At 74.1% G+C, this 56,571-nt stretch carries 50 protein-coding genes, 1 tRNA gene and 1 other RNA gene (1 of these 52 cut by a window edge); 18 read left to right on the top strand and 34 right to left on the bottom strand.

Annotated features, from left to right (window positions below):
- Window positions 1–268: 268 nt before the first annotated feature.
- The gene (locus tag O7628_RS19315) at window positions 269–955 is read right to left on the bottom strand and encodes a CGNR zinc finger domain-containing protein (protein WP_278132493.1); all 687 of its coding nucleotides are present in this window, start codon (window positions 953–955) and stop codon (window positions 269–271) included.
- A gap of 137 nt (window positions 956–1,092) precedes the next feature.
- Between O7628_RS19315 and O7628_RS19310 the strand changes: the two genes are divergently transcribed.
- Window positions 1,093–2,103 carry a DMT family transporter gene (locus tag O7628_RS19310; RefSeq protein ID WP_278132490.1) on the top strand — a complete coding sequence of 337 codons (1,011 nt, stop codon included), beginning with the start codon at window positions 1,093–1,095 and terminating at the stop codon, window positions 2,101–2,103.
- 104 nt (window positions 2,104–2,207) lie between these two features.
- Window positions 2,208–5,168: an AfsR/SARP family transcriptional regulator gene (locus tag O7628_RS19305; protein WP_278132488.1), complete on the top strand. Its 2,961-nt coding sequence runs from the start codon at window positions 2,208–2,210 to the stop codon at window positions 5,166–5,168.
- A gap of 95 nt (window positions 5,169–5,263) precedes the next feature.
- Here O7628_RS19305 and O7628_RS19300 read toward each other — a convergent pair whose 3' ends face one another.
- Window positions 5,264–5,449 carry a hypothetical protein gene (locus tag O7628_RS19300; protein WP_278132486.1) on the bottom strand — a complete coding sequence of 62 codons (186 nt, stop codon included), beginning with the start codon at window positions 5,447–5,449 and terminating at the stop codon, window positions 5,264–5,266.
- A 224-nt stretch (window positions 5,450–5,673) separates the two neighbouring features.
- On the opposite strand from O7628_RS19300, the gene O7628_RS19295 reads away from it, so the two are divergent.
- The 5 genes from O7628_RS19295 (at window position 5,674) to O7628_RS19275 (ending at window position 12,154) form a co-directional block, all read left to right on the top strand.
- Window positions 5,674–7,224: a pyridoxal-dependent decarboxylase gene (locus O7628_RS19295; protein WP_278136353.1), complete on the top strand. Its 1,551-nt coding sequence runs from the start codon at window positions 5,674–5,676 to the stop codon at window positions 7,222–7,224.
- A 46-nt stretch (window positions 7,225–7,270) separates the two neighbouring features.
- A complete protein-coding gene (locus O7628_RS19290; RefSeq protein ID WP_278132484.1) occupies window positions 7,271–8,710 on the top strand; it encodes a fatty acid desaturase in 1,440 nt (479 codons plus the stop codon).
- 81 nt (window positions 8,711–8,791) lie between these two features.
- On the top strand, window positions 8,792–9,361 hold the full coding sequence (locus O7628_RS19285; RefSeq protein ID WP_278132482.1) for a cobalamin-dependent protein: 570 nt from the start codon (window positions 8,792–8,794) through the stop codon (window positions 9,359–9,361).
- Entirely contained in the window at window positions 9,354–10,730 is a 1,377-nt protein-coding gene (locus O7628_RS19280; RefSeq protein WP_278132480.1) for a methylaspartate mutase, read from the top strand. Before O7628_RS19285 ends, O7628_RS19280 begins: the two co-directional genes overlap by 8 nt.
- A gap of 56 nt (window positions 10,731–10,786) precedes the next feature.
- Window positions 10,787–12,154 (top strand): aspartate aminotransferase family protein, encoded by a 1,368-nt coding sequence (locus O7628_RS19275; protein WP_074478488.1) that lies wholly within the window; start codon window positions 10,787–10,789, stop codon window positions 12,152–12,154.
- Here the strand turns inward: O7628_RS19275 and O7628_RS19270 are convergent.
- The 4 genes from O7628_RS19270 to O7628_RS19255 form a co-directional block, all read right to left on the bottom strand.
- Entirely contained in the window at window positions 12,139–12,996 is an 858-nt protein-coding gene (locus O7628_RS19270) for a putative protein N(5)-glutamine methyltransferase (protein ID WP_278132477.1), read from the bottom strand. The two genes, O7628_RS19275 and O7628_RS19270, sit on opposite strands and share 16 nt — an antisense overlap.
- 111 nt (window positions 12,997–13,107) lie before the next feature.
- Window positions 13,108–13,180, bottom strand: a tRNA-Ala gene (locus O7628_RS19265).
- Window positions 13,181–13,272: 92 nt separating this feature from the next.
- A complete protein-coding gene (locus O7628_RS19260; protein ID WP_074478540.1) occupies window positions 13,273–13,863 on the bottom strand; it encodes a YqgE/AlgH family protein in 591 nt (196 codons plus the stop codon).
- A gap of 12 nt (window positions 13,864–13,875) precedes the next feature.
- Complete coding sequence (locus tag O7628_RS19255; RefSeq protein ID WP_176735035.1) at window positions 13,876–14,022, bottom strand: hypothetical protein; 147 nt, start codon at window positions 14,020–14,022, stop codon at window positions 13,876–13,878.
- A gap of 80 nt (window positions 14,023–14,102) precedes the next feature.
- Here O7628_RS19255 and O7628_RS19250 point away from each other — a divergent pair, with 80 nt between their 5' ends.
- Together O7628_RS19250 and mdlC are read left to right on the top strand one after the other, a co-directional pair.
- Window positions 14,103–14,906, top strand: a complete 804-nt coding sequence (locus tag O7628_RS19250) for an S-methyl-5'-thioadenosine phosphorylase (RefSeq protein WP_074478486.1) — start codon at window positions 14,103–14,105, stop codon at window positions 14,904–14,906.
- Window positions 14,907–15,035: 129 nt separating this feature from the next.
- Entirely contained in the window at window positions 15,036–16,631 is a 1,596-nt protein-coding gene (gene mdlC, locus O7628_RS19245; protein WP_278132473.1) for a benzoylformate decarboxylase, read from the top strand.
- 56 nt (window positions 16,632–16,687) lie between these two features.
- Here the strand turns inward: mdlC and O7628_RS19240 are convergent, their stop codons facing one another.
- From O7628_RS19240 to pruA, 8 genes are all read right to left on the bottom strand, one after another.
- Window positions 16,688–17,704 (bottom strand): hypothetical protein, encoded by a 1,017-nt coding sequence (locus tag O7628_RS19240; protein ID WP_278132471.1) that lies wholly within the window; start codon window positions 17,702–17,704, stop codon window positions 16,688–16,690.
- A gap of 84 nt (window positions 17,705–17,788) precedes the next feature.
- Window positions 17,789–18,164, bottom strand: a transfer-messenger RNA (tmRNA) gene (gene ssrA, locus O7628_RS19235).
- Window positions 18,165–18,269: 105 nt separating this feature from the next.
- Entirely contained in the window at window positions 18,270–18,749 is a 480-nt protein-coding gene (gene smpB, locus O7628_RS19230; RefSeq protein ID WP_074478481.1) for an SsrA-binding protein SmpB, read from the bottom strand.
- Between the two features lie 148 nt (window positions 18,750–18,897).
- Window positions 18,898–19,773: a permease-like cell division protein FtsX gene (gene ftsX, locus O7628_RS19225; RefSeq protein ID WP_074478479.1), complete on the bottom strand. Its 876-nt coding sequence runs from the start codon at window positions 19,771–19,773 to the stop codon at window positions 18,898–18,900.
- A gap of 67 nt (window positions 19,774–19,840) precedes the next feature.
- Window positions 19,841–20,521, bottom strand: coding sequence for a cell division ATP-binding protein FtsE (gene ftsE / locus O7628_RS19220; protein WP_043962078.1), 681 nt, complete (start codon window positions 20,519–20,521; stop codon window positions 19,841–19,843).
- 118 nt (window positions 20,522–20,639) lie between these two features.
- Window positions 20,640–21,761 carry a peptide chain release factor 2 gene (gene prfB / locus O7628_RS19215; RefSeq protein ID WP_074478476.1) on the bottom strand — a complete coding sequence of 374 codons (1,122 nt, stop codon included), beginning with the start codon at window positions 21,759–21,761 and terminating at the stop codon, window positions 20,640–20,642.
- 146 nt (window positions 21,762–21,907) lie between these two features.
- Window positions 21,908–22,423 carry a PadR family transcriptional regulator gene (locus tag O7628_RS19210; RefSeq protein ID WP_074478539.1) on the bottom strand — a complete coding sequence of 172 codons (516 nt, stop codon included), beginning with the start codon at window positions 22,421–22,423 and terminating at the stop codon, window positions 21,908–21,910.
- A gap of 230 nt (window positions 22,424–22,653) precedes the next feature.
- A complete protein-coding gene (gene pruA / locus O7628_RS19205; RefSeq protein ID WP_278132466.1) occupies window positions 22,654–24,282 on the bottom strand; it encodes an L-glutamate gamma-semialdehyde dehydrogenase in 1,629 nt (542 codons plus the stop codon).
- 401 nt (window positions 24,283–24,683) lie between these two features.
- Here pruA and O7628_RS19200 point away from each other — a divergent pair, with 401 nt between their 5' ends.
- Window positions 24,684–25,736, top strand: coding sequence for a hypothetical protein (locus tag O7628_RS19200; RefSeq protein WP_278132465.1), 1,053 nt, complete (start codon window positions 24,684–24,686; stop codon window positions 25,734–25,736).
- A gap of 42 nt (window positions 25,737–25,778) precedes the next feature.
- Here the strand turns inward: O7628_RS19200 and O7628_RS19195 are convergent, their stop codons facing one another.
- The gene (locus O7628_RS19195; protein WP_074478470.1) at window positions 25,779–26,288 is read right to left on the bottom strand and encodes a hypothetical protein; all 510 of its coding nucleotides are present in this window, start codon (window positions 26,286–26,288) and stop codon (window positions 25,779–25,781) included.
- A 203-nt stretch (window positions 26,289–26,491) separates the two neighbouring features.
- Between O7628_RS19195 and O7628_RS19190 the strand changes: the two genes are divergently transcribed.
- Window positions 26,492–26,719: a helix-turn-helix domain-containing protein gene (locus tag O7628_RS19190; protein ID WP_007074927.1), complete on the top strand. Its 228-nt coding sequence runs from the start codon at window positions 26,492–26,494 to the stop codon at window positions 26,717–26,719.
- A 99-nt stretch (window positions 26,720–26,818) separates the two neighbouring features.
- Window positions 26,819–27,421, top strand: coding sequence for an Rv3235 family protein (locus O7628_RS19185; protein ID WP_278132461.1), 603 nt, complete (start codon window positions 26,819–26,821; stop codon window positions 27,419–27,421).
- A 178-nt stretch (window positions 27,422–27,599) separates the two neighbouring features.
- On the opposite strand, the gene secA is transcribed toward O7628_RS19185, so the two are convergent.
- The gene (secA, locus tag O7628_RS19180; protein ID WP_278132459.1) at window positions 27,600–30,509 is read right to left on the bottom strand and encodes a preprotein translocase subunit SecA; all 2,910 of its coding nucleotides are present in this window, start codon (window positions 30,507–30,509) and stop codon (window positions 27,600–27,602) included.
- 162 nt (window positions 30,510–30,671) lie between these two features.
- On the opposite strand from secA, the gene O7628_RS19175 reads away from it, so the two are divergent.
- Together O7628_RS19175 and O7628_RS19170 are read left to right on the top strand one after the other, a co-directional pair.
- Entirely contained in the window at window positions 30,672–31,874 is a 1,203-nt protein-coding gene (locus O7628_RS19175) for a GNAT family N-acetyltransferase (RefSeq protein ID WP_278132458.1), read from the top strand.
- Window positions 31,871–32,995, top strand: a complete 1,125-nt coding sequence (locus O7628_RS19170) for a GNAT family N-acetyltransferase (protein ID WP_278132456.1) — start codon at window positions 31,871–31,873, stop codon at window positions 32,993–32,995. Before O7628_RS19175 ends, O7628_RS19170 begins: the two co-directional genes overlap by 4 nt.
- Before the next feature lie 34 nt (window positions 32,996–33,029).
- Here the strand turns inward: O7628_RS19170 and raiA are convergent, their stop codons facing one another.
- From raiA to O7628_RS19095, 15 genes are all read right to left on the bottom strand, one after another.
- Entirely contained in the window at window positions 33,030–33,659 is a 630-nt protein-coding gene (gene raiA, locus O7628_RS19165) for a ribosome-associated translation inhibitor RaiA (protein ID WP_074478460.1), read from the bottom strand.
- 252 nt (window positions 33,660–33,911) lie between these two features.
- On the bottom strand, window positions 33,912–34,616 hold the full coding sequence (locus O7628_RS19160; RefSeq protein WP_278132453.1) for a ComF family protein: 705 nt from the start codon (window positions 34,614–34,616) through the stop codon (window positions 33,912–33,914).
- Window positions 34,616–36,430 (bottom strand): LpqB family beta-propeller domain-containing protein, encoded by a 1,815-nt coding sequence (locus tag O7628_RS19155; protein WP_278132451.1) that lies wholly within the window; start codon window positions 36,428–36,430, stop codon window positions 34,616–34,618. Before O7628_RS19155 ends, O7628_RS19160 begins: the two co-directional genes overlap by 1 nt.
- Entirely contained in the window at window positions 36,427–38,115 is a 1,689-nt protein-coding gene (gene mtrB, locus O7628_RS19150) for an MtrAB system histidine kinase MtrB (protein ID WP_221487688.1), read from the bottom strand. Before mtrB ends, O7628_RS19155 begins: the two co-directional genes overlap by 4 nt.
- Before the next feature lie 79 nt (window positions 38,116–38,194).
- Complete coding sequence (mtrA, locus tag O7628_RS19145; protein ID WP_043962066.1) at window positions 38,195–38,884, bottom strand: MtrAB system response regulator MtrA; 690 nt, start codon at window positions 38,882–38,884, stop codon at window positions 38,195–38,197.
- 85 nt (window positions 38,885–38,969) lie between these two features.
- Window positions 38,970–40,247 (bottom strand): iron uptake transporter deferrochelatase/peroxidase subunit, encoded by a 1,278-nt coding sequence (gene efeB / locus O7628_RS19140; RefSeq protein WP_278132448.1) that lies wholly within the window; start codon window positions 40,245–40,247, stop codon window positions 38,970–38,972.
- Between the two features lie 46 nt (window positions 40,248–40,293).
- Window positions 40,294–41,427: an iron uptake system protein EfeO gene (gene efeO / locus O7628_RS19135; RefSeq protein ID WP_278132447.1), complete on the bottom strand. Its 1,134-nt coding sequence runs from the start codon at window positions 41,425–41,427 to the stop codon at window positions 40,294–40,296.
- A 21-nt stretch (window positions 41,428–41,448) separates the two neighbouring features.
- Complete coding sequence (efeU, locus tag O7628_RS19130) at window positions 41,449–42,342, bottom strand: iron uptake transporter permease EfeU (RefSeq protein ID WP_278132445.1); 894 nt, start codon at window positions 42,340–42,342, stop codon at window positions 41,449–41,451.
- A 211-nt stretch (window positions 42,343–42,553) separates the two neighbouring features.
- Window positions 42,554–44,053 carry an adenosylhomocysteinase gene (ahcY, locus tag O7628_RS19125; protein ID WP_074478446.1) on the bottom strand — a complete coding sequence of 500 codons (1,500 nt, stop codon included), beginning with the start codon at window positions 44,051–44,053 and terminating at the stop codon, window positions 42,554–42,556.
- 350 nt (window positions 44,054–44,403) lie between these two features.
- Window positions 44,404–45,582 (bottom strand): mannose-6-phosphate isomerase, class I, encoded by a 1,179-nt coding sequence (manA, locus tag O7628_RS19120; RefSeq protein WP_278132442.1) that lies wholly within the window; start codon window positions 45,580–45,582, stop codon window positions 44,404–44,406.
- Between the two features lie 2 nt (window positions 45,583–45,584).
- Entirely contained in the window at window positions 45,585–46,610 is a 1,026-nt protein-coding gene (locus O7628_RS19115; RefSeq protein ID WP_278132440.1) for a cation diffusion facilitator family transporter, read from the bottom strand.
- Window positions 46,611–46,638: 28 nt separating this feature from the next.
- Window positions 46,639–47,835, bottom strand: coding sequence for an SIS domain-containing protein (locus tag O7628_RS19110; protein WP_278132438.1), 1,197 nt, complete (start codon window positions 47,833–47,835; stop codon window positions 46,639–46,641).
- A complete protein-coding gene (locus tag O7628_RS19105; protein WP_043962058.1) occupies window positions 47,832–48,017 on the bottom strand; it encodes a Trm112 family protein in 186 nt (61 codons plus the stop codon). The genes O7628_RS19110 and O7628_RS19105 overlap by 4 nt, the downstream gene beginning before the upstream one ends.
- A gap of 62 nt (window positions 48,018–48,079) precedes the next feature.
- The gene (locus tag O7628_RS19100; RefSeq protein ID WP_278132434.1) at window positions 48,080–49,465 is read right to left on the bottom strand and encodes a phosphomannomutase/phosphoglucomutase; all 1,386 of its coding nucleotides are present in this window, start codon (window positions 49,463–49,465) and stop codon (window positions 48,080–48,082) included.
- 68 nt (window positions 49,466–49,533) lie between these two features.
- Complete coding sequence (locus O7628_RS19095) at window positions 49,534–50,613, bottom strand: hypothetical protein (protein ID WP_278132433.1); 1,080 nt, start codon at window positions 50,611–50,613, stop codon at window positions 49,534–49,536.
- Window positions 50,614–50,833: 220 nt separating this feature from the next.
- Here O7628_RS19095 and O7628_RS19090 point away from each other — a divergent pair, with 220 nt between their 5' ends.
- Entirely contained in the window at window positions 50,834–51,268 is a 435-nt protein-coding gene (locus O7628_RS19090) for a metalloregulator ArsR/SmtB family transcription factor (RefSeq protein WP_278132431.1), read from the top strand.
- On the top strand, window positions 51,265–51,774 hold the full coding sequence (locus tag O7628_RS19085) for an SRPBCC family protein (RefSeq protein ID WP_278132429.1): 510 nt from the start codon (window positions 51,265–51,267) through the stop codon (window positions 51,772–51,774). The genes O7628_RS19090 and O7628_RS19085 overlap by 4 nt, the downstream gene beginning before the upstream one ends.
- Before the next feature lie 37 nt (window positions 51,775–51,811).
- On the opposite strand, the gene nfi is transcribed toward O7628_RS19085, so the two are convergent.
- The gene (gene nfi / locus O7628_RS19080) at window positions 51,812–52,498 is read right to left on the bottom strand and encodes a deoxyribonuclease V (RefSeq protein ID WP_278132427.1); all 687 of its coding nucleotides are present in this window, start codon (window positions 52,496–52,498) and stop codon (window positions 51,812–51,814) included.
- Between the two features lie 157 nt (window positions 52,499–52,655).
- On the opposite strand from nfi, the gene O7628_RS19075 reads away from it, so the two are divergent.
- Window positions 52,656–53,174, top strand: a complete 519-nt coding sequence (locus tag O7628_RS19075) for a hypothetical protein (protein ID WP_278132424.1) — start codon at window positions 52,656–52,658, stop codon at window positions 53,172–53,174.
- Window positions 53,175–53,225: 51 nt separating this feature from the next.
- Here the strand turns inward: O7628_RS19075 and O7628_RS19070 are convergent, their stop codons facing one another.
- Window positions 53,226–53,957: a Clp protease N-terminal domain-containing protein gene (locus O7628_RS19070; RefSeq protein ID WP_278132422.1), complete on the bottom strand. Its 732-nt coding sequence runs from the start codon at window positions 53,955–53,957 to the stop codon at window positions 53,226–53,228.
- Window positions 53,958–54,125: 168 nt separating this feature from the next.
- On the opposite strand from O7628_RS19070, the gene O7628_RS19065 reads away from it, so the two are divergent.
- Window positions 54,126–54,953, top strand: a complete 828-nt coding sequence (locus O7628_RS19065) for a DUF72 domain-containing protein (RefSeq protein WP_278136352.1) — start codon at window positions 54,126–54,128, stop codon at window positions 54,951–54,953.
- Window positions 54,954–55,024: 71 nt separating this feature from the next.
- Here the strand turns inward: O7628_RS19065 and O7628_RS19060 are convergent, their stop codons facing one another.
- Window positions 55,025–56,571: the 3' portion of a hypothetical protein gene (locus O7628_RS19060; RefSeq protein ID WP_278132421.1), read on the bottom strand. Its footprint extends 271 nt past the window's final position; only the last 1,547 of its 1,818 coding nucleotides appear in the window; the start codon falls outside the window, past its right edge — the gene reads right to left on this strand; it ends in the stop codon at window positions 55,025–55,027.

Below are 56,571 nucleotides of genomic sequence, written 5' to 3'. Positions count from 1 at the left end.
CCCAACAGGCGCCGGCGGTGACGTGCAGGCGAAACAGCAGGCAGGAGGCCCTACGCGGAACCCCCAGCCGACCGCCGCCTACAGGCAGGGCCGCCCCGCCCCCTACCCCCCGCGATCTTGCAGTTGCGGCCCCAACAAAAGGGACAAAGCGCCCTATCGGGGGGCCACAACTGCAAGATCGTGGGCGAGAATGGAGATCTTGGAGCGAAGTGACCCCTCCGGGGGCCGAAAATCTCCAAGATCTACGGAATCTTCGCCTTTGGTTCGGTCAGGTGCGTGCGGCCGACGAGGCGCGCTGCCGGGAGCGGTGTTCGCGTACCTTGCGGCGGTTACCGCACTCGGCCATCTGGCACCACACCCCCGTCCGGTTGCGGGCGTGGTCGTAGAAGACCCACCGGCAGTCCTCGGCCGGGCACATCTTCAGCCGGCCCCAGGTGCCGTCGAGCGCGGCGACGGCCACCACGCCGAGCAGCCCGGCCAGCACGGCGTCGACGCCGTCACGCTCGGGAACGAACTGCGGCGTCGCCGCGTCGGCGAACCGCAGGTGTACGGGCAACCGCGCGGCGACCCGATTGAGCCGGTCCAGTCCCGCCGGGGCGTGGGCACGTGGCCCGAATGCAGCCCCGGCACCAGCACCAGCGATGGTGTCCCGCAGCGCCTCGCGCAGTTCCACCGCCGCCCGCCGGTCCGCCTCGGTCAGCGCGGGCGGCACGCCCGGCCGCCGGGGTGACCCACCAGGCCGGGGCGACTCCCCGGGCCGAGACGACGCTTCCAGCGCGGGCGACCGGTCCGCCCGGAGCGGCCCGGCAGGGAGATCGGCAAGTGACCAAGCGGCGGCGAGCCAGCCGGCCAGGCCCTCGACCGTGTCGAGGTCGTCGACGCCGCGTTCCAGGTCGAGCGTGTTGACGAAGGACCGGACGACCTCCAGCCGGCCGGGTGCCTCCTGGCGCTTCATCGCCCCACCTCCCACATCGCCCTACTTCCCCGCGTCGGTAACCACTCAAACAGTTTAGAGGTTACAGTCGGCATTGCGCTGGGTACCACCGTCCGCAACCGGTCCGACACGCACGACGACCACGCCGAGGTGACTCCATGACGGCATCCGCCGACCTGACCCCCTCGTCCGCCGACGAGCGGCACGCCCACCCCGAGGAGCCGAAAGCCCACCCCGAGGAGCGGGACGCCCGCCCTGACCACGACGAGGAGGCACCCGACCCCGGCGCGCGGCGGCTCGGGCTGCTCGCCGTGTGCGTCGCCACCGCGCTGTGGGGCTTCGGCGGCACCGTCGCCAGCGACCTGTTCGACTCCGGGCTGCGCCCCGCCGAGCTGGTCGCCGCCCGTACCCTGATCAGCCTCGCCGGGCTCGGCCTGCTGCTCGCCCTGGCCCGCCGCCGCCCCGGCACGCCGAGGCGCACGGAGCCGATCGACTGGCCGCTGGTCGTCGCGTTCGGCCTGGCGATCGCCGTGGCCAACGCGTGCCTGTTCCTGGCCATCAGCCACCTGCCGGTCGCGGTCGCCATGGTGTTGCAGAATCTCGCTCCGGCGTTCGTGGTGGGGTGGCTGGTGGTGCTCGGCCGGTGCCGGCCCGGCATCGCGATCGCCCTGGGGCTGCTCGTCGCCCTCGCCGGGGTGGCCCTGGTGGTGGAGCTGCCCACCACGCCGCTGGGCGAGGTGAACCTCCTCGGGGTCGGCTTCGGCATCGCCACCGCCGTCGGCGTGGCCGCCTTCTCGGTGCTGGGCAGCCGGGCCACCCGCAAGTACGGCGCGCTGCGCGCCAACACGTACGCGTTCGCCGTGTCCAGTGTGGCCTGGTTGCTCTACTTCGCCCCGCAGGGCGTGCCGGAGATCGTCGGGCGGCACGACCTGCTGCCCGGGGTGCTCTTCGTCGCGATCCTGGGCACCCTCGCCCCCTTCGTGCTCTTCTCCTGGGGCACGGCCCGGGTCGGCCCGCACGCCGGAGCGGTGAACATCTGCCTGGAGCCGGTGTTCAGCGCGGTCCTCGCCTGGACCTGGCTCGGCCAGTCGCTCAACGCCGTACAGATCGCGGGCGGCCTGCTGGTCATCGGCGCGGTGGTCCACCTGCAACGACTCCGGGTCGGCTGAGGAGGCCGGTTACGCACCACGGGCCGCCGCCGCTTCGCGCCACTGCGGCGGCAAGTACCCACTGTTAGCCTGAGTGGACACTCGGCTACGGTCAGGGGAAGGTCGTGCTGCTACGGGTCCTTGGGCCAATCGAGATCACCCACGAAGACCGCCGGCTCGACATTCCCGGGCTCCGCGCCCGCACGGTCCTCGCCATCCTCGCCGCCAACCGGGGCCGGGCGGTGCAGGTGGAGGATCTGATCGACACGGTGTGGGACGGCCGCCCCCCGTCCACGGCCCGCTCGCAGATCCAGATCTGCGTGTCGCAGTTGCGGCGGCTGCTGGCCGAGGTCGGCCGCAAGGACGCCCTGGAGACCCGCTTCGGCGGCTACCTGCTGCGGCTGGCCCCCACCGAGCTGGACGCGGGGCGGTTCGAGCTGCTCGTCGCCGAGAGCCGGCACCTCAGCGGCGACGGCCAGGTGGCCGAGGCGGTCGCCCGGCTGCGGGCCGCCGACGCGCTCTGGTACGGCGCGACCCTGGCCGGCGTGCCCGGCGAGCCGGTCGAGGCGTGGCGGCGGGGGCTCGACGAGCGGCGCGGCGCGGCCGTCGAGGAGCGGATCCGGCTGGAGCTGGCGCTCGGCCGCCACGACGAGCTGGTCGGCGAGCTGGAGGCGCTGATCGCCCGGCATCCGCTGCGCGAGCGGCTGCACGCCCACCTCATGCTCGCGCTCTACCGGGCCGACCGGCAGGCCGACGCGCTGAAGGCGTACCGGCGGGCGCGGGCGCTGTTCGTGGAGGAGCTCGGCATGGAGCCGAGCGCGGAGCTGGCCCGGCTGGAGCGGGCCATCCTGTCCCGCGCGCCGCAGCTCGATCTTCCGGCGACGCCCGCCGCGTCCCCGGCCGCGCCGTCCGCCGGCGCGGGTCCCGCGTCGCCGGGTCCGCCCGGCCCGCGGGCTCCGCACCAGCTTCCGGCGGACCTGGCGGACTTCACGGGCCGGCAGAAGCTCGTCGGCGAGATCCGCGACGTGCTGACGGCCGAGGCCGACCCGGGGCACCGGGGCTTCGCCCCGCTCGCGGTGATCACGGGCCCGGGCGGGGCGGGCAAGACCAGCCTCGCCGTGCACGTGGCGCATTCGCTGGTGGACCGGTTCCCCGACGGCCAGCTCTACGCCAACCTCGGCGGGCCGTCGCCCAGCCCGGAGCGCCCGGCGGAGGTGTTGGACCGCTTCCTGCGGGCGCTGGGCGTCGCCGGTCCGGCGATCCCCGACAACCTGACCGAGCGGATCGGGTTGTACCGCAGCCGGCTCGCCGAGCGGCGGGTGCTGATCCTGCTGGACAACGCCGCCGACGAGACGCAGGTCGCGCCGCTGCTGCCGAACACGGCCGGTTGCGCGGTCATCGTGACCAGCCGGGTCCGGCTCGGCACCCTCGCCGGCTCGCACGAGGTCGACGTGGACGCCCTGACGCCGGAGCAGAGCGTGGCCCTGCTGCATCAGATCGTGGGCGACCGGATCGCCGCCGAGCCCGTCCAGGCCGACGAGCTGGCGCGGCTGTGCGGGTGGCTGCCGCTGGCGCTGCGCATCGCCGGCGCCCGCCTCGCCTCGCGCCCGCACTGGCGGGTGAGCCGCCTGGTGGACCGGCTGCGGGACCAGTCCCAGCTGCTCGACGAGCTGGTCCACCGCGACCTGTGCATCCGCACCACCATCGGGTTGAGCTACCACAGCCTGCCGGAGCGGTCCCGGCGGCTGCTGCGCCGGCTGGCGCTGCTCAACTGCGAGGACTTCCCGCTGTGGGTGACCGCGCCGCTGCTCGACGAGCCGCCGTCGGTGCTGGAGGACCTGCTGGAGCAGCTCGTCGACGTGCGGCTGCTGGAGGCGCACGGCCACCCGCAGAGCGGCTCCACCCGCTACCGGCTGCACGACCTCGTCCGGGTCTTCGCCCGCGAACGCCTCCTGGCCGAGGAGCCGCCCGAGGAGCGCGAGTCGCTGGTGCGGCACGTGCTCGGCGCCTGGCTCGCCGTGGCCGAGGAGGCACACCGCCGGGAGTACGGCGGCGACTTCACCATCGTGCACGGCGCCGCCGCCCGCTGGCCGGTGCCCCGCGCGGTCACCGACGGGCTGCTCGGCCGGCCGATGGACTGGCTGGAGCTGGAGCGGCGCAACCTGGTCTGCGCCGTGCGGCAGGCCGACGCCCTCGGCCTCGACGAGCTGTGCTGGGATCTCGCGTTCACCCTCGTGACGCTCTTCGAGGCCCGCAGCTACTTCGACGAGTGGGCGGAGACCGCCGACATCGCCCTGTCCGCGACCCGGCGCAGCGGCAACCGGCGCGGCGAGGGGATCACGCTGCACTCCCTCGGCGCGATGCACATGTTCCTGCGCGACCCGGGTCAGGCCGAGCGGATGTTCACCACCGCGCTGCGGATCCTGCGTCCCCTCGGCGAGCGGCACGGGGTGGCGCTGGTGGAACGCAACCTCGCCTACCTCCACCGGCTGCGCGGCGACGACCGGGCGGCCCTGCGGGGCTACGAGGCGGCGCTGGCCGGGCTGGGCTCGGCCGGCGACCTGGTCGGCCGGGCGCACGTGCTGGTGAGCATCGCGGGGATCCGGCTGGAGCAGGGCGATCCGGCCGCCGCGCATGCCCTGCTCGGCGAGGCGCTCACCATCTGCCGGGACGCGGGGGCCCGGCGGGTCGAGGCGCAGGTGCTGCACCGGCTCGGTGAGCTGTATCTGCGCTCCGGCGAGCTGCGCCGCGCCGAGGAGTCGTTCCAGGGCACGCTGGAGATCGTCCGGGCCGCCGCCGACCGCACGGGCGAGGCGTACGCGCTGCACGGCCTCGGTGTCGTGTACGGCCGGGACGGGCGGCTGGCGAAGGCCCGGGCGATGCTGACCCGGGCCCGGCAGCTCGCCGGTCAGGTGGTCGAGCGGGTGGTGGAGGCGCAGTCGTTGTACGAGCTGTCCCAGTTGCCCGACCGGGACCGGGCGGAGGCGGCGGACCAGCTCCGCCGGGCGGCGGACATCTTCGGAGAGTTGCAGGCGCGGGTGTGGCACGCCCGCGCGCTGCGCGCCCTGGCGGACGTGTCCGGGTAGGCGCGGCACGGGGCGGGGCCGCCCTGTCCCACCGGCGGCCCCGCCCCGTGCCCACCGCACGGGCCCGCCCGTCCCACCGGGCGGGCCCGACGGTCTCACCGCTGCCGTTGGGGTGCGGGTGGCAATCCCCAGCCGGTCTCGTCCATCGGTTCGATGGTGTGACCGGCCGGCGCGCCCCAGCCGGTCTCCGGCTCCAGGTTCGGCGTCGAGGCGGTGCGGTGACCGGCGGGCACCGCGACGGCGAGGACGGCGGCGGTCGTCGCCAGCAGCAGGCGGATCATCGGTTACCTCCACGGGAACGGGTGCGGATCGCGTCTGTCACCTGTGTCCCCGGCCGGCTATCGAAGTCCTATCCCCGGGCTAACCGATCTGTGGGCCGCGCCGCCCCGACCGACGGATAGCCGGGCCATAGCCGACCGAAGGATGCCCGGGGATTTCCTCCGACGTCAGCCGCCACCGCCGATGTGGCAACGGAGCCGGAGTCGAGGAGACCGCAGTGACGATCATGCAAGAGAGCAACCGGACGGAGACGGTCGCGGCGGGTTCGGCCGCCCGTCAGGTGGACGCCGTGCTGCCGCCGGCCGGCAGCCTCGCCGGACTGGACTACGTGCAGGCGCTGACCGCGGTGGCGCTGGAGACCCTGCGGGAGGTGACCCTGGACCGGCCCGGCCCGGTGACCGCCGGTGGTCCGGCGGCGGTGCGGGAGGCCGCCCGGCGCTCCCTGGGCGGGCCGCTGCTGCCGGCGGAGCCGGGCTATCCCCTGGAGACGTTCCGCCGGTTCGTGCGGGACTACGCCACCTGGTCGGTCGACGTCAGCCACCCGGCCGCGGTGGCCCGCATGCAGTGCCCGCCCACCCCGGTCGCCGCCGCCGCCGAGCTGGTGGTGGGCATCCTGAACCAGTCCCTGCACGCCTGGGAGAGCGGCCCGTACGCCCTCGAACTGGAGCGCTACGTCATCCGCGAGCTGGGCGAGCTGGTCGGTTACGGCCCGGACGCGGGCGGCACCATCACCGCGGGCGGCAGCATCTCCAACCTGATGGCCGTGCTGGCGGCCCGCGACCGGGTGCTGGCGCAGCGGTGCGGGTGGCGGCCCTTCGCGCAGGGCCTCACCGGGCTCGACAAGCGCCCGGTGGTGCTGGCCACGGACGCCACCCACTTCTCCATCGGCCGGGCCGTGGGCATCGTCGGCCTAGGCGAGGACATGATCGTCCGGGTGCCCTCCGACGAGCTGGGGCGGCTCCTGCCGGAGGAGCTGGAGCGCACGCTGGCGGGCCTGCCGGAGGACGTGGTCCCGGTGGCGGCGATCGCCTGCGTCGGCGCGACCGACCAGGGCTGGGTCGACGACGTGGCGGCGCTGGCGGAGGTGACCCGCCGGCACGGCGTGTGGCTGCACGCCGACGCCGCGTACGGTGGCGGGGCCCTGTTCTCTCCCCGGCTGCGCCCCCGGCTGGACGGCATCGCCGAGGCCGACTCGGTGACGCTCGACCTGCACAAGTTCGGCTGGACGTCGGCGACCTCCGGCATCTTCCTGGTCCGCGACGCGAGCGTCATGACTCCGCTGGCGCAGCAGACCACCACCCTGAACGCCGACGACGACGCCGAGGCTGGCTTCATCGGCCTGTACGGCAGCTCGGTGCAGGCGACCCGCCGCGCGGAGGCCTTCAAGATCGCCGTCACGATGAACGCGCTGGGCCGCGACGGGATGGCCGCGATGGTGGACGGCTGCCATGATCTTGCCCTCTACGCCGCCGACCGGGTCGAGGCGGAGCCGGCCCTGGAACTGGCCGCCCGGCCGTCCATGAGCACGGTGCTGCTGCGCTACCGCCACGACGGCGACGCCGACGCCTTCAACGGCGAGCTGCGGCGGCAGCTCATGACCCGGGGCGTCACGCTGCTGGCCCGCACCCGGGTGCGCCGGCCCGACGGGTCGTCCCCGGTCTTCCTCAAGCTGATGCTGCTCAACCCGGCCACCACCACCGACGAGTTGGACCGCGTCATCGACGACATCCTCGCCACCGCCGCCGACCTGGAGCGGTCGGCGCAGGCGAGCCGCTAGCGCGGCGGGCGTCCCGCCGCCCCGAGCAGAGAGAAACAGGGGAGAAATGACTACCATCGACGCCTCTGCGCGGCCCGCCGACCCGGACGGCACCGTCGCCGCCGCCCCGCGCCGCACCGCCGCCGCGCCCCGCCGCACCACCGGCACGGAGCCGCACCCGCCGACCGTCGCCGCGCCCCGTCGTGCCGCCGCCACCGGGCCGCACCAGCCCACCGTCACCGCGCCCCGCCGCCCGGCGTCCCGGGCCGGCGGGCCGGCGGCGGCCGACCAGCGGCCCGGCCGGCTGACGGTCGCCGAGCGGGACACCCGCGACTCGGCCGACAACAGCGTCCGTGACTCGATGCGGCGGCTGCCCCGCTTCGCCCAGCTTCCGCTGACCTTCCTCACCGGCCGGCCGCACACGGGGCAGCGGCCGCTGCGGCTGACCCCGACCGTCCACCTGGTCACCGCGACCGGCTCCGTCGCCGCCGGCCTGACCGCCACCGGGGTCGCCCTGGCCCTGTCGGGCTGGTGGCTCGCGCTGCTCCTGCCCGGCTGGGCGAGCACCCTGCACGGCGCGCGCAACCTGCGCATGATGGTGTTCCACCAGTGCGCCCACCGCAACATGTGGGCCCGCAAGCGCCCGGACCAGATCCTCGGCAAGATCGTCGCCGGGGTGCTGATGGTGCAGCACTTCGAGCGCTACAGCGCCGAGCACGTGGCCGACCACCACGCGCTGCACCACATGACGCTGCGCGACCCCACCGTGCAGGCGTTCCTGGTCAGCCTGCGGCTGCGCCCCGGGATGACCCGCCGGCAGATGTGGCGGCAGGTGCTGGGCCGGCTCGTCTCGCCGGTGTTCCACGCCCGGTTCCTGTGGGCCCGGATCCGCTCCTACAGCCACGCCGCCAGCCGCACCGAACGGGTGATCACCGCCACCGGGTACGCCGCCGTCGCCGCGCTCGCCACGGTCGCCCACGCCTGGCCCCTGGTGCTGGTCGGCTGGGTGCTGCCGATGACCGTCTTCTTCCAGATCAGCAACACCCTGCGGCTCTGCGTCAAGCACACGTTCCCGGCCCCCTGGCAGACCCAGCGCCGCGGCAAGGCGTACTTCGCCAGCCTCACCAACGCCATCTTCATCGGCGAGCCCGCCCCGGCGAGCTCCCTGCGGGGCGGGGCCGCGGTGCGCGCCTGGGCCCGCTGGTGGACCCGGATGCTGCTGGTCCACTTCCCCTCGCGCTACCTGGTGCTCACCGGCGACACCGTCTGCCACGACTTCCACCACCGCCGCCCGATGAGCCGGGACTGGGCCAACTACATCTTCGCCCGGCAGGCCGACATCGACGGCGGGCACCGGGGCTGGCCCCCGTACCGCGAGATCTGGGGCCTGATCCCCGCGATCAACCTGGTCCTCGACTCCCTGGCCGAGGCCGACCCGGACGAGTTCGACCCGCAGCGGCTCGCGGAGACCAGCGACCGCGAACTGTTCGCCGCCTTCGACGACTGACCGGCCGACGCGGCGGGGCCGGTGGGGCCCCGCCGCCCAACCCCCACGACACGAGGGCCCGACGGCCCGGACGGGAGCATCATGGACACCACGCGACACCTCGTCATCCTCGGCGTGGCGGGCAGCGACGCGCACGCCGTGGCCAACCACCTGATCGCGATGCACCTGCGTGAGCACGGCTACGACGTGGTCAACCTCGGCGTCTGCACGCCGCTGACCGAGTTCGCCGACGCCGTCGACGCGCACCCCGAGGCGGAGGCGGTCATCATCGGCAGCCTCAACGGGCACGCGTACGCGGACCTGCGGGACCTGCCGCAGCTGCGGGCCGCCGGGCGGCTCGCCCGCCCGGTGATCCTCGGCGGGAACCTCTCGGTCGGCAGCCACAAGGCCGACGACGTGCACGACCGGCTGCGGGCCCTCGGCGTCGACCACATCCTGGAGAACCCCTACGAGCTGCCGCTGGTGCTGGACCTGCTGCGCGCGGCCACGCCCGGCGCCACCCGGCGCGCGAAGAAGCGCAACGCCCGGACCAGGACCGGCACGCGGGCGGCCCACCTTCAGGGCACCGGCACGCGGGCGGCCCACCAGGGCACCGGCACGCGGGCCGCCGGCCAGCGCGGGTCCCGGACGGCGGTGGGCAGCCGTGGCTGACTGGGCCGACCTGCACCTGGCGGACAGCACCGTCGACGGGCTGCCGTCGTGGGCGGAGACCGTGGCACACCTGCGCGACAGCGGCGCGCCGACCGCGGTGGCGGCGCTGCGGGCGGCCCGCCGCGCCGGCCGGCCGATCGTGCAGCCCCGCTGCGGCGTCGGGGCGCACGACGCGATGACGGAGCTGCTGCGCTCGCTCGCGCCCGCCGGACCGGGCATGCTGACCGTGACGATCGACTCGTTCACCCGGTTGCGGCAGTTCGACCACGCCGCCCGGGTGCTGCGGGAGAACCCCGCCGACCTCAACGGCTACCCGCTGGTGGCGCACGGCTGGCAGCGCGGCCGGGAACTGGTCGCCACCGTCGACGTGCCGCTGGAGATCCGGCACGGCTCGCCCGACCCCCGCGACCTGTTCGCGGTGTCGCTCGCCGCCGGCTTCACCTCCTTCGAGGGCGGCGGGATCGGCTACAACATCCCGTACTGCAAGAACGTCCCCCTGGCCACGTCGCTGGAGTGCTGGCGGCAGGTCGACGCGGTCTGCGGCCGGCTCGCCGAGGCGGGCGTGCTCGTCGACCGGGAGCTGTTCGGCACCCTCACCGCCGTGCTGGTGCCGCCGTCGATCAGCCTCGCCGCCACCCTGCTGGAGGCCCGCGCCGCCGTGGCGCAGGGCGTGCGCTGCCTGTCCATCGCCTACCCGCAGGGCGGGGAGGTGCACCAGGACGTCGCCGCCCTGCGGTCGATCCGCGAGCTGGCCGCGCGGTACCTGCCGGCGGACGTCGAGGTCTACCCGGTGCTGCACGAGTTCATGGGGGTCTTCCCGCGCGACCGCCGGGCGGCCGACGCGCTCGTCCTCTACGGCGGCCTGGTCGCCCGGCTCGGCGGGGCCGACAAGGTGATCAACAAGACGAACCAGGAGGCGTACGGGATCCCGGACGCCGCCGCCAACGCCACCGGCATCCACACCACCCTGCTCGGCGGCTCCGCCCTGCTCGACTTCGTCCGCCTCGACACCGACCGGGTCGCCGAGGAGATGCACTGGCTGCAACGCGAGGTCGCCGAGCTGGTCGACCCGGTGCTCGACGGCGACGACCTGGCCGGCGCGATCGTGGCGGCGTTCGACGCCGGCCGGCTCGACGTGCCGTTCAGCGCGAGCATCCACGCCCGGTCGGAGGTCGTTCCCGGCCGGGACCCGGACGGGGCGATCCGCTACCGGGATGCCGGCAACCTGCCCTTCTCCGCCGAGGTGCGGCGGCGCAACGCCGACCTGCTGCGCCACGGGGCGGGCGACCCCGGCCGGTTCATCGAGACGGTCAGCGCCGACATCGACTACTTCCTGCACCACGAGCGGGCGTTCCCGGTGCCGGCCTGAGCGCCCGGCCGTCCCCTCCCGAAAGCCCCACCCGAGAGCCCGAAAGGACAGCAGAAATGCACTCTGAGAACCAGCGGCCGGACCCGGGGGCGGCGGCAGCCGTCCGGGCGGCCGACCGGGCCCACGTCTTCCACTCCTGGTCGGCGCAGGCGCACATCGACCCCCTGCCGATCGCCGGCGGGGAGGGCGTGCACTTCTGGGACTACGACGGCAACCGCTACCTGGACTTCTCGTCGCAGTTCGTCAACCTCAACATCGGCCACGCCCACCCCCGGGTGGTCGAGGCGATCCAGCGGCAGGCCGCCCGGCTGTGCACCATCGCCCCGCACTTCGCCAACGACCAGCGCTCCGAGGCGGCCCGGCTGATCGCCGAGCACGCGCCGGGCGACCTGAACCGGGTGTTCTTCACCAACGGCGGCACGGAGTCCAACGAGCACGCGGTGCGGATGGCCCGGCTGGTGACCGGGCGGCCCAAGGTGCTCAGCGCCTACCGGTCGTACCACGGGGCCACGCACACGGCGATGCACCTGACGGGCGACCCGCGCCGGTGGCCCACCGACACCGGCACGGCCGGGGTGGTCCGCTTCTTCGGGCCGTACCCGTACCGGTCGGCGTTCCACGCCGAGACCGCCGAGCAGGAGTGCGCGCGGGCGCTGGAGCACCTGGAGCAGGTCATCCAGTTCGAGGGGCCGACGACCATCGCCGCCGTGCTGATCGAGACCATCGTCGGCACCAACGGCATCCTGGTGCCCCCGGACGGCTACCTGCCCGGCGTCCGGGCCATCTGCGACCGGTACGGCATCCTGCTGGTCACCGACGAGGTGATGACCGGCTTCGGCCGGACCGGCGCGTGGTTCGGGGTGGACAACTGGGGCGTCGTGCCCGACCTGATCACCTTCGCCAAGGGCGTCAACTCCGGCTACGTCCCGCTCGGCGGCGTGATCATCTCCGACCGGGTCGCCGCCGAGTTCGCCGACCGCCCCTACCCCGGCGGCCTGACCTACTCCGGTCACCCGCTGGCCTGCGCCGCCGCCGTGGCCACGATCCGGGCCATGGAGGACGAGGGGGTCGTCGAGCACGCCGCCTGGCTCGGCGAGCACGTCCTGGGCCCCCGGCTGCGCAAGATGGCCGAGTCGCATCCGAGCGTCGGCGAGGTGCGGGGGCTCGGCGCGTTCTGGGCGGTGGAGCTGGTCCGCGACCGGCGGACCCGGGAGATGCTGGTGCCGTTCGCGCCCACCCCGGCCCAGGCGGCGCCGATGAACGAGCTGGCGGCGGCCTGCCGCCGGCGGGGCCTGTGGCCGTTCACCCACTTCAACCGGGTGCACGTGGTGCCGCCCTGCGTCATCTCCGAACAGGACGCCCAGCGGGGGCTGGACATCCTCGACGAGGCGCTGGAGGTCGCCGACCGCTACGTCGAGGGCTGAGTCGGCGACCCCGGTCGCGTTCGCTGCCGGAACGGGTGGTCCTCCGCCGGGGGGCGGAGGCCATCCATCCGGCGGCCGACGGCCACCGTGCAGTACCACTCGTCGGAGGTGGACGTGGTCGCCACCAGCCCGTGCGCCGACATCGCCGCCGCCGTCCACGCGGCCTGCCCCTCGCCGGTCTCGATGAGCAGCCGCCCGCCGGGGGCGAGCCACCGGGCCGCGCCCTCGGCCACCCGCCGGTGCACCTCGACGCCGTCGACGCCGCCGTCGAGCGCCACCAGGGGCTCGTGTTCGCGCGCCTCCGGCGGCATCATGGCGATCTCGTCGGTGGGCACGTACGGCGCGTTGACGACCAGCACGTCGACGGCGCCCCGCAGCGCCGCCGGCAGGGCGGCGTAGAGGTCGCCCTCGTGGACGTGCCCGCCGATCGGTTCGAGGTTGCGGCGGGCGCAGCGCACCGACGCGGGCTCGACGTCGCAGGCGTGCAGCCGAACCCCGGGCACCCGGGCCGCGACGGCCGCGCCGATCGCCCCCGTCCCGCAGCACAGGTCCACCACCACCGCGCCCGGCCGGGCCACGGCGACGGCCTGCTCGACGAGGTAGGTGGTGCGTTGGCGGGGCACGAAGACGCCGGGTTCGACGACGATCCGCAGCCCGCAGAACTCGGCCCAGCCGAGGATGACCTCCAGCGGCTCGCCGAGCACCCGCCGCCGGGCGAGCTCGTGCAGCTCCTCCGGCGTCCGCGCGGCCTCGACGAGCAGCCGCGCCTCGTCCTCGGCGAAGACGCAGCCGGCGGCGCGCAACCGGGCGACCGTCGCCCCGTCGGGATCCGTGGCGGTCATCGCGGCGCTCCTGTCGTCTGCCCTGAGTCGGACAGGTAAGACGAAAACCCCGCCCGGATTCGGGCGGGGTTTTTCACGATTGACCACCGGTTCGCACTACGGTGCGGTCGGTGGAGCCGAGGGGACTCGAACCCCTGACCCCCACACTGCCAGTGTGGTGCGCTACCAGCTGCGCCACGGCCCCTTGCTGTTCGCCCCCGGTCTCCCGGGCACGGACAGAACTATACACACGCCCGCCCGCATGGTCATCTCGCGGGGGCCCTCCCCCGCCGCGCCTCAGTTGAGCGCCACGTCGGGCGGGAAGTGGGCGACGGCGGCCATCATCCCGCCCTGCCTGCGCAGCACCATCGGCCACAGGTCGTCGGGGCGGTCGACGAACGCGTCGCCGGGCAGCGCGTCGAGGACGAACCAGGACCCGTCCTCGATCTCCTGCTCCAGCTGACCCGCGCCCCAGCCCGAGTAGCCGGCGAAGACCCGGATGCCGCCGATGCTCTCCCGCATCCGCTCCGGGTCCACGGAGAGGTCGATCGTGCCGACCGCGCCGGAGACCTGGTGGAAGCCCCGCAGCCGCTTCACGGGGTTGCGCATCCGGGCCAGGCAGATGGCCGAGTCGGGCTGGACGGGGCCGCCCTCGAACAGCACCGCCGGGTCCCGCGCCAGGTCGCTCCAGTCGCCGAGGACGTCGGCGACCGGCACCTCCGTGGCCCGGTTGAGCACCACGCCGAGCGCGCCGCCCGGCTCGTGGGCCACGAGCAGCACCACGGTGCGGTCGAAGTTCGGGTCCTTGAGCGTGGGGGTCGCGACCAGCAGCCGTCCGGTCATCGAGTCCATCGCCCGCCCGCCGATCGCCTGGTCCTCTCCCTGCATGTCGGACATCCGTCAGCCGCGCGCCAGGACGCGGAAGTGACGCCCCCGGACGGCGTCGCCGCCGGGCCGGACAGGACCGACGTCGTGGCCGGCATGGGGGGTGGCCTGCCGGACCCGGTCGGCACGGGACGCCGGGCTCATCCGTGCTGTCAACGCCATGTCTGGCACCATAGCCTGCGCCCGCGGCGCTGGCTAAGGTCTGACCGGTGGGTGATCGAGTGGGATCGAAGGGGGCGACGATGGGTCCGACGGCGGACATCGCGGTCATCGGCGGTTCGGGGCTCTACGCCCTGTTGGAGGGCGCGACCGAGCACCGGGTGCAGACCCCGTACGGCGAGCCCTCGGACGCGGTCACGATTGCCGAGGTGGGTGGCCGGCGGGTGGCGTTCCTGCCCCGGCACGGGCGCGACCACCGGCATCCGCCGCACCTGATCCCGTACCGGGCGAACCTGTGGGCGCTGCGCGCGCTCGGGGTGCGGCAGGTCCTCGCCCCGTGCGCGGTCGGCGGGCTCCGCCCCGAGCTGGGGCCGGGCACGTTCGTGGTGCCGGACCAGTTGATCGACCGCACCAGCGGGCGGGTGCAGACCTACTACGACCGGGGTGCGGTGCACGTGGCCTTCGGCGACCCGTACTGCCCGGTGGGCCGCCGGGCCCTGCTGGACGCGGCGGCCGGGCGCGGCGTGCCGGCCGTCGACGGCGGGACGATGGTGGTCGTGGAGGGGCCGCGCTTCTCCACCCGGGCGGAGTCGCGCTGGTTCACCGCGATCGGCGGGGCGGTGGTCAACATGACCGGGCACCCGGAGGCGGTGCTCGCCCGCGAGCTGGCCCTCTGCTACACCCCGATCGCGCTGGTCACGGACCTCGACGCCGGGGTGGAGGCGGGCGAGTCGGTCACCCAGGAGGAGGTCTTCCGGGTCTTCGCCGAGAACACCGACCGGCTGCGCGGGGTGCTGCTGGACGCCGTCGCCGCCCTGCCGGCCGGGCGGGACTGCCCGTGCGGGCACGCGCTGGACGGGATCAAGCTGCCCTTCGCCCTGCCGTGAGCCCGGCCGGAGCCGGGGTTGGGTGGGGCGACTGGCCGGGGGCGGGAGGGCTCACGGCGGGGCTCACGGCGGGGCTCACGGGAGGGCGAATCGCCCGGTAGCTGGGGGTTTACCCGATAGATTCGGCGGGTGGCAACGGTCCGCGAGACGACGTACGAGCTGCTGCGGGCGCTGGGCATGACCACCGTGTTCGGCAACCCCGGCTCGACGGAGGAGCCCTTCCTCCAGGACTTCCCGGCCGACTTCCGCTACGTCCACGCCCTGCACGAGGCGTCGGCCGTCGCCATGGCCGACGGGTACGCCCAGGCCACCGGCCGCCCCGCCCACGTCAACCTGCACACCGCCCCGGGCACCGGCAACGGCATGGGCAACCTCGTCACCGCCTGGCACAACAAGACCCCGCTGATCGTCTCGGCCGGCCAGCAGACCCGGGAGATGCTGCTGCTGGAGCCCCGGCTGGCCAGCCCCCGGGCGGCCGAGCTGACCCAGCCGTACGTCAAGTGGAGCCACGAGCCGGCCCGCGCGCAGGACATCCCGGCGGCGTTCATGCGGGCGTACGCCACGGCGGTGCAGCCGCCCGCCGGCCCAGTCTTCCTGTCCCTGCCGCTGGACGACTGGGCCCGGCCGGCGGACGGGCCGCCCGAGGTGCGCACCGTGGCCACCCGGTACGCCCCCGACCCGGCCCGGCTGCGGGAGTTCGCCGCCCGGGTGGCCGCCAGCCGCCGCCCCGCGCTGGTGCTCGGCGGGGCGGTCGACCGGGCCGGGGCGTGGCCGGCGGCGGTGGCGCTGGCCGAGCGGCTGGCCGCCCCGGTCTGGGCCGCGCCCGCCCCCGAGCGGACCCCGTTCCCCGAGGACCACCCGCACTACCGGGGCGTGCTGCCGTACGCGATCGGGCCCCTGGCCGAGGCGCTGGCCGGGCACGACACGGTGCTGGTGGTCGGCGCGCCCGTGTTCCGCTACTACCCGCACGTGCCGGGCGACTACCTGCCCGCCGGCACCCGCCTGCTGCACGTCACCGACGACCCCGACGAGACGGCCCGCGCCCCGGTCGGCGACGGCCTGCTCGCCGACGCGGGCCTGGCCCTGGCCGCCCTGGTCGAGCTGCTCCCGGCGGTCGACCGGCCGCCCCCGCCGCCCCGGCCGGCGCCGGGGCCGCCCGACCCGGGCCCGCCGGCGAGCCCCGACGCGCTGTTCGCCGCCCTGGCCCGGCACTGGCCGCCCGACGGGGTCCTCGTCCAGGAGTCACCGTCCAACCTGGCCGCGCTGCGCCGCCGGCTGAAGGTCACCCGCCCCGGGTCGTACTTCACGATGGCCAGCGGCGGCCTCGGCTTCGGGCTGCCGGCGGCGGTCGGGATCGCCCTGGCGGAGCGGGACACGGGCCGGGGCCGTCCGGTGGTCGCGGTGATCGGCGACGGGTCGTTCCACTACTCGGTGCAGGCGCTGTGGACGGCCGCGCGGCTGCGCCTGCCGCTGGCCGTCGTGGTCCCGGTCAACCAGCAGTACGCGATTCTCAAGGCGTTCGCCGAGCTGAAGCACACCCCCGGGGTGCCCGGCCTGGACCTGCCCGGCCTGGACGTCGTCGCGGTCGCCCGGGGGTACGGCTGCGCCGCCACGGTCGTCGCGGAGCCGGACGGGTTGGGCGACGCGTTGGGCGCGGCCCTGGCGGCGGACCGGCCCACCGTGCTGCCGGCGCCGATCAGCACCGAGGTGCCGCGACTGCTCTGAGCACCCTCGGGGCCGCGCTGCGCCCTCAGGGGCCACCCCGCATCCTCGGGCCGCGCTCAGGGGCGCAGGACCAGCGGCGCGCCGGTGACCACGTCGAGCACCGGCCGGTTGCCCAGCGGCGCCTTGAGGGTGGCGGTGACCGGCTCCAGCTTGAGCAGGTCGATGCACACTCCGGTGCCCCGGACGACCCCGCCGCCGACCACCACCACGTCGTCACGCTCCTGCACGAGCGGGGTGATCCCGGTGTCGCAGGCGCCCACGCCGACCTGCCAGGTCAGCTTCGCCCCGTCGACGGCCCGCAGGTCCTGCGCGCCCACCACCCCGTCGGGGGCCCGGCCAGTCGGCGCGGTCGGCTGCGGCGGGGCGGCGGGGTCGACGACGGCGAGCCGGGCCACCTTCGCGGTCAGCTCGTCGACGGTGAACAGCCACGCCGGCACCTGCGCCTCACCCCGGCTGGTGCGGACGGGCGCGGTGCCGAGCGTCACGGCGGTGACGGTGAGCGGCACGCAGGCCGACGCCGGCGCGCTGCCGACCGGGTCGTTCGGGCCGACGCTGTGGCCGTACGGTCCCTCCCCGACGGTCGGGCCGTCGGGCCCCGGCTCCACGATCGGGCCGGAGCCGGGCTTCGCCGGCCGTCCGGGGCTCCTCGGCCGCCCCGCGCAGGGCGGCGGGTCCCCCTGGTCGAGCTGCCGGTACGCCTCGGCGGCGCTGAGCAGCTTCACGGTGAGCGTCCCGTCGGGGAAGCGGACCGCACCGTCGGCCGGCCGGGCGGTGGGCACCTCGATCTGCTCGCGGTACCAGCCGTTGCGGAACGCCTGCTCGGTGTCGGGGCTGAACCCGGGGTCGCCGAGGAGCACGGTGGGCTCCTGCAACGGCAGGTAGCCGCCGGTCCAGGCGGTGCCCGGCCGCCACCCGTCGGCGACCTCGTCGGCCCGCTGCCCGAACGCCGCGAAGCGCTCGTCGTTGGCGCTGCCGGCAGGGCTGCCGCCGGCGGACGGCCCGGAACCGGCCGGTGCGCAACCGGCCGCGACGACCAACAGGGGCAGCCCCAGCAGGGCGAGAACTCGACGCATACCGCTACGACGCGCCCGCGCGGCCTGCGGTTCCACCGGATGCGACGAAGCGCCCCGGCCGGGTGGCCGGGGCGCTTCGTCAGGTGGTGGAGGTGCCGGGAATCGAACCCGGGTCCTTCGCCGGTTTGTCAGGGCTTCTCCGAGCGCAGCTCGCTGTGCCTCTACTCGGCCCCACCGCTCACGCGAGCAAGTTGGTGTGACGGGCCCAGTCGCTGATTGATCTCGCCGCACGGACCCCGCGACCGGGTCCGGTTGGCCAGCCTTCTAGCTGATGCCGGCTACTGGGACGAAGGCGTTCCCAGGCCGACAGACTTAGCTACTCGCCTCAGGCGGCGAGAGCGAAGTCAGCGCGATTGTTCTTGGCGCTTATTGGTTTCCGACGACCGATTCTCGAGACGACGTCGGCTTCCTCGGCTCGCTTCCCCTGCCGCAACGTACGAAGTCGAAACCAGTCACCCCCTCGACGGGCCGCCGGTGTGGCGGCTCCACCAAGACTAACGCCTGCCGCAACGGGATTCATCCCCGAGCCCCGCCCCGGCGCGCCGAGGCGGACAAACGGGACGAATTAGTCGTCCATGCCCTTGCCGCGTCGGCCCGCGGCCCGGGCGATCTCCCGCTCCGCGTCCCGCTTGGCCAGGTCCTGACGCTTGTCGTACGTCTTCTTGCCCTTCGCCAGGGCGATCTCCACCTTGGCCCAGCCGTCGGAGAAGTAGACCTGCAACGGGACCATGGTGAGGCCGCCCTCGCGGGTCTTGCCGATCAGGCGGTCGATCTCCAGCCGCTTGAGCAGCAGCTTCCGGGTGCGCCGGGGCTCGTGGTTGGTCCAGGTGCCCTGCGTGTACTCCGGGATGTGCATGCCGTGCAGGAACAGCTCGCCGTCGCGCTCCTGGGCGAACGCGTCGACCAGCGACGCCCGCCCCGCCCGCAGCGACTTCACCTCGGTGCCGGTCAGCGACATGCCCGCCTCGTACGTGTCGAGGATGGCGTAGTCGTGCCGTGCCTTCTTGTTGGAGGCGACGACCTTGCGCCCCTTCTCCCGTGGCATCGGTGCCCCTCCCCTCGTGCGATTCCGGCCCCGGCCCGGACGGCGGGCCGGAAGCGGAGATCATGCTACCCGAACGACAAGGGCCCCCCGGCGCGGATTATTCCGCGCCGGGGGGCCCTCGGCTGTCGCCGGCAGACCCGGTGGGCGACTAGACGCGCAGGTAGAACCGGAGGGTGACCCAGCCGGTGACGGCGCTGACCACTGCGCCGACGCCCGCCATGATCGGGAACGTCAGGAAGATGTCGCTCCAGGTCACCGGGGAGAAGAGGCCCTGCAACGCGCTCAGGGAGCCGTCGAACAGGAAGAACTTCAAGGCGATCAGCGCGCCCAGGCCGAGGAACGAGCCGATCAGACCGGCGACCACGGCCTCCAGGACGAACGGCGCCTGGATGAACCAGTTGGACGCGCCGACCAGCTTCATGACCGCCACCTCGCGCCGCTTGCTGTACGCGGCCACCTGGATGGTGTTGGCGACCAGCAGCAGGGCGGCGATGGCCATCGCGATCGCCCCGGCCAGGGCGATGTTCTGGCCGGCGGTGAAGAGGTCGAAGATCTTGTCCAGCAGCCGGCTCTGGTCGACGATCTCGTCGACGCCCTCCGTGTCCTTGTACTGGTCGTAGATGCTCTTGTACTGCTCGGGGTTGACCAGCGTCAGCCGGAACGACTCCGGCAGCTGGTCGGGCTTCACGGCCGTCACCAGGTCCGGCGCGTCCTGGTACATCTCCTGGAAACGCTTGTACGCCTCGTCCTTGTTGACGTAGAGGACCTCCTTCACCAGGGAGTCACTCTTGAGCTTCGTCTCCAGGTCGGTGCGCTGCTGGTCGGTGACGTCGCTCTTCAGGAAGATCGAGACCTGGATGTTCTTGTAGTACAGGTCCTTCATGTCGTCGACCTTGCTGTACACCAGGCCACTGACACCGAGCATGGTCAACGACACGGCCAACGTGATGATCATCGCGATGGTCATGGTGACGTTGCGCCACAGTCCGACCAGTACCTCGGACAGGACGTATTTCACGCGCATCGGGAATTCCTCCGGGTCTCCGGCGTGAGGTGTTCGTCGTCAGGCTGCACAGGGGTGGAGCGCCGGCTCACCCGTAGACGCCGCGGGCCTGGTCACGCACGATGCGGCCGCTCTCGATCTCGACGACCCGGCGGCGCATCTGGTTCACGATGTTCGAGTCGTGCGTGACCATCACGACCGTCGTACCGGTGCGGTTGATCCGGTCCAGCAGGCGCATGATCTCGATGGACGTGTCCGGGTCGAGGTTTCCGGTCGGCTCGTCCGCGAGCAGGATCAGCGGGCGGTTCACGAACGCCCGCGCCACGGCCACCCGCTGCTGCTCACCACCGGAGAGCTCGTGCGGGTAGCGGTGCTCCTTGCCACCGAGCCCGACCAGCTCCAGCACCTCGGGCACGACCCGGCGGGCGACCGCCTTGGTCTTGCCGATCACCTCGAGGGCGAACGCCACGTTCTCGTACGCGGTGCGGTTCGGCAGCAGCCGGAAGTCCTGGAAGACGCAGCCGATGGAGCGCCGGAAGTGGGGGCGCTTCCACGACCGCATCGAGGTCACGTCCTTGCTGTTCACGATGACGCGCCCCTTGTTCGGGGTCACCTCGTGCAGCAGCAGCTTGATGATGGTGGACTTGCCGGAGCCGGATGGGCCGATGAAGAAGACGAACTCGCCCTTCTCGATCGAGACGGACACGTTGTCGAGCGAAGGCCGGGACGCCTTCGGGTACGTCTTCGTCACTTGCTCAAGCTGAATCACGGGTGGTGAGTCTACGCGGTGTAATCGATGAGCCAAGCCCCACGCCCCCGTCATGCGGGGCGCGTCGTCGAAACGCCCGGTTAGCAGGAGATCGACGACGCGCTCCGCCCACGGGTGATCACGCAGAGTCGCTGGCGAGCTGCCGCTGCTTGCGCCAGCGGATGCCGGCCTCGATGAAGCTGTCCAGCTCACCGTCGAAGACCGCGCTCGGATTGCCCGTCTCCTGCTCGGTTCTGAGATCCTTCACCATCTGATAGGGGTGCAGCACGTACGAGCGCATCTGGTCGCCCCACGAGCCGGCGGCGTCGGTCTTCAGGCCGTCCAGCTTGGCCTGCTCCTCCTGCCGCTTGCGCTCCAGCAGCCGGGCCTGGAGCACCCGCAGCGCGGACGCCTTGTTCTGTAGCTGGGACTTCTCGTTCTGGCAGGTCACCACGATGCCGGTCGGGATGTGGGTGAGCCGCACGGCCGAGTCGGTGGTGTTGACGCTCTGCCCGCCCGGGCCGGAGGAGCGGTAGACGTCGACCCGCACCTCGTTCTCGGGGATGTCGATGTGGTCGGTCTGCTCGGTGACCGGCAGGACCTCCACGCCGGCGAAACTGGTCTGCCGGCGGCCCTGGTTGTCGAACGGGCTGATCCGCACGAGGCGGTGGGTGCCCGACTCGACGCTGAGGGTGCCGTAGGCGTAGGGGACCTTGACCGCGAACGTCGCGGACTTCAGGCCCGCCTCCTCGGCGTAGGAGGTCTCGTAGACCTCGGTCGGGTAGCCGTGCCGCTCGGCCCAGCGCAGGTACATCCGCAGCAGCATCTCCGCGAAGTCGGCCGCGTCCACCCCGCCCGCGCCGGCCCGGATCGCCACCAGCGCCTCCCGCGAGTCGTACTCGCCGGAGAGCAGGGTGCGGACCTCCATGTCCTGGATGCTCTTGGTGAGCGCGCCGATCTCGGTCTCCACCTCGGCGAGCACGCCGGGGTCGTCCTCGGCCTCGGCCAGCTCCAGCAGCACCCGGGCGTCGTCGAGCCGGGAGCGCAGGCTGCCCAGCTTGTCGATCTCGCCGTTGACGTAGGACAGCTGGGAGGTCACCTGCTGTGCCTTGGCCTGGTCGTCCCACAGGTCCGGCGCGGAGGCCTGCTCCTCGAGCCGGGCCTTGTCCTCGTGCAGCCGGTCGATGTTGAGCACGGCCTCGATGTTGCGCAGGATGGCGTCGAGTTCCTTGAGCTGTTCGGCGTAATCGGCAGCGGTCACGACTGACAAGCGTACTGCGGTGGCCCCGGGTGGGCTTGCCAGCCCCGCGGTCACGAGCCAAAACTGTCCCCGGTGCGGGCGGGAGGCAGCCTGGAGACCGACCGCGCGGCCCGGTGGCGGGGTGACGGGCCGCGCGGTCGACGGCGTCAGCCGACCGGGGCGGACTTCAGCCAGGACAGGGCGGCCTTGTGGTAGGCGACGGCGAACTCCAGCGCGCTGGCGTCGAAGTTGTCGCCCTCCTTCTTGGCGTTCTTCACCTGTTCCCGCACCCGCGCGAGGGCCTCGGTGTGGTATTCATTGGCAGAGGCCTGCAGGTTGCGTAGCTGGTTGGCCGAGTGCAGGCTGCCGAAGGCGATCCGCAGGGCGATCGGGTTGCGGATGGTGTCGCGTCCCGGGTCCTCGGCCAGCCACCGGGAGAACATCCGCTTTCCGGCCGCCGTGATCGCGTAGGGCTGGCTGGAGCGGGGGCCGGGCTTGCCCAGCCGCACCAGACCGCGCTCGGCCAGCACCGGGAGCTCCCGGTAGACCTGGCTGCGGGTCATCGACCAGTACGGGGCGAGCTTGCGCTCGGCGGCGGCCATCAGTTGACCGCCTGTCATGGGACCCTCGTGGAGCAGCCCGAGAAGGGCCGCCGCCGTGGGGTTCACTCCGGAATCCGCCATGCCCATTACGCTGCCACTTTGCCGCCGCGCCGTCCAGGATTTGCCACTTTCGCCACCCGGACGGCTTCCAATGTGCACTGTCGGCCGGCGACAGTCCGTTAAGGGACGGTGACCTGGCGCGCCCCCACCCCGCCGCGGGCGCCCCCGCCGGCGAGCCTCGGGCGCGCCTCGGGCGTTAGGAAGGGCCCCCTGTGCAACAGAAAGCGATAACAGGGGGCCCTTCCTTGCGCTCAGCCCATGTGGGGGTAGGTGTGGTCCGTCGGGGGGACGAAGGTCTCCTTGATCGTCCGGGGGGACATCCAGCGCACCAGGTTGTGCCAGGAGCCGGCCTTGTCGTTGGTGCCGCTGGCGCGGGCGCCGCCGAAGGGCTGCTGCCCGACCACCGCCCCGGTCGGCTTGTCGTTGATGTAGAAGTTGCCGGCCGCGTACCGCATCCGCTCGGCCACCGCGTCGACCACCCGGCGGTCGGTGGCGAAGATCGACCCGGTCAGCGCGTACGGGGCGATCGACTCGGCCTGGGCCACCACGTCGTCGAAGCGGGCGTCGTCGAAGACGTGCACGCCGAGGATCGGGCCGAAGTATTCCGTGGTGAACGTCTCGTGCGCGGCGTCGGAGCACTCGAACAGGGTCGGCCGGACGAACCACCCGACCGAGTCGTCGGCGGTGCCGCCGGCCAGCACGGTGCAGGAGGGGTCGCCGGAGATCAGCTCCAGCGCGGCGGTGTGCCGGTCGAACGCCCTCGCGTCGATCACCGCCCCGCCGAAGTTGGTGAAGTCGGTGACGTCGCCGTAGGCCAGCGAGTCGGCGGTGGCGGCCAGCCGGTCCCGCAGCCCGCCCTCCCACAGCGACCGGGGCACGTACGCCCGCGACGCGGCCGAGCACTTCTGGCCCTGGTACTCGTAGGCGCCCCGGATCAGCGCGGTGTGCAGCGCGTCGACGTCGGCGCTGGCGTGCGCGACCACGAAGTCCTTGCCGCCGGTCTCGCCGACCAGTCGGGGGTAGCCCCGGTAGCGGTGGATGTTCTCGCCCACGGTGCGCCACAGGTGCTGGAAGACCTTCGTGGAGCCGGTGAAGTGGATGCCGGCCAGGTCCGGGTCGGCGAGCACCACGTCGGAGACCTCCTCGCCCCGCCCGGTGACCATGTTGATCACGCCGGGCGGCAGGCCGGCCGCCTCGAACAGCCGCATGGTGAAGTGCGCGGCGAACTGCTGGGTCGGGCCGGGCTTCCAGACCACCGTGTTGCCCAGCAGGGCCGGCGCGGAGGGCAGGTTGCCGGCGATCGCGGTGAAGTTGAACGGGGTGACCGCGTAGACGAAGCCCTCCAGGGGGCGGTGGTCGAACCGGTTCCACACCCCCGGGGAGGACAACGGCTGCTCCTCCAGCAGGCCCCGGGCGAAGAACACGTTGAACCGGAGAAAGTCGATCAGCTCGCACGCCGAGTCGATCTCGGCCTGGACGGCGGTCTTCGACTGGCCGAGCATCGTCGCCGCGTTGAGGGTGTCCCGCCAGGGGCCGGCGAGCAGCTCGGCGGCCCGCAGGAAGATCGCCGCGCGCTCGGCGAACGGCAGCGACCGCCACATCGGGGCGGCCGCCTTCGCGGCGGCGACGGCGGCGCGGGCGTCGTCGTGGGTGGCGTGGCCGGTGACGCCGAGCACGTGCGCGTGCCGGTGCGGCTGGACGACGTCGATCGGGTCGCCACCGGCCATCCGCTGCTCCCCGGCGATGGTCATCGGCAGGTCGATCCGCTCGGCGGCCAGCTCGGCCAGCCTCCGCTGGAGCCGTTCCCGGTCGACGCCGCCCGGCTCGTAGGTGCGGACCGGCTCGTTGTGCGGCTCGGGTACGGAGAACACGGCGTCCATCAGCGCTCCTGGCGATCTCGACAGCGGTGGCGAAACCGGACCCGCGGGCGGCCGGCCGGGTGACCGGACGCCGGGCACCGCGCGGTGTACCGGTCGCGGCGGCGGGACCTGCGCCGATTCTTCCACGGGCCGCCCGCCGCCCCGCTCCGCCCGCTGCCCCGCTCCGGCGGTCGGCCGGTCAGCACCGGCCGCCCGCCGGCCAGCACCCGGTCGGCCGCCGGCCGATCCCATGCCGGCCGCCCCGGTGGCAGGCCGGCCCCGTCCGCCGGCCGCCCCGGCTCCCCCGTCAGCATGGCCCCGGCCCGGCGGCGCGCCCGGCGCGTACGCTGGATGGCCGGTGACCAGCCCGCCGCGTCCCGGCAGTGCCGACGCGGGCCCGGGCGCCCGTCGAAGGGGAGACGATGAGCAACCAGCCCGGCAGCTCCACGGCCGAGGAGCCGGACCAGCCGGTGGAGACCGACCCGGCCGCCGCGCCGGAGCCGGCCGCCGAGGCTCTCCCGGCCGCCGGGGGCGCCATCGCCCGCGCGCCCGGCGCGGTCGTGCTCGCGGTGCTGGCGGTCGGCTGGCTGGCGGCGATGCTCTGGTCGACCCGGGCGGCGATCACCTCCGCCCAGGCGGGCGTCACCGCGATCAGCCTCTCCGCGTTCGCGCTGCCCGGGGTGATCTCGGCCGCGCTGGTGGCCGGCGCGGCGGCCGCTCTGGCGGCGGCGAACCTGCTGGCCCGGCGCGGCGTCGACCGGGCCACCCTGCGCTTCGTCGTCGCGACGGGCGCCGGCCTGCTCGTCGGGCTCGCCGCCGCCGTGGTGATCAACCTGACCTACTTCGACAACGCGACCACCAACGTCATCGCCGGCACCGCCGCGGCGGCGGCGACCATCGGCGGCGCGGTGGCCGGCGCCGGCAACGCCCGGGTCGCCGGGGCGGTGGTCACCGCCGCGCTCGGGGCGCTGGTGTTCGTGGTGGCGTTCAGCCGGGCCCGGGACCCCCTGTTCGACCTGTTCGGGGCGGGCGACACCCAGGAGTCCCTGGTCACCGCCGCCAAGTGGGTGTCGCGCACGGAGTCGCTGCTCGCCGGCCTGGTGGCGGGGCTGCTCGCCTTCGCGTACCTGGCCTGGGCCCGTCGCCGCGCCCAGCGGCGCGACCCGGCGGCGGGCGACGTCCGCTGGCCCGGTTACCTGCTGGCCGGGGCCGGCCCCGGCCTGCTCCTGCTGCTCGCCGAGGTCGTCATCCGCGTCGGCGGGCGGTCCCTGCTCGATCTGGCCGGCGCGCTGAGCGAGGCGGACTCCGTCGCGCAGACCTCGCTGGGCACCTCCCGGGTGGACAACGGCATCTGGGTGCTCTTCGTCGGCGCGCTCACCGCGCTGATCGCCTTCGGCCGCACCCTGGGCCCGTCGCCCGACGACGCCGCCGAGGACGACGGCGTGGAGGCGGTGGAGGCGAACGCCGACCGCTGAGGGGCACGCGCCGGGGTCGGCGGCGGGGCGGCGGGGCGCGGGTCAGGAGGCGACGCGCAGGAGCTGCTCCAGCTCGGTGACGTCGTACCACTCCAGTTCGTGGTCCTCCGCGCCGTCGACGGTGAACTGGGCGTCGGGGTCGCCGGCCAGGGCCTCCGCGGCCACGTCGGCGGCGGCCGACACGTCGGCGACCGCGGCGTCGCCGTCCACGTGCAGGGCGGCGACGGCCGACACCGGCACCGGGCGCACCAGCCGGACGGCGCTGGAGCCGAGCACGTCGTCGGTGCGGCGCAGCGCGGCGGCCGGCACGTCGACGGAGATCACCACGCGGCGGCGGGGCGCGGCCGGGTCGTCGCGCAGCAGGAGCAGGGCGTCCTGGGCGGCACGGGTGAAGGCGACGTACTCCAGCTCCTCCTCGTCGCCCTCGGCGTACCACTCGCGCAGGGCGGGGGTGACGGCGTGCGCGTCCGTCTCGGGCAGCCCCTGCTCGGGCAGGCGGGCGAGCATGGGCACGATCGCCGGCACGTACACCCGGACAAGCTCGTCGTTCACCGGTGGTCTCCCTCCGCCTCCGGGCCGACGTGCGTGGGCCCGGGCGCCGATCATGCCGTACGCCGTGACCGTCATACACCGCGCACCCGGCCGGCGGGAAGCTGCCGCGCGGGCCGGCCGGACGGCGCGTCGACCGGCGTGGGGCGGCGGCGTCGGCAGCAGGTGGCAAACTGAAGCAAACGATCCCAACCCCGGGAGATTCCGTGGAGCCGAGGTTCCTGCTGCTCTCCGACGTGGCCGCCGAGCTCAACGTGTCGGACTCGCAGGTCTACCACATGGTGCGCAGCGGCGAGCTGCCCGCGATCAAGATCGGTGGCCGGGGGCAGTGGCGCGTCGAGCGGGCCCGGCTGGAGGAGTACATCCAGCGCAAGTACGCCGAGACCGCCGAGTGGGTCCGGGGCAACCCGCTGACCGACCGCGACCCCGAGTAGCCTCCGCCGCACGCCGCGCCATTGACCGGGGCCGCTGCGTGGCCGAGAATCGAGGCTGTCGGAGGCAAACGAAGGCAAACGCAAGCATCGGGGGTTGCGATGATCGAGTCCCGCCGGCCCGGGCCCGTCCGGCCCCCGGTGCGGGTCCGCCCCGCACCGCCGCTCGACCCGCCCTTCGTCGAGGAGCCGGCCGAGGGCTGGCCCCGCCCGGTCGCCGCCCAACTGGCCCTCGACCTGTTCGAGGCGCACCGGCTCGCCCCGCACCGCCCCACGAGCCGGCCGCACGACCCGCGCCCCACCCCCGGCGGCCCCGGCCGGGCCGACCCGACCGCCCCGCCGCCGTCGGCGCTGGTGACCGCCACCCCGGAGGCGACCCGGGCCGCCCAGCGCTTCGTCGCCACCTGCCTGGAGATCGTCAACGGCTACCGGCCGCCCGGGCAGATCCGCCCGCTCACCGAGCCCGGCCGGGCAGCCGACGTGGCGCAGGAGCTGGCCACGGCCGCCGCACACACCGGCCCGGTGCGCCGCCGCTCCACCCGCCCCGCCGTGCGGCTGCGCCGGCTGCGGGTCTGCGAACCCCGCCCGGCTGCCGTGGAGGCCGCCGCCGTCCTGACCGCCGCCACCGGCCGCACCTGGGCGATGGCGCTGCGCCTGGAGCACCGCCGGGGGCGCTGGCTCTGCACCGCCCTCCAGGTCCTCTGAAGCCAGCGCCGGCGCTCTCGCTCCCCGCCGGGGTGAAGCCCCATGATCGTCTGAGGTTCCCGCGAACTCGTCCGGCGTGTCGTCCCACCGACCAGCAGGCGATCGCGCTGGGCGGCGGAGCCCGCCGACGCGGACGGGCCCCGGCGAGAACGCCGGGGCCCGTCGGTGTCGCGGTGGGTCAGTTGCCGCCGTTGGCGGCGCCGTGGCAGCGCTTGTACTTCCGGCCGGAGCCGCACGGGCAGGGCGCGTTACGGGACGTGCTGCCGGACGCGTCGGCCTGACCCGGTGCCACCCGGCGGGCCGAGCTGGCCGCCGTCGCCTGCCCGCTGCCGCCGAACGCCGCCGGGGCGCGCTGGGGCTCCGGGGCCGGCGGGGGCGTCGGCCGGGCCGCGCGCGGCTTGCGCACCGGCGGGGCCTGCTCCTCGGGCCGCTCCACGGCGACCGCGCCGGCCCCCGCCTCGCCGTCGATGGTCGGCGCGGAGTATTGCAGGCCCTGCTGCTGGGGAGCGCGGCCCAGGCCCTTGGCCTTGATCTCCACCGGCTTCTCCAGCAGCTGCACCTCCTCGGCCTCGGGCTCGGCCTCCTGGACCTGCACCTCCAGGTTGTAGAGGAAGCCGACCGTCTCCTCCTTGATGCCGTCCATCATGGTGGCGAACATGTCGAAGCCCTCGCGCTGGTATTCCACCACCGGGTCGCGCTGGGCGTACGCCCGCAGGCTGATGCCCTCCTGGAGGTAGTCCATCTCGTAGAGGTGCTCGCGCCACTTGCGGTCGATGACCTGGAGCAGCACCATCCGCTCCAGCTCACGGGTGCCCTCGGCGCCGAGCTGCTCCTCGCGCCGGTCGTACGCGGCGTGCGCGTCGTCCTTCAGTCGGGCGACCAGGAAGTCCTGGTCCATGCCGGCCCGGGAGCCGAGCTCCTCCTCCAGCTCGTCCAGGGTCACGCCCACCGGGTAGAGCTGCTTGAGGCTGGCCCAGAGCTGGTCGAGGTCCCAGTCCTCGGCGTACCCGTCGCTGGTGGCCCCGACGACGTACGCGCCGACGACGTCGTCGATCATGTTGCGGACCTGGTCGGAGAGGTCCTCGCCGTTGAGCACCCGCAGGCGCTCGGCGTAGATGACCTGGCGCTGCTTGTTGAGCACCTCGTCGTACTTCAGGACGTTCTTGCGGATCTCGGCGTTCTGGCCCTCGATCTGGGCCTGCGCGCTCTTGATCTGGCGGGTGACCATCTTCGACTCGATGGGCACGTCCTCCGGGATGTTGAAGCGGTCCATCACCGCCTCGACCGCCCCGGCCCGGAAGCGCTTCATCAGCTCGTCCTGCAACGACAGGTAGAAGCGGGACTCGCCCGGGTCACCCTGCCGGCCGGCGCGACCACGAAGCTGGTTGTCGATGCGCCGGGACTCGTGCCGCTCCGTGCCCAGCACGTAGAGCCCGCCGGCGGCGGCGACCTCCTCCGCCTCGGCGTCGCAGGCCTGCTTCCACTTGGGCAGGACCTCCTCCAGCGCCTTGGCGTACTCCTCCTCGTTCTCCGCCGGGTCGAGGCCGCGCTGGCGCAGCTCGTTGGCGGCGAGGAACTCGGCGTTGCCGCCGAGCAGGATGTCGGTGCCCCGGCCGGCCATGTTGGTGGCCACCGTGACCGCGCCCTTGCGCCCGGCCTGGGCGACGATCTCGGCCTCGCGGGCGTGGAACTTGGCGTTCAGCACGGCGTGCGGGATGCCCCGGCGGCGCAGCAGCTGCGAGATGATCTCCGAGTTTTCCACCGAGACGGTGCCCACCAGCACCGGCTGGCCGGCCTGGTGCCGCTCGGCGATGTCCTCGACGACGGCGTTGAACTTGGCCTTCTCCGTCTTGTAGATGACGTCGGCCCGGTCCTGCCGGACCATCGGCCGGTGGGTCGGGATGCTCACCACGCCCACCTTGTAGACCTTGTTGAACTCGCCCGCCTCGGTCTGGGCCGTGCCGGTCATGCCGGAGAGCTTCTCGTAGAGGCGGAAGTAGTTCTGGAGGGTGATCGTGGCGAGCGTCTGGTTCTCCTGCTTGATCTCCACCCCCTCCTTGGCCTCGATCGCCTGGTGCATGCCCTCGTTGTAGCGGCGGCCGTGCAGGATGCGGCCGGTGAACTCGTCGACGATCAGGACCTCGCCGTCGCTGACGATGTAGTCCTTGTCGCGCTTGTAGAGCTCCTTGGCCTTGATGGCGTTGTTGAGGTAGCCCACCAGGGGGGTGTTCACCGACTCGTAGAGGTTGTCGATGCCGAGGCGGTCCTCCACCTTCGCCACGCCGCGCTCGGTCACCGCGATGGTGCGCTTGGCGTAGTCGACCTCGTAGTCGCCCTCGCCGTCCTTGCCGGGCTGGAGGCGGGCCACCACGCTGGCGAACTCGCCGTACCAGCGGGCGGAGTGCTCGGCCGGGCCGGAGATGATCAGCGGCGTGCGGGCCTCGTCGATCAGGATCGAGTCGACCTCGTCGACCACGGCGAAGTTGTGGCCGCGCTGGACCAGCTCGTCCTTCGACCAGGCCATGTTGTCGCGCAGGTAGTCGAAGCCGAACTCGTTGTTGGTGCCGTAGGTGATGTCGCACTCGTAGGCCGCGCGGTGCTCGCTCGCCGGCCGGTTGGGCAGCACCACGCCGACGGTCAGGCCGAGGAACTCGTGCACCCGGCCCATCCAGGCGGCGTCGCGCTGGGCCAGGTAGTCGTTGACCGTGACCACGTGCACGCCCTTGCCGGACAGCGCGTTGAGGTAGACCGCCATGACCGAGGTCAGGGTCTTGCCCTCACCGGTCTTCATCTCGGCGATGTTGCCGAAGTGCAGCGCCGCGCCGCCCATCACCTGCACGTCGTACGGCCGCTGGCCGAGCACCCGGGCGGCCGCCTCGCGCACCGTGGCGAACGCCTCCGGCAGCAGGTCGTCGAGGGTCTCCCCGTCGGCGAGCCGCTCCCGGTACTGGTCCGTGAGACCGCGCAGCTCGTCGTCGCTGAGGTTGACGTAGTCGTCCTCGATCGAGTTGACGGCGGCGGCGATGGCCTTCAGCCGGCGCACCATGCGGCCCTCGCCCGCGCGGAGGACCTTTTCCAGAATCGACACGGATCAACGCTCCCCTAGACAGTCTCGACCCATCGTAGGCGCTTCGTCGGCCCGATGGTCACTGGTGGCGGCGGTCTGATCGGCGAGAAACCGACATAACACTCCGACCGCCGGCCGGGCGGCGGGATATCCGGTTACGCCCAGCGCGAAAGATCCGGCACGATGGCTCGGGTGGAACCCGTCGAGCTCACCGAGGACGGCCTGCTGCTGCGACCCTGGCGGACGGCCGATGCGGACGCCGTGCACCGGGCCTGCCAGGATCCGGACATCCAGCGCTGGACCACCGTACCGCGCCCGTACCTGCCGGAACACGCCCGCGCCTTCGTCGGCGAGATCAGCGCCGGGGACTGGCGGGCCGGGACCCGCGCGCCGTTCGCCGTCTGCGACGCCGCCACCGGCGAGCTGCTCGCCTCGTGCGGGCTGGTCTCGGTGGACCGCACGACGGACTCCGGCGAGGTCGGATACTGGGTCGCGCCGTGGGCCCGGGGCCGGGGCGTCGCCACCCGGGCCACCCGGGCCGTCGCCCGCTGGGCGTTCGACGCGCTGGGGCTGCGCCGGCTGATCTGGCAGGCCGAGATCGGCAACCACGCCTCCCGGCTGGCCGCGCTGCGCGCCGGCTTCCGGGTCTCCGGCGAGCTGCGGCTGGCCGACCCGTCGCCGGGCGGGCGGCGGGAGGGCTGGGTCGGCTCCCTGTTCCCCGAGGACCTGCCCGCGCCGGGCGACGCCGGGCCGGCGGGGCCGGACTCGCTCGACGCCCGCCGGGCCGCCGTCTTCGGCCGGCCGCAGCCCACCCTGTTCGCCACCGTCGCCGGGCAGGAGCTGCGGCTGCGGCCGATCGAGGAGTGCGACCTCGACGCGATCACCGAGACCTGCCGGGACCCGCACACGGTCGAGTGGACCACGGTGCCGACCCCCTACGAGCGGGCGGACGCCGCGAGGTTCAGGCGCGACGTCGCCGACGCGGCCTGGGCGCGCGGCACCGGCGGATACTTCACCGTCGCCGACGGCGAAGACCGGTACGTCGCCTCGGTCGACCTGCGGATCGCCGCCGCCGACCCGGTGCAGGGCATGGTCGGCTTCATGACCGCGCCGCACGCCCGGGGCCGGGGATACATGCCGGCCGCCACCACCGCCCTGGCCGCCTGGGGCTTCACCACCCTCGGCCTGGCCCGCGTCGAGTGGCGCGCGCTCGTCGGCAACACCGCCTCCCGCCGGGTCGCCGAGAAGGCGGGGTTCACCATGGAGGGCACCGCCCGGGGCTTCCTGCCCACCCGCGCCGGCAGCCGCGCCGACGCGTGGGTCGCGTCGCTGCTGCCCGGGGACCTCGCCGCGACCACGCCCAGGCCGACCGGGAGCGGGGCATGAGCGCGCCCCGCCTGCCCGACACCATCGAGGGCGACGGGGTGCGGCTGCGGCCGTACCGCCTCGCGGACGTGCCGGACGTCGCGGCGGCCTGCGTCGACCCGCTCACCCAGCGGTTCATCTCGGGCATGCCCAGCCCCTACACGGAGGCCGACGCCCGGTGGTGGGTGACGGAGGGCGTCGCGGCGGCCCGGGCCGCCGGCGGAGCCTCGTACGCGATCGCGGACCCGGCCACCGACCGGCTGCTCGGCGGCGCGGGCCTGGGCAACCCGGTGCCGGTGCGGGAGCAGGCGGAGCTGGGCTACTGGGTCGCGCCGTGGGCGCGGCGGCGGGGTGTGGCCACGGCCGCGACCCGGGCGCTCGCGGCGGCGGCCTTCGCGCACGGCACGGCCCGCCTGGAGCTGCTCACCCACCTGGAGAACACTGCCAGCCAGCGGGTCGCGCTCGCCGCCGGGTTCCGGCACGAGGGGGTACGCCGGGCGGCGAACCTGGCGCGCGGCGGCGGCCGGCAGGACCTGGTCTGCTGGGTACGCCTGGCCGACGACCCGCCCGGCCCGACGACCCGCCTCCTGCCCGACCTGCCCGGCGGGCGGCTCACCGACGGCGTGGTGACCGTGCGCCCGGTCGGGCCCGACGACGCGGGGGCGATGTTCGCGCTGCACAGCCTGCCCGAGGTCGTCGCGAACCGGGTGCCCCCGCGCGCGCCGACGCCCGCCGACGTCGAGCGGCGCTGCCGGCTGGCCGGCGTCCGCTGGCTGGCCGGGGAGGCGGCCGACCTGGCCATCCTGGACGCGCACACCGGCGAGCTGGCCGGCGGGTGCATGCTGCACCACGACGAGCGGGCCACGGGTCAGGCGATGGTCGGCTTCAGCCTGTTGCCGGCCGGGCGGGGCCGGGGGCTGGCCACCCGGGCGGTGCGCCTGGTCACCGGGTGGGCGTTCGACGGGGTCGGGCTGGCCCGGGTCTGGGCGGGCGCCCGGCCGGAGAACGCGGCCTCGCAGCGGGTCCTCGCGCGGGCCGGCTTCACCCGGGAGGGCCTCCTGCGCGGCCGGCTGCCCGGCCCCGGGGGCACCCGCGTCGACTCGGTCCTGTACGCCCGGCTCGCCACCGACGAGCCCCGCTGACCCGGGGCCGGGTCAGCGGGGCGTGGTCGTCGGGTCAGGTGTCGAGGGAGATGATGCCGTAGTCGTAGGCGTGTCGCCGGTAGACGACGCTGGGGCGGCCGGACTCCTTGTCGTGGAACAGGTAGAAGTCGTGCCCGACCAGTTCCATCTGGAACAGCGCGTCGTCGACCGTCATCGGCTCGGCGGGGTGGACCTTCGCCCGGGCGATGTGCCAGGGCTGGTCGTCGGGCTCCTCCTCGAACCGCTCGGCGACGGCCGTGGCCGTGCCGACGCCGTCGAGCGCCGCGACGGGCGCGCCGAGGTCGGCGACCGGCAGGTCGGCCGTGGCCGCCGCGACGGAGATCGGCGCGTGCCGCCCCCGGTGGACCCGGCGGCGGTCCGCCGCGCGGCGCAGCCGGTTGTCCAGTTTGGCGATCGCGGCGTCGAGTGCGCTGTAGAAATCGTCGGTGCAGGCCTCGGCCCGAATCACCGGACCACGGGAAACGCACGTTATCTCGACCCGCTGGCAATGGTCGGACTGGCGCGGATTGCGCTCGTGGAACAACTCGACATCGACGCGAATAAGCTTGTGATCGTAACGTTCGATCTTTGCGAGCTTCTCGGCTACGTGCACCCGGTAATGATCCGGGACCTCGACGTTGCGGCCCTTGACCACGATGTCCACGTGACCTCCCTTGTTCGGACGGTCTTCGATCCGGAAATCCCGGCCGGCTCGCCTTCTGGGAGACCCCACGCTCGGCGTCGACCGGGTCAGTGCGGCTACGCCTCCTCTCACCGCCGGGGGTGGGTGGGAATGCCTTCCTACCCCCGACACGAAAACGCTAACCCCTGTTTGCCCGGCAGTCACCCCCCAACGCGCAAAGCCTCAGAATTTTCACAGCTCACACACGGTCGGGTGAATCAGAAACACGCTGGGTCACGGAAGGCGGCGTTTCTCGGTGGCGGCGAGGACGGCGGCCACCGTCGGCGACAGGCCGGTCGCGGTGAGCACCCGGGAGGCGGCGGCCAGGGTGACGCCGGTGGTGACGATGTCGTCGAGCAGCACGACCGCCGGGGCCGGTGAGCCGGCCCGGACCCGGGGCGCGGCCACGCCCGGCCGGGCCCGGAACGCCGACTCCGCCGCCCGGGCCCGACCCGCGCTGTCCAGGGTCGCCGAGTCCGGGCGGGGCAGCGCCCGCAGCGGCCGGACCACCCGCGCGGGCCAGCCGGCCCCGGCGAGCCGGGCCGCCGCGTGCCGGGCCAACCGGCCGAGGTGGTCGCCGTAGCGGGCGCGGGCCGCCGCCGCGGTGTCCGGCACCGGGACCAGCAGCACCGGCCGCGCCGCGCCGACCGCGTCGGCCACCACCTCGGCGAGCAGCCCGCCCAGCGGCCGGGCCAGCCCGTGCCGGCCCCGTTCCTTGTACGCCAGCAGCGCCTCGCGCAGCGCCCCACCGTAGGGGCCCAGGGCCACGCACGGGGGCAGCCCCGGCGGGGCGGGGGTGGGGCGTACCGGCCGGGGGCGCAGCGCCGTCAGGGTCGCCACGCAGTCGACGCAGAACCCCTGCCGGGCCGCCCGGCGCTCCCGGCAACCGGCGCACTCCACGGGCAGCACCAGGTCGGTCAGGTCCGCCCAGAGACGCATCAGTAGAGGAAGAACGGGGCGGTCGGGTTGCCGGCCTGCGCCCCGGCCGCCGGCGGGGTCACGTCCCGCACCTCGTCCCGCTTGATCGTGTCGAACGGGCTGTTGCGGTAGGCCACCCCGTTCGCCTCGTACATCAGGTTGCCGTTGGGGAACGGCGCCACCGCGTTCAGCGGGTACGACGACAGGTGGCTGACCCGCGCGCCGACGTCCCGGCGCAGCGGCGTCTCCAGGGCCCCGTCCACGCTGATGTCGTAGATCGCCGGCCGGCCGGCGGAGCCCGCGAGGTGCAGGGTGTTCTCCCCCGCCCAGTCCACGGCGGACAGGTCGGTCAGCGAGGTGGCCAGCCGGCGGGCCGGGCCCACGGAGACCACGCCGCCGTTGAGGTTGACCGCCGCGACGTAGAGCGCGCCGCCGACGACGACGGCGATGCGGTGCCCGTCGAGCGAGGTCGCCACCGCCGTCACCTTGCCCTCGGCGGTCAGCGGGACGGCCCGCAACTGGGCGCCGGAGTCGAAGCGGTAGAGCGTGCCGTCGGCCACCACCAGGCCCTGCGGCCGGTCGGGGGCCGGCGAGCGCAGCCACACCGGCTGGCCCATCGCGGCGAACGTGCGGGTGCCGCGCTGGACGATCGACACCGGCGCCGCGCCGACGCCGACCACCAGCCGGTGCCGCTTGTCCGCCCCGGCGGTCACCAGCGCGGCGCGGATCTCGTCGTGGGAGCGGCTGAACCCGGCCGAGACGACGCCCTTGTTGACGGCCTCGGTGACCGGAACGGCGTCGACCGGCTCGCCGCCGCCGAAGTCGAGCGGGTGCACCGCGCCGTCGTAGACGCAGAACCGCTGCGGGTTGCCGCCGAGCGGGTACGCCGGCCGGTCCCGCCGCCGCTGGCCGAGGTCGGGCACGGTCACCCGGGTCTGGTTGTGGATCCGCAGTTCGAGCTGGCCGTCCAGCTCCGGCAGCGACCAGGCGAGCTGGTCGACGAACTCCTCCACCCGCCGGTCGTCCGCGTCGACCGGCATGTCGAGGTTGACCTCCCACCGCCCGTCGGCCCCGGTCGCGTTGTTGATCAGCCGGGTGCCGTCGGGCAGCCGGCTCGTGCCGGGCCCCAGCCACTCCGACGGCCCGGCGGTCAGCCACTTGACCACCTCGGTGACCCGCCGCTCGTCGGGCACGGCCAACGGCAGGTAGCGCTGGTCGGGCACCAGTTGGGTGCGGCCCGTGTTCCAGAAGTAGACGATGTGGGTCTGGTAGTACTGCCGCAGCGCCTGGTCGCTGAGCAGCAGCACGTTCGGCGGCGGGTCGGCGACGTACCAGCCGGTGTCCGGCTTGTCTTCCTGGGCGGCGGCGCGCAGCTCGAAGCGGTATTCCGTCTCGGTGGCCACCGGCGGCATGAGGGTGCCGTCGGCGCGCAGCAGGCCGATCTGCTGCACCCGCAGCGTGACCCGGGTGCCGTCGGTGCTGTCGGTGATGACGGGTGTCTCACGCAGCCGGACCACCGTGAGGGCCACCTCGCTGGGCTGCTTCTCCTGGATCCGGCTGCGCCCCTCGGGGGCGACGAACTGCTTGACCCGGTAGTAGGCGCGGTCCGCCTCGCCGGCCGCGGCGGAGAGGAAGTTGGTGACGAAGGCCGCACGGTCGGTGCCGCTGGCGAGCCGGTTCGGCGGCTCGTCCCGGCGGAAGCTCGACGAGCCGGACTTGGCGGCGGTGACCTGCCCGTCCACCCTCACCTCGGACCGCTCGGGGATGCCGCAGCCGGTCGCCCCGGCGAGCAGGAGCGCCCCGGCGAGCAGCCCGGCGAGCCGGCGGCGCGTCACGACCCGACCTCCGCCCGGTCCTCGGCCCCCGCCGCCGGCCCGATGGCCAGGGCGCCGCCGGGGCCGGGGCCGATGGCGAGCAGCCCGCCGGCCCGGGGGCCGCCGAAGGGCAGGGTCGCGTCGGCGGGCACCAGTCGCAGCGGTGACGTGGTCAGCCGGTCGCCGGCCCGGGCCGGCAGGGTGAGCCGGAACTGGGCGCCCTGCCCGGGCGCGCCCCACGCCTCCAGCCAGCCGCCGTGCAGCCGGGCGTCCTCCAGGCTGATGGACAGGCCGAGGCCGGTGCCGCCGGTCTGCCGGGCCCGGGACGGGTCGGCCCGCCAGAACCGGTTGAAGACCAGCTTCTCCTCGCCCGGCTTGAGGCCGACCCCGTGGTCGCGGACGGTGACCGCGACGGCCGCCCGGTCGTGGCCGAGGGTGATCCGGACGGGCTTGCCCTCGCCGTGCTCGACGGCGTTGCCGACCAGGTTGCGCAGCACCCGCTCGACGCGGCGCGGGTCGACCTCGGCGATCACCGGGGCGTCCGGCAGGTCGAGGTCGATGGTGACGCCGACCCGCTCGGCCAGCCCGGCCAGCCGGTCGGCGACCCGGTGCACGACCGGGACCAGGTCGGTCGGCTCGGCGTCGAGCATGGCGAACCCGGCGTCGAACCGGCTGATCTCCAGCAGGTCGGTGAGCAGCTCCTCGAAGCGGTCCAGCTCGGCCTGGAGCAGCTCGGCGCTGCGGGCCACGGCCGGCTCGAACTCGTCGCGCTCGGCGAAGATCAGGTCGGCGGCCATCCGGACGGTGGTCAGCGGGGTACGCAGCTCGTGCGAGACGTCGGAGGTGAACCGGCGCTGCAACCGGGACATTTCCTCCAGCCGCAGGATCTGCCGTTGCAGGTTGGTCGCCATCTGGTTGAACGAGGCGGCCAGCAGCGCCAGGTCGTCCTCGCCGTTGACCACCATCCGCTGGTCGAGCAGGCCGGCGGAGAGCCGCTGCGCGGTGCGGGCGGCCACCCGCACGGGCGTCACCACCAGCCGGGTGACCAGGGCGGCGAGCAGGCCGAGCAGCAGCACCAGGGCCGCCCCGGTGGCCACCACGGTGGCCCGGGCGTCGGTCGCCGTGGCGTCCTGCCGGGTCAGCGGGACGAGGTAGTAGAGCTCCACCTGGCCGAACCGGGTCGGCACCGGGGAGCCGTACACCAGGTATTTCGTGGTGTCGCCGGTGAGCCGGCCGGTGCGGATCTGGCTGGCGATGTTGCCGTCGGCGACGGTGGCCCGCAGCTCCCGGCTGATCAGCGGCCGGACGTCGACGTCGGGCGAGAAGCGCGGCTCGATGATCCCGGTGTAGTTGTCGGCGGTGATCGCCACCACCACCCCGCTGGTCTGCTGCGGGTCACCGCCGGCCAGGTAGTTGACCGTGCCGTCGATGGTGTCCTGGAGCTGGGCCTCCTGCGCCTGGCTGAACAGGCTGAACTGCTTGGCCGCGTAGTCGCTGCCGCTGCTGAGCCGCAGCCGGACGTCGGTCTCGGCGTTCTCCAGCAGGATGTTGGTGATCTTGTCGGCGATGAGGTAGGCGAACCCGCCCACGAGCAGGCTGGAGGTGACCAGTGTGATGGTCACCACCCGGAGCTGGAGCGAGCGACGCCACGTCTGATGCAGGCCCGCCAGCAGCCGGGCCACCCGCCCGGACAACACACGCCACAGCTCCCGCGCGGCGGGTGGCCGGCGGGTGACGGTGGGTGCGGGACCGGGAGGCGGGGAGGTGGTCACAGTGCGACCAAGGCTATCCCGTGCCCGCCTTGTAGCCCACGCCCCGCACCGTCAGGATGATTTCCGGCCGCTCCGGATCCGGCTCGATCTTGGCCCGCAGCCGCTGCACGTGCACGTTGACCAGCCTGGTGTCGGCGGCGTGCCGGTAGCCCCAGACCTGCTCCAGCAGCACCTCGCGGGTGAACACCTGACGCGGCTTGCGGGCGAGCGCGACCAGCAGGTCGAACTCCAGCGGCGTGAGCTTCACCTCCTCGCCGTTGCGGCTCACCGTGTGCGCCGGCACGTCGATGCTGATCTGGTTGCCGGGCGGGCCGATGGTCAGCAGCTCGGGGGCCACGTCCTCGCCCCGGCGCAGCCGGGCCCGCATCCGGGCCACCAGCTCCTTGGGCTTGAACGGCTTGACCACGTAGTCGTCCGCGCCGGACTCCAGGCCGAGCACCACGTCCACCGTGTCGCTCTTGGCCGTCAGCATCACGATCGGCACGCCCGACTCGCCCCGGATCGCCCGGGCCACGTCGATGCCGCTCATGCCGGGCAGCATCAGATCGAGCAGGACGATGTCGGGCCGGTTCTCCCGGAACGCGGCCAGCGCCCGTTCCCCGTCGGCGACGAACGAGGGCAGGAAGCCCTCGCTGCGCAGGACGATGCCGAGCATCTCGGCGAGCGCGGGGTCGTCGTCGACCACCAGTACCCGGGCTCTCATGGGATCTATACTTCCATCCCCGCTCCGGTCGGTGGGAGCGGCACCGTCCGGGGAGTTGTCGGGGAGTTGCCGACGGGCCGCCCGATCAGCCGAACAGCGCCCGCCCCCAGTGGTCGCCGCCGTCGCGGACGCCGGGCGGGCAGGCGAAGATGCCGCTGGAGACGTGCCGCAGGTATTCGTTCATCGCGTCGTTGCGGGCCAGCCGGGTCTGGATGGGCACGAACTGCCTGCGCGGGTCCCGCTGGTAGGCGATGAAGAACAGCCCGGCATCGAGCCGGCCCAGCCCGTCGGAGCCGTCCACGAAGTTGTAGCCCCGCCGCAGCAGCCGCGCCCCGTCGTTGGCGTCGGGGTGGGCCAGCCGCACGTGCGAGGTCTCGGCGATCACCGGCTGGCCGTCGTCGCCCTTCGCGGCGAAGTCGGGCTCGTCGAACTCGTCGCCCCTGCCCAGCGGCGCGCCGCTGCCCTTGGCCCGGCCGACGATCTGCTCCTGCTCGACGAGCGAGCTGCGGTCCCAGGTCTCGACGAGCATCCGGATCTTCCGGGTGACCAGGTACGACCCGCCGGTCATCCAGTCCGGGCCGTCGCCGGGCTGCACCCACAGGTGCTCGCGCAGCAGCCCGCCGTCCTCGGCCTTGAGGTTGGCCGTGCCGTCCTTGAAGCCGAACAGGTTGCGCGGGGTCGCCTGCCCGGTCGAGGTCGACGAGGTGCGCCCGAACCCGAGCTGCGACCAGCGGACGCTGACCACGCCCATGCCTATGCGGGCCAGGTTGCGGATGGCGTGCACCGCCACCTGGGGGTCGTTGGCGCAGGCCTGCACGCACAGGTCGCCGCCGGAGATCTCGGGCCGCAGCGCGTCCCCGGCGAAGTGTGGCAGGTCGACCAGCGCGGCGGGCCGGCGGGCGGCGAGGCCGAACCGGTCCCGCCCCCGGGCGTCGCGGAACAGCGTCGGCCCGAAGCCGACGGTGAGGGTGAGCTGGGACGGGGGCAGTCCGAGCGCCTCGCCGGTGTCGTCCGGCGGGGCCTCCGGCACGCCGCCGACCGCGCCGATCACCCCGGCGTCCTTACCGGCGGTCATCCGGGCGGCGGCGGCCGTCCACTCGCTGAGCAGCTCGACCAGGCGGGCGCGGTCCTTGGTGACCACGTCGAAGGCGACGAAGTGCAGCCGGTCCTGGGCCGGGGTGGTGATGCCGGCCTGGTGCTCGCCGTGGAAGGGCACCGCGCCGGCCGCCGCGCCCTGGTCGGCCGAGGCGTGCTCGGCCCCGCCGCGGGCCAGCGCGCCGGCCCCGGCGGCGACGCCCGCCACCCCGGCGACCCCCGCGCCGGCGAGCGTGATCGCCCGCCGCCGGGACACCTTCGCGCTCATGCGACCATCCTCTCCTGCTCGTCGGCGCGTCCGCCGGGGCCGTACGTCACCGGGCGACTACCGCGGCGACCTTGCTGATCGGCTCGGCCAGCGCGTTGATGCTGTCGGACAGCTCCTTCAGTTCGGCCTTGCTCAGCGCGGTGTGCAGCTTCCAGCCGTCGCCGTCGCGGTGCTTGCCCAGCGCCGTCTCCACGTTGGCGAACTCGGTGTCGAGCTGGGCGACCAGGTCGGGGGCGCGCTGCTCCAGGGCGGGGCGCAGCGCCGCGACGGCGGCCTTCGAGCCCTCCAGGTTGGCGTTGAAGTCCCACAGGTCGGTGTGCGAGTACCGCTCCTCCTCGCCGGTGATCTTGCCACTGGCGACCTCGTCGAGCAGCGCCTTCGCGCCGTTGGCGAGCTGGAGCGGGGTGAGCTTCTCGGCGTTGGCCCTGGCCACGATCTCCTTGACGTCGGCGAGCAGCCGGTCGGCGATCGGGCCGTCGGCGCTGATGTCGCCGGTGGTCCAGAGGTCCTTCTCGATCCGGTGGAAGCCGGTGAACTCCATGCCCTCCTCGACGACCTCCTCGCGGCCGTCGATCTTCGGGTCGAGGTCGCCGAAGCTCTCCGCCACCGGCTCGATCCGCTCCCAGTAGGTGCGGGCCACCGGGTAGAGCGCCTTGGCCTTCGCCACGTCGCCGGCCTTGACGGCGGCGACGAACTCCTCGGTCTTCGTCAGCAGCGCGGCGGTCTGGCTGGTGACGTACCGCTGGTAGCTCGCGGTGGCCTCGGCCAGCGCGGCGTCGGGGGCGACGGTCGCGGCGGTGCCGCTGACCTTCAGCGCCCCCCGGATCCCCTTGCCGCTCATCCCGGGCTTGCAGGCCGTCTCGTACGTCCCGGCGGGCAGCTCCACGCGCAGCTCGCGCTTGAGCCCGGGGGCGATGTTCTCGACCTCGCCCATCACCCGGTCCCCGGCGGCGTAGACGTAGAACTCGGTCACCTTCGCGCCGGAGTTCGTCACCTCGAAGACGGTCTGGCCGGCGGCCAGCTCGGTCCGGCCGACCTCGCAGGCGGTGTCGCTCGCCTTGACGGCGATCGGGCCGCCGTCGGCCGTGCCGGCGTCCTTCTCCTGCCCGCCGCAGGCGGCGAGGCCGGTGGTGGCGAGCGCGCCGGCGGCGGCGAGCACCAGGAAGCGGGTGGTACGCATCGGGGTTTCTCCTCGGGATGGTCAGGCGCGCGGCGACGCGGACGCCGTTCCGGTGGGCTCGGTGACGTCGGCGGCAGCCGCCGACGGGGCGGGCGCGCCCGCGCCGGTGGGCGGGGCGGGGCGGCGCAGGAAGAGCGCCAGCACCGGCACCGCGTACGCGACCCAGGCCACGGTCTCCAACACGCTCGGCGCGGGGGTGACGTTGAACATCCCGGCGAGCAGGGCCGCGTACCAGGTGCTCGGGTCGAGCGTCGCGCTGATGTCGAAGGCCAGGTCGTTGAGGCCCGGCAGGACGCCGGCCTCCTGGAAGTCGTGCACGCCGTACTTGAGGATGCCGGCGGCGACCAGGATCAGCAGCGCGCCGGTCCAGGTGAAGAACACCGACAGGTTGATCCGCAGGGCGCTGAAGTAGAGGCCCACGCCGATCGCCACGGCGCTGGCGATGCCGGCGAGCAGGGCCAGCAGCGGCCCGCTGTCGCCGGCCGCGCCCTGGGCCGCGGAGTAGAAGATGAGCGCGGTCTCCAGCCCCTCGCGGACCACCGCGAGGAAGGCCATCCCGGCGACCGCGAGCGAGCCGACCGCGAGCGCCTCGGTGAGCCGGCCGCGCAGCTCGCCGGCCATCGTGCGGGCCGCCCGGCGCATCCAGAAGATCATCCAGGTGACGAAGACGACGGCCGCCACCGAGGTGACCGCCTCGAACAGCTCCCGGTCCTCGGAGCGGGCCAGCAGCGAGGTCGAGGTGTACTCGATCAGCCAGCCGACGAGCACCGACAGCGCCACCGCGAGCCCGACGCCGCCCCACACCTGCGGCAGCCGGTCCCGGCGCTGCGACTTGACGAGGAAGGCGACCAGGATGCTGACCACGAGGGTCGCTTCCAGGCCCTCGCGCAGGCCGATCAGGTAGGTGGCGAACATCGGTGCTCCGTGATCGATCAGGTTGCCTCGGTTAACTTAGGGCAGCCATACCTTCCTCCCGCCGGCCCGGCCCCGTCAAGTTGTTCTTCGCCACGTCACCCGCCCGGCCCCGACCGCCGCGCCGACCGCCACCGGGCCGCGCCGGGCACCCCCGGACGCGAAGGGACCGGGCCCGCCGCCGTGCGGCCGACCCGGTCCCTGTCGTGCTGGCTCAGTACCGGTAGTGCTCCGGCTTGAACGGGCCCTCCGGGGAGACGCCCAGGTAGGCCGCCTGCTCCTTGGTCAGCGTGCTCAGCTTCGCGCCGAGCGCGGCCAGGTGCAGCCGGGCGACCTTCTCGTCGAGGTGCTTCGGCAGCACGTAGACGCCGGTCGGGTATTCGTCGGTCTTGGTGAACAGCTCGATCTGGGCGATCGTCTGGTTGGCGAACGAGTTCGACATCACGAAGCTCGGGTGGCCGGTGGCGTTGCCGAGGTTCAGCAGCCGGCCCTCGGAGAGCACGATGATCGCGTGCCCGTCGGCGAACTTCCAGAGGTCGACCTGCGGCTTGATGTTGACCCGCTCGACGTCGGAGCGCTTGGCCAGGCCGGCCATGTCGATCTCGTTGTCGAAGTGGCCGATGTTGCCGACGATGGCCTGGTGCTTCATCCGGGCCATGTGCTCGTTGGTGATGACGTCGAAGCAGCCGGTGGCGGTGATGAAGATGTCGGCCTGCTCGACGACGTCGTCCAGGGTGGAGACCTGGTAGCCGTCCATCGCCGCCTGGAGGGCGCAGATCGGGTCGACCTCGGTCACCACGACCCGCGCGCCCTGGCCGCGCAGCGACTCGGCGCAGCCCTTGCCCACGTCGCCGTAGCCGAGGACGACGGCCATCTTGCCGCCGATCAGCACGTCGGTGGCCCGGTTGATGCCGTCGATCAGCGAGTGACGGCAGCCGTACTTGTTGTCGAACTTGCTCTTGGTCACCGAGTCGTTGACGTTGATGGCCGGGAAGAGCAGCGTGCCGGCGCGGTGCATCTCGTAGAGCCGGTGCACGCCGGTGGTGGTCTCCTCGGTCACGCCCTTGATGCCGGCGGCGATCCGGGTCCACCGCTGCCCGTCGGCGGCGAGCGACCGGTGCAGCACCTCCAGGATGACCGCGTACTCCTCGGAGTCGGCCGACTCCACCGGCGGCACGGCGCCGGCCTTCTCGAACTCGACGCCCTTGTGGACGAGCAGGGTCGCGTCGCCGCCGTCGTCGAGGATCATGTTGGGGCCCTGGCCGTCGGGCCAGTCGAGGACCCGCTCGGTGCACCACCAGTATTCCTGGAGGCTCTCGCCCTTCCAGGCGTAGACCGGGACGCCGGCCGGCGCGTCAGGGGTGCCGTCGGGGCCGACGACGATCGCGGCGGCGGCGTGGTCCTGGGTGGAGAAGATGTTGCACGACGCCCAGCGGACCTGCGCGCCGAGCGCGACCAGGGTCTCGATCAGCACGGCGGTCTGGATCGTCATGTGCAGGGAGCCGGTGATCCGCGCCCCGGCGAGGGGCTGCGCCTGCGCGAACTCGCGGCGGATCGCCATCAGGCCCGGCATCTCGTGCTCGGCGAGCTGGATCTCCTTGCGCCCGAACTCGGCGAGCGACAGATCCGCCACCTTGTAGTCGCCCTCGGCGAGGGTGCTCGGCCGGGCCTCGGACGGCGTGCCGGGTTGGGCCGCCGGGAGGGTGCTGGTCATGGAAGCTCCTGTCGAACGAACGAAGTGCTGCGCGACCCTCCACCTTACGCGCGGAGACGGACAGCGCACGGGGCGGTCGGTCGCGAGCGGACTGTCCGCCCACGGTCCGGCCGCCCCGTGCATCCCCCCGGTTTGGTTCCCCGCGCGCCACCGGACCTTCGTCGCGGTGACGCTGCGCACTTAGAAAGTTACACCGGGCCAGCACGCCGTCAAGCTATTTCGGGAATTCCCGATTTGTGTCGGCCGGCTCCGCCCGCCCGGTCCCCACCCACCGGCCACCTCGGCCGCCCCGCACGGGCAGGTCGAACGAGCGGAAAACACGCCGGTCCAAGCGGAACCCAAGCCCGGCTTTAGCGGGACCCGAGGGCGTCCCGGTCCAACCCGCTGGTCGCCACGTACGCCTCGCCCTCGCCGTCGAGGACGAGCGGGCCCGCGTCGGCGGGACCGACCGCGGCCTGCCCCGGCGCGAGGGCCACCGCGCCCGTCCCGTCGTCGGCCAGGACCTTCCCGGCGCGGCAGAACACCACGCGGGGGCCCGGCACCGCGAGCCGCACCGGCGCGCCGGCCAGCACCGCCCGGTGCAGCGCGAAGTCGTCGACCGGCACCGGCCAGCGCACCACCTGGGGCGCCACCTGCTCCGGGGCCACCAGCGGGTCGTCGAGCACCTCGAAGCGCAGCACCCGCAGCAGCTCGTCGACGTCCACCCGCTTCGGGGTCAGACCGCCCCGCAGCACGTTGTCGCTGGCCGCCATGATCTCCATACCGGTGCCCCGCAGGTAGGCGTGCAGGTTGCCGGCCGGCATCCAGATCGCCTCCCCCGGCGCGAGCCGCACGTGGTGCAGCAGCAGCGCCACCAGCACCCCCGGGTCGCCCGGATACCGGGTGCCCAGGGCCCGCGCCAGCGCCGCGTCCGGCCCCGCGGCCTCCGCCGCCAGCACGGCCCCCACCAGCCCCGCCCGCTCGGCCTCCGGCCAGCTCAGCAGCAGCCGGACGGCCTCCCGCAGCCCCGCCGTGCCCTCGCGCAGCGCCGCCACCACCGGTTCCAGCGCCCGCACGCCGAACGCGGCCAGCGCCGCCGCCGACACCGCCGGGTCGCGGAAGCCGCACAGCGCCGCGAACGGCGTGAGCGCGACGAGCAGCTCGGGCTTGTGGTGCGGGTCGGCGTAGTTGCGCTCCCCCGCCGGCCGCGCCGCGTCGGCCGCGTACCCGGCGCGGGCCTGCTCCGCGTCGGGGTGCGCCTGCAGGCTCAGCGGGGCGTCGGCGGCGAGCACCTTGAGCAGGAACGGCAGCCGGGGGCCGAACCGCCGCACCGACCGCTCGCCGAGCCAGCGCCCCGGCTCGGCGGCCAGCACGTCGAGCAGGCTCACCGGCTCGCCGTCGCGCTGCACGCTGGCCGGCGCGCCCGGGTGGGCGCCCAGCCACAGCTCCGCCTCCGGCCCGGGGCTGGGCACAGGCCGCCCCTGCAACCCGGCGATCGCCGAGCGCGAACCCCAGGCGTAGTCCCGGATCGGACCGTGCAGCGGCTCCATGGTCAGCCTCCGGCGTGCGATTCGTCCGCGCCGGCCACCGCCGCCTGCGGCGCGACGGCCTCCGGCGTGGCGACGGCGGTCTGCGCGGCGGCGCCGGTGCCGGCCCGCTGCGCGGTGGCGGACCAGATGTCCGGCTCCAGGTAGATCACCCGGGCGACCGGGACGGCCGCGCGGATCCGCGCCTCGACGGCGTTGATCCCCCGGGCCAGCTCCTCGGCGCTCTCGCACGCCGGCACCGCGATCTTCGCGGCCACCAGCAGCTCCTCCGGGCCCAGGTAGAGCGTCTTCATGTGGATGATCCGCTCCACCTCCGGGCCGTCGGTGACGGCCCGTTCGATGGTCGCCACGTCGGTCGGCTCCGCGCCCTCGCCGAGCAGCAGGCTCTTGGTCTCGATCGCCAGGACGACCGCGATGACCACCAGCAGGACGCCGATCATCGCCGTGCCGGCCGCGTCCCACATGCCGTTGCCGGTGATCAGGGTCATCCCGACGCCGAACAGGGCGAAGACCAGACCGACCAGCGCGCCGAAGTCCTCCAGCAGCACCACCGGCAGCTCGGGGGCCTTGGCCCGGCGGATGAACCGCACCCAGGACTGGTTGCCCCGGATGAGGTTCGACTCCACGATCGCCGTGCGGAAGGAGAAGCCCTCCATCACGATCGCCGCCACCAGCACGACGACCGGCACCCACTGCCAGCTCTCGATCGGGTGCGGGTCGGCCGCCTTGTGCCACGCCTCGTAGAGCGCGAACAGGCCGCCGAGGCTGAACAGCACGATGGCCACGATGAACGCGTAGACGTAGCGCTCCCGGCCGTAGCCGAACGGGTGCTGCGGGGTGGCCTCGCGCTTGGCCCGCCGGCCGCCGAGCAGCAGCAGGCCCTGGTTTCCCGAGTCGGCCACCGAGTGGATCGACTCGGCGAGCATCGACGAGGAGCCCGTCAACAGGAACGCGATGAACTTCGTGACCGCGATGCCGACGTTGGCCAGCAGGGCCGCGACGATCGCCTTCGTACCGCCGTTGGCGCTCACACCGCTCCCCGTTCGATGCCGCACGTGCTCACTGGTTTGCCAGCTCCTTCATCTCGGTGATGGCCGGAACCGCCATCGGGTCCAGCCCGTGTGCCAGGGCGAGGTAGACGGAGGCGAAGTCGGGCACCGCCACCAGCGAGGCGAGCCGCTCCAGCGCGGAGCCGCCCTCGGCCGTCACCACGTCGCAGCGGACCCCGCGCCGCTCGGCGAGCGTCTGCACGGCGTCGGCCCGCCGCTCCTCGACCGCCAGCGGCTCGTCGGCGTCGTCCTCGGCGTTGAGCCCGCCGTCGCGCAGCAGCACCAGCCGCAGCCGGGTGCCGCCGTCGGCGGACTCGCCCGGGTCGGCGAAGATGTCCCGCTCCCCCTCGGCCAGCCCGCCGAACACGCCGTCGAGCAGGCCGACGCGGCCCCGCCCGGCCTCGCCGAGCGCCCCGCTGACCACCGGGTAGCGGGCGTTGGCCGACAGGGTGTCGCCGAACCGGCGGGCCGCGACGGTCGCCAGCGGCGACGAGCCCCACACGATCGGCACCGAGCCGGCCAGCCCCAGGGCCAGCGACTTCGCCGGGTTGACGAAGGACTCGGCCGTGGCACGGCAGCGGTCGGCGTCGGCGTCGAGCCGCGCCGCCGTCTCCGCGAGATCCGCCTCGTTGACCTTCACGAGCCCGAGCGTACGGGCGGCGAGCAGAACCGGCACGGTGAGCGCCCACAGGCTGGCCCGGGCCGGGGCGCGGCGGGGCACCGGGATGAACGGCGCTCGGGCCCGCTCGGCCACCGACTGCAACTGCGAGTCGGGCGCGCCGACGGCGACCAGGCGGGCCCCCCGGCGGTGGGCGGCCTCGGCCGCGCCGAGCGCCTCCGGGCTGCGGCCGGAGGCGCTGACCGCGATCACCACGTCGGCCGCGCCCACCCAGCCGGGCACGCCGGCGCTGCGGTGCGGGATGACCGGGACCGGGCAGCGCGGCCCGGCGACCGTGGCCAGCACGTCCCCGGTACGTCCGGCGGTGCCGATGCCGGCGATGACGACCGCCCGGGGGCGACCCTCGTCGGCGAGCACGGTGAGGTTGGCCTCCGCCGCCAGGGCGGCGGACTCCCGCACCTGCGCCCCGGCCGAGGCCATGAACCGCAGCATGCCGCCCGGGTCGTGCTCGGCGAGGGCGTCCGGGTTGTCGAGCAGAGCCTCGTCGGCGTGCCGGTGCCCGCTGACCCCGGCCGTCCCCTCCATCACGACTGCTGCGCGGGTCCGCCGCGCGCCTCGTCGAGCAGCAGCACCGGCACGTCGTCGCGCACCTCGAAGATCCGCCCGCACTCGGTGCAGGTCAGCGTCTGCGCCCCCGCGTCGTAGTCGAGCGGGGCGTGGTGTGTGTCCGGACAGGCGAGGATCTCGAGCAACTGCGGGTCCAGGGCCACGGTGCGGCTCCTTCCACGGGTGCGTAGGCGGCGGTCGGCGGTGCCGGCCGGCGCAGGGGATCTTATCGGCGAACCCGGTCGAGCACCTCGTCGCGGAGGGAGATCATCCGTTCCTCGGTCGGTGCCTCGACGTTCAGCCGCAGCAGCGGCTCGGTGTTGCTGGCGCGCAGATTGAACCAGGCGCCGTCGGGGAAGCTCAGGGTCAGCCCGTCCAGCTCGTCGACCGCCGCCTCCGGGTACGCGGCCCGCACCTGGGCGATGCTCTCCGCCTGGTCAGCGACCGTGGAGTTGATCTCGCCCGAGGCGACGTAGCGCTCGTACTCGCGGGCCAGCTCGGACAGGGGCAGGGCCTGCCCGCCGAGCGCCGCGAGCGCGTGCATGGCGGCCAGCATGCCGGTGTCGGCGAACCAGAACTCGCGGAAGTAGTAGTGGGCGGAGTGCTCGCCGCCGAAGACGGCGTTGGTGCGGGCCATCTCGGCCTTGATGAACGAGTGGCCGACCCGGGTCACCACCGGCTCGCCGCCGTGCTCGCGGATGATCTCCGGGACGGCGCGCGAGGTGATCGGGTTGTGGATCACCGTGGAGCCGGGGTGCTTGGCCAGCTCGCGGACCGCCACCAGGGCGGTGATCGCCGACGGGGAGACCGGCTCGCCGCGCTCGTCGACCACGAAGCAGCGGTCGGCGTCGCCGTCGAACGCCAGGCCCAGGTCGGCGTCGTGCGCGCGGACGGCCCGCTGGAGGTCGACCAGGTTGGCCGGGTCCAGCGGGTTGGCCTCGTGGTTGGGGAAGGTGCCGTCGAGCTCGAAGTAGAGCGGCACGATCTCCAGCGGCAGCGCGGGCAGCACGGCGTCGCCGAGGACGCTGGGCACCGTCCAGCCGCCCATCCCGTTGCCCGCGTCGACCACGACCTTCAGCGGCCGGATGCCGGCCAGGTCGACCAGCTTGCGCAGGTGGGCCGCGTATTCCGGGCGCAGGTCGCGCCGCTGCGTCGGCCGGGTCGGCGCGCCGGCCGGCCGGGCGGCCCCGGAGTCGAGCAGGGCCTGCGCCCGGTCCCGGATCTCGGCCAGCCCGCTGTCCTGGCCGATCGGGCGGGCGCCGGCCCGGCACATCTTGATCCCGTTGTACTGCGCCGGGTTGTGGCTGGCGGTGAACATCGCCCCGGGCAGCCCGAGGGTGCCGGAGGCGTAGTAGAGCATGTCGGTGGAGGCCAGCCCCAGCTCGATCACCGAGCGCCCCTCGGCCCGGACGCCCGCGGCGAACGCCTCCGCCAGGCCCGGCCCGCTGGCCCGCATGTCGTGCGCGATCACCACGGCGTCGCCGGGCTCCCCGGCGGCGGCGAGCACCTGCCCGAAGGCGGCCCCGAGCGCCTCGGCGACGCGTTCGTCCCATTGGTCCGGCACCGTCCCACGGACGTCGTACGCCTTCACGATCCGGGACAGATCAGACACGCGCTTCGCTCCTTCGCCGCAGGTCGCCAACGGCCTGAGCGTATCGGAGCACCCGGGGGCGGCCGGCCTCAGCCGGGCAGGCGCGGCATGATCGTCGTCGCGTCGCCCCCACCGGCCGGCGCGGGCGGCTCGCCCGGCCCCGCCGCGTCGCCCCCGGCGGGTGACGGCGCGCCGCCGTAGACCCCGCCGGTGGGCGGCGGCGCGGCCGGCGAGCCGTAGACCCCGCCGGACGGCGGCGCGGCCGGTCGGCCGTACACCCCGGGGGTCGGTGGCGTCCGGCCCGGCGCGGGCGTCGCGGGCGTGGCCGACCGGTAGGTGGTGCCGCCGGGACTGCGCGGCAACGGGACGCCGGGGAGGGCGTCGGCGTCGTCGGCCGGCTCCCGGTCGGCCCGCGACCGGCGCACCAGCAGCACGATCAGGCCGACGCCCAGCACGACCAGGCCCACGCCGAAGAGCATGATCCAGGACAGCCCGCCGGAGCCCTCCTCGGCCGCGGCCACGGTGCCGGCCCCGCCGGCCTCGGCGGCGACGGCGGCCAGGGTCGGCTCCCCGGCCGTCGGGGCGTCGGTCGTGGGCTCCGCCGTCGGGCTCGGGCTGGGGCTCGGCGACCGCGACGGGCTGCGGCTCGGGGTGGGCGACGGCGTCGCCGCCTGCGGCCCGACCACCCGGGACGCGACGGCCCCCCGGCCGATGGCCCGGCCCCGCCCGTCGACCGCCTCGCCGACCACCGTGAGCCGGCCGCCCGGCGCCCCCGCCGCGAACGTCAGCCGGTAGCGCATCGTGACGCCCTTGCCCTTGCACAGGGTCGGGTTCGTCGGGGCGGACCGGCCCGTAGTGACCGCTCCCCCACCGCCGGAGACCGGCACCGGGACCCAGCGGCCCCCGAGGCTCACCTGCGCGGTGACCTGGTTGGCGGCGAGACCGGCGAGGCTCAGGCCCAGCCCGGTGCGCAGCACCACGCAGCCCTCGGTGCGCTTGCGCACCTCGACGTTGACCGCGCCGGGCGAGCCGCCCGGCCGGAAGCTGTCGGTGGCGCGCACCCGCACCGAGTCGCCCTCGGCCAGGGCCGGCGACGCCCCGGCGGCCACCAGGCCGCCCAGCATCACGCACACCGCCGCGAGCCGCGTCGCGTGCCGACGTAGCGCCATGATCACCGCCGTTTCTCCCGTCCGGGTCCGCGGGTCAGGTTACTACCGGCCACCGATCGCGGCGCGGCGCGGAAAGGAGGGGCCCCTTGTTAACGCCTGCGGTAGAGAAGGGTCCCCTTCTCACCCGGCCCCGGCCCGGCGGGCGGGGCGGCGGGCGGAGACGGGCGGGCGGGGCGCGGGCGCCTTGCCGGACGCGTAACATGTTGGTTACCCTTTACCGGTGGACGAGGTGGCGGCGGCGATCGCCGATCCGGTGCGGCGCGACATCCTGGTGATGCTGCGCGGCCGGCGGCTCGCCGCGGGGCAGATCGCCGACCGGTTCGTCATCAGCCGGCCCGCCGTCAGCCGGCACCTGCGGGTGCTGCGCGAGAGCGGGCTGGTGCGCGACACGCTCGTCGGCCGTCGACGCCTCTACGAGCTCGACGCGTCGCGGTTCGGCGAGCTCGTAGAGTGGCTCGGCCAGTTCACCGCCGCGGGCCAGTTCACCACCGCCGGTCAGGTCACCACCGCCGGTCAGGTCACCACCGCCCGTCAGGTCACCACCGCCGCCGGTTGGGAGCGCCGTCTCGACGCGCTGGAGACCGAAGTCCATCGCACCCGTCGCGAGCGCCGCCGGCGCGACGCGCCGGATCACCCACGGGAGAGGACAGCATGAACAGCCCACCCACCGGCCGGCTCTGCCCGGTCCCCGGCGGCCACGATCTCGTCGTCAGCCGTACGTTCCGGGCACCCGTCGAGGACGTGTGGGCCAGCGTGACCGAATCCGACCGTACCGCCCGGTGGTTCGGGCCGTGGGAGGGCGAGGCCGCCCCCGGCCGGGTGATCCGGGTGCAGATGGCCCACGAGGACCAGGAGCCCTGGTTCGACCTGCGGATCGACGCGTGCGAGCCGCCCCGGCGGCTCGCCCTGTCGACGACCGACGGGCCCGGCGGCTGGCGGATCGAGCTGCTGCTGTCGCACTCCGCCGGCCGGACCGAGCTCCGGCTGGTCCAGCACCTCGCCACCACCGACGGGATCGGCGATCTGGGCCCCGGCTGGGAGTACTACCTCGACATGCTGGCGGCGGCGCGGGACGGGCGGCCCGCGCCGAGCTTCGACGACTACCACCCGGCGATGAAGCCCTACTTCGAGGCGCTGCCGACCCGGGTCGACCCGGCGTGACCTGGCGCGGGGCCGACCCCGCGCGGCGACGGCCGACTCACCCCGTGCCGCGGCCCGCGAGCGCGGCGCGGCAGAGCCGGTCGGCGGCGCGGGTGGTCTCGGGCAGCCGGTAACGCGGCGTCAGCGCGAGCACCCGGGCGCACGCGTTCTCCAGCCCCATCCGGTGCCCGACGCTGACGAAGACCGGCTTCACGCCGTCCCGGGTGCGCAGCACGCGGCCCACCACCTCCCCGCCATCGCACAGCGGGGACCAGGCGCCACGCGCGGCGGCCGGCGGCTCCCAGCGGCCCACCAGCGGCGTCTTGCCGACCCCGATCGCCGGCAGGCCGGTCACCACGCCCAGGTGGCAGGCGAGCCCGAACCGGCGCGGGTGGGCCAGCCCGTGCCCGTCGCAGACCAGCAGCTCCGGGCGGACGGTCAGCAGCTCCAACGCCGCCAGCAGGGCGGGCAGCTCCCGGAAGGCGAACAGCCCGGGGACGTACGGGAAGGCGGGCCGGCCCACGCTCACCGCCTGGTCCACCACGGCCAACGTCCGGGCGTCCAGCACGGTGACGGCCGCCGCGAGCCGGTCGCCGCTCTCGGCGTACGCGACGTCGAGCCCGGCCACGGTCGCGGGCGCGGCGGGCCCCGGCCCGGTGAGGTCCACCAACGGCCGCAGCCGGTCCTGCACGGCGAGCGCCTCGGCCTCGGTCCGGGGCGGCGGGGCGGCGACCGGGGTGTCCACCCGGTGATCGTAGGCGGCGTCCTGCGGCCCTCGGCCCCGCGTGCCGACCGGCCGCCGCCGCGCGACACACCCGTCCGGTCCAGCCCGCCCTTTCGCACACCTGTCGGGTAATTTCTTCTGGTCCGACAACCGGTCACCGACAGGAGAAGCTCCGCGCATGGGCAAGAAGACGATCCACGTCTCCGACTTCAGCGGCACCGTTCTGCAGCCGGACGACGAGGTGGTCCGCGTCGTGGTGCTGGAGCACCCCGACCTGGTCGCGGGGCCCGTGCAGCTGGACGCCACCGCGACCGAGGTGGAGAGCATCGACGACGCGGCCCTGGACGTCGTGGTGGTCGAGGTCCACGACCGGCACGGCGGCGGCGAGCCCCGCCGGGTGGTGCTGACGGCCAGCGAGTTCGACGCGATGGCCACCGACGTGCCGATGGCCCAGTTGCTGAAGACCGCCGAGCGGGTGCGGCCCCCGAAGGCGCGCAAGGGCGCCGAGAAGGTCGACTACGGCACCATCGAGCACGCCGGCAAGCCGCACCGGGGGCGGGTCACCGAGGAGGAGGCCCGGCTGGTCCGGGAGCAGCTCGACGAGGTGAACAAGCGGCTCGCCGACGCCGGCATCCGGCAGGTCGACCCGGCCGACCCGGAGCACGCGGCCCGCTACGGGTTCCCCGCCGCCGACTGACCGCCGTCCCGACGTCGGGCACGCGCCCCCGTGGCGCGTGCCCGACGCGGTTCAGGCCCGCTTGCGGGCGAGCTCGGCCAGCGCGCCCTCCACGGCGGACTCCAGGGCGTCCTTCTCCAGGCCGAGCCCGCCGAGCACGCCGTCGCCGCCCTCCTCCTCCAGCAGGGCGAGCAGGATGTGCTCGGTGCCGACGTAGTTGTGCCCCATGCGCAGGGCCTCCCGGAACGTCAGCTCCAGGACCTTCTTGGCCCGCGCGTCGAAGGGGATCAGCTCCGGGACCCGGTCGGCCTTCGCCGGCAGGGCCGCGGTGGCGGCCTCCCGGACCCGCTCCAGGGGTACGCCCCGGGCCACGATCAGCGCGGCGGCCAGCCCCTCCGGCTCGGCGAGCAGGCCGAGCACGACGTGCCCCGGGTTGATCTCGGCGTGGCCCGCCGCCCGCGCCTCCTCCTGCGCGGCCAGCACCACGTTGCGGGCGCGCGGGGTGAACCGGCCGAACCCGGCGCTCGGGTCGAGCGTGGCGGCGGTCTCCGCCTTGGCGGCGGAGCGTTTCTGGGCGGCCTGCTTGCTGACCCCCATGCTGCGGCCGATCTCCGTCCAGGACGCGCCGGAGCGGCGGGCCTGGTCGACGAAGTGGCCGATGAGGTGGTCGGCGACGTCGCCGAGGTGGTCGGCGGCCACGACCGCGTCGGCGAGCTGGTCGAGCACGTCGGGGCGGGCCTTCTTGATTCCCGCGATGAGGTCGTCGAGCCGGACCGGATTGGGAAGCTGGGCGTATTCCGTCATACGTCAACCATAAGTTGACGCAGCCCCGATCGTCAACCCCAGGTTGACGATCGGGGCTCCACGTTCGACACCACCGCCGCCGGTCCGGGGAGCCGTGCCACCCGGGGCGGACCCCGGCCCGGCGCGCCCGGATAGGGTCGGCCCATGCGGCTGCACGTGGGATGCGCGATGTGGGCGCACCGGTCGTGGCAGGGGCGCTTCCTGGCGCACCCGTCGCCCGCCCAGGAGCGCCTGCGGCACTACGCCGGCTGGTGCGACGCGGTCGAGGGGAACACGACGTTCTACGCGACGCCGAGCCGGGACACCGTGGCGTCGTGGGCGCGGCAGACCGAGCCGGACTTCCGGTTCGTGGTCAAGCTGCCCCGGCTCGTCACCCACGACCGCCGCCTCGCCGACGCCGACGCCGAACTCCGCGCGTTCCTCGACGCGATCGAGCCGCTCGGGCCCCGGGCCCACGCGCTCTGGGTCCAGTTGCCGGGCTCGTTCGCCCCCGCCGACGTGCCCGCGCTGGCCCGTTTCCTGCGGCGGCTCCCGGCGGCCCACCGGCAGGCCGTGGAGGTGCGTCATCCCGCGTTCTTCGCCGACGCCCACGCGGCGCGGCTGCTCGAGGAGGCGCTCGCCGGCACCGACGCCGAGTGGATCCCGTTCGACACCACCGCGTTCTTCGCGAGCCCGCCGACCAGCGACGCGGAGCGGGAGGCGTGGACGCGGAAGCCGCGCCTGCCGCTGCGGACCCGCGCGCTGACCGACCGGCCGATCGTCCGGTACCTCGGCCGCGACGACCCCGGGCGGACGGTCGAGGGCTGGCGGCGCTGGGTCGACGTGGTCGCCGACTGGCTGCGCGAGGGCCGCTCGCCCACCGTGTTCGTGCACACCCCGGACAACGCCGACGCGCCGGCGCTCGCCCGCCGGTTCCACGACGAGGTGCGCGCCCGGGTGCCCGGCCTCGGGGCGCTGCCCGAGCCGGTGCCGGTCGAGCCCCTCACCCTCTTCTGATTACCGGGGCCGCCCCCGGACGAGAGCCGGTGGGGCCGCCCGGACGCGCCGGGCGGCCCCACCGCTGCCGCTCAGTGTCCGGTGGGGGTGAGCTTGATCAGCTCCCAGCCGCCCTCCGGAACGTCGTCGGTCGGGTCGGTACGCAGGTTCATCGGGTTGGCCATCCCGAGGTACAGGGTCGAGCCGTCGGCGACCATGGTGCGGAAGCCGTAGTTGAGGTAGTTGCCCATCCCCTTCGTGTCGACCGCGGTGGCGGGCCGCAGGCTCGACTCGAACACGTACAGGTCGCCGCCGTAGAGCTCGGGGTCGATCTCGATCGGGTCCAGGTCGTCGCTCAGCCCGCGCGCCGCGTTGGCGAAGCCCATCTGCCGCGCGGCCTCGGGCAGCAGGTCCTTCGCGAGGTAGCTCCAGTCCATCGTGCCGACGAAGAGCCGGCCGCCGGCGACGGCCATGGTCCAGGTGTAGTTGGTGTAGACGTTGCCGAACCCGCTGTGGCCGTACTTCGGCTTGTAGCCGGTGGGGGTCCACTTCCAGGCGCCCGCGCCCTCGTTCGCCGTCGGGTCGTACGCCGGCAGCACCCGCTCCCCGTAGAGCAGCTCCACCTTCTCCCGGTCGGTGTCGAACCGCTTGCCCCGGAAGATGCTCACCGGGCGCTGGGTGTTCTCCAGCATCGTCCGCGCCGCGGTCTCGTCGGCCGGCGGGTACAGGTCGGCGACCACGCTCGTCGACTTCATCGGGACGTGCATCGTCCCCCAGTAGAGGTAGCCCTGGTAGGACATCAGCGCACCGAGGCCGTACGTGCCGGCGATGACCGGGTCCGGCTCGTAGGACGCCGCGCTCCAGACCTGCTTCCAGCCGACGGTGTCCTCCTCCGTCAGGCCGGGCGCGCCGTCGGCCAGCGGCGGGCTCATCCAGACGCCGGCGACGGCGGGGTTGGGCTCGTCGGCCGGCGTGACGCCGGGACGGCCCCAGCCGGTGCGGGCCGTCGAACGCGCGGCGAGCGAGCCGCCGGTCGCCGCCGACCAGGTGCTGACGAAGACCCGGCCGTCGTGCTCCGTCAGGTCGGCGATCTGGGCGGGCAGCTTGCCGACCTCGACGAAGTTGAACGGGTTGGTCCGGTCGCCGGCCCAGCGCAGCATGTACCCGCCGTCACGGCCGTTGGCGCCGACCCCGACGCCCGCGTAGAGGACGTCGCCGGCCACGAGGAAGTGGCGGATGTTGCCGTACTTGGTGAAGTTGGCCGACCCGAGGTAATCGCCGGTCGCCGTGTCGAACGCGAACATGTTGACCGTCTGGCCGAGGGCCGGCCCGGCGAGCAGGACGACACCCTGGTGCGTTCCGCCGGCCCGCAGGCCCAGCGTCCTCTTCAGCCGGGACGCGTCGTCGGCCGACGCGTTCGTGATGACGCTGGTCTTCTCCGTCTGCACTTTGGAGGCCAGGTCGTATACGTACACCCGGGGCTGCCGGTGATCGCCCACGTTTGTCGGCATGGTCGGATTCTGTACGACAATCTGACTGCTCGCGAACTCGCAGACATAGTCGTCGTTCAGCCGCGGGTTCGGCAGGGAGAGCGTCGACCCCGTTACGATGCAGTTAACATTTGCTCCGGTGCCGAACC

Origin of the sequence: Micromonospora sp. WMMD956 (assembly GCF_029626125.1) — a bacterium.
GTDB classification, from domain to species: Bacteria; Actinomycetota; Actinomycetes; order Mycobacteriales; family Micromonosporaceae; genus Micromonospora; species Micromonospora carbonacea.
Note: the sequence above shows the minus strand (reverse complement) of the source record. Positions and strands in the feature narration are given on the sequence as shown.

Bases quoted from the DNA above. Each gene is read 5' to 3' on its own strand.
- O7628_RS19315 (WP_278132493.1), bottom strand. From the start codon at position 955: ATGAAGCGCCAGGAGGCACCCGGCCGGCTGGAGGTCGTCCGGTCCTTC.
- O7628_RS19310 (WP_278132490.1), top strand. From the start codon at position 1,093: ATGACGGCATCCGCCGACCTGACCCCCTCGTCCGCCGACGAGCGGCAC.
- O7628_RS19300 (WP_278132486.1), bottom strand. From the start codon at position 5,449: ATGATCCGCCTGCTGCTGGCGACGACCGCCGCCGTCCTCGCCGTCGCG.
- O7628_RS19295 (WP_278136353.1), top strand. From the start codon at position 5,674: ATGCAAGAGAGCAACCGGACGGAGACGGTCGCGGCGGGTTCGGCCGCC.
- O7628_RS19290 (WP_278132484.1), top strand. From the start codon at position 7,271: ATGACTACCATCGACGCCTCTGCGCGGCCCGCCGACCCGGACGGCACC.
- O7628_RS19285 (WP_278132482.1), top strand. From the start codon at position 8,792: ATGGACACCACGCGACACCTCGTCATCCTCGGCGTGGCGGGCAGCGAC.
- O7628_RS19275 (WP_074478488.1), top strand. From the start codon at position 10,787: ATGCACTCTGAGAACCAGCGGCCGGACCCGGGGGCGGCGGCAGCCGTC.
- O7628_RS19270 (WP_278132477.1), bottom strand. From the start codon at position 12,996: ATGACCGCCACGGATCCCGACGGGGCGACGGTCGCCCGGTTGCGCGCC.
- O7628_RS19260 (WP_074478540.1), bottom strand. From the start codon at position 13,863: ATGCAGGGAGAGGACCAGGCGATCGGCGGGCGGGCGATGGACTCGATG.
- O7628_RS19255 (WP_176735035.1), bottom strand. From the start codon at position 14,022: ATGGCGTTGACAGCACGGATGAGCCCGGCGTCCCGTGCCGACCGGGTC.
- O7628_RS19250 (WP_074478486.1), top strand. From the start codon at position 14,103: ATGGGTCCGACGGCGGACATCGCGGTCATCGGCGGTTCGGGGCTCTAC.
- O7628_RS19240 (WP_278132471.1), bottom strand. From the start codon at position 17,704: ATGCGTCGAGTTCTCGCCCTGCTGGGGCTGCCCCTGTTGGTCGTCGCG.
- smpB (WP_074478481.1), bottom strand. From the start codon at position 18,749: ATGCCACGGGAGAAGGGGCGCAAGGTCGTCGCCTCCAACAAGAAGGCA.
- ftsX (WP_074478479.1), bottom strand. From the start codon at position 19,773: ATGCGCGTGAAATACGTCCTGTCCGAGGTACTGGTCGGACTGTGGCGC.
- O7628_RS19210 (WP_074478539.1), bottom strand. From the start codon at position 22,423: ATGGCGGATTCCGGAGTGAACCCCACGGCGGCGGCCCTTCTCGGGCTG.
- pruA (WP_278132466.1), bottom strand. From the start codon at position 24,282: ATGGACGCCGTGTTCTCCGTACCCGAGCCGCACAACGAGCCGGTCCGC.
- O7628_RS19200 (WP_278132465.1), top strand. From the start codon at position 24,684: ATGAGCAACCAGCCCGGCAGCTCCACGGCCGAGGAGCCGGACCAGCCG.
- O7628_RS19185 (WP_278132461.1), top strand. From the start codon at position 26,819: ATGATCGAGTCCCGCCGGCCCGGGCCCGTCCGGCCCCCGGTGCGGGTC.
- O7628_RS19175 (WP_278132458.1), top strand. From the start codon at position 30,672: ATGGCTCGGGTGGAACCCGTCGAGCTCACCGAGGACGGCCTGCTGCTG.
- O7628_RS19170 (WP_278132456.1), top strand. From the start codon at position 31,871: ATGAGCGCGCCCCGCCTGCCCGACACCATCGAGGGCGACGGGGTGCGG.
- O7628_RS19160 (WP_278132453.1), bottom strand. From the start codon at position 34,616: ATGCGTCTCTGGGCGGACCTGACCGACCTGGTGCTGCCCGTGGAGTGC.
- mtrA (WP_043962066.1), bottom strand. From the start codon at position 38,884: ATGAGAGCCCGGGTACTGGTGGTCGACGACGACCCCGCGCTCGCCGAG.
- efeB (WP_278132448.1), bottom strand. From the start codon at position 40,247: ATGAGCGCGAAGGTGTCCCGGCGGCGGGCGATCACGCTCGCCGGCGCG.
- efeO (WP_278132447.1), bottom strand. From the start codon at position 41,427: ATGCGTACCACCCGCTTCCTGGTGCTCGCCGCCGCCGGCGCGCTCGCC.
- efeU (WP_278132445.1), bottom strand. From the start codon at position 42,342: ATGTTCGCCACCTACCTGATCGGCCTGCGCGAGGGCCTGGAAGCGACC.
- ahcY (WP_074478446.1), bottom strand. From the start codon at position 44,053: ATGACCAGCACCCTCCCGGCGGCCCAACCCGGCACGCCGTCCGAGGCC.
- manA (WP_278132442.1), bottom strand. From the start codon at position 45,582: ATGGAGCCGCTGCACGGTCCGATCCGGGACTACGCCTGGGGTTCGCGC.
- O7628_RS19095 (WP_278132433.1), bottom strand. From the start codon at position 50,613: ATGGCGCTACGTCGGCACGCGACGCGGCTCGCGGCGGTGTGCGTGATG.
- O7628_RS19085 (WP_278132429.1), top strand. From the start codon at position 51,265: ATGAACAGCCCACCCACCGGCCGGCTCTGCCCGGTCCCCGGCGGCCAC.
- O7628_RS19075 (WP_278132424.1), top strand. From the start codon at position 52,656: ATGGGCAAGAAGACGATCCACGTCTCCGACTTCAGCGGCACCGTTCTG.
- O7628_RS19070 (WP_278132422.1), bottom strand. From the start codon at position 53,957: ATGACGGAATACGCCCAGCTTCCCAATCCGGTCCGGCTCGACGACCTC.
- O7628_RS19065 (WP_278136352.1), top strand. From the start codon at position 54,126: ATGTGGGCGCACCGGTCGTGGCAGGGGCGCTTCCTGGCGCACCCGTCG.